At 39.7% G+C, this 57,671-nt stretch carries 51 protein-coding genes, 5 tRNA genes and 2 pseudogenes (1 of these 58 only partly in view); 40 read left to right on the top strand and 18 right to left on the bottom strand.

What is annotated here, in order from left to right; translation table 11 throughout:
* The first annotated feature begins 19 nt into the window (after positions 1–19).
* On the top strand, positions 20–976 hold the full coding sequence (locus J663_RS07805) for a cation diffusion facilitator family transporter (RefSeq protein ID WP_005067046.1): 957 nt from the start codon (positions 20–22) through the stop codon (positions 974–976).
* Between the two features lie 19 nt (positions 977–995).
* Here the strand turns inward: J663_RS07805 and J663_RS07800 are convergent, their stop codons facing one another.
* A complete protein-coding gene (locus tag J663_RS07800; RefSeq protein WP_002117013.1) occupies positions 996–1,334 on the bottom strand; it encodes a hypothetical protein in 339 nt (112 codons plus the stop codon).
* Between the two features lie 273 nt (positions 1,335–1,607).
* Here J663_RS07800 and J663_RS07795 point away from each other — a divergent pair, with 273 nt between their 5' ends.
* A complete protein-coding gene (locus J663_RS07795; protein ID WP_002116860.1) occupies positions 1,608–2,555 on the top strand; it encodes a hypothetical protein in 948 nt (315 codons plus the stop codon).
* Positions 2,556–2,647: 92 nt separating this feature from the next.
* Here the strand turns inward: J663_RS07795 and J663_RS07790 are convergent.
* The 9 genes from J663_RS07790 to J663_RS07750 all read right to left on the bottom strand — a co-directional run bounded on the left by J663_RS07790 (position 2,648) and on the right by J663_RS07750 (position 7,785).
* A tRNA-Glu gene (locus J663_RS07790) sits at positions 2,648–2,723 on the bottom strand.
* A gap of 30 nt (positions 2,724–2,753) precedes the next feature.
* Positions 2,754–2,829 (bottom strand) — tRNA-Glu (locus J663_RS07785).
* Between the two features lie 30 nt (positions 2,830–2,859).
* Positions 2,860–2,935: transfer RNA gene (locus J663_RS07780), tRNA-Glu, on the bottom strand.
* Between the two features lie 121 nt (positions 2,936–3,056).
* On the bottom strand, positions 3,057–3,956 hold the full coding sequence (locus J663_RS07775) for a hypothetical protein (RefSeq protein WP_078210317.1): 900 nt from the start codon (positions 3,954–3,956) through the stop codon (positions 3,057–3,059).
* Between the two features lie 120 nt (positions 3,957–4,076).
* On the bottom strand, positions 4,077–5,498 hold the full coding sequence (locus tag J663_RS07770; RefSeq protein WP_033848929.1) for an amino acid permease: 1,422 nt from the start codon (positions 5,496–5,498) through the stop codon (positions 4,077–4,079).
* A gap of 128 nt (positions 5,499–5,626) precedes the next feature.
* Positions 5,627–5,702 (bottom strand) — tRNA-Glu (locus J663_RS07765).
* Between the two features lie 25 nt (positions 5,703–5,727).
* Positions 5,728–5,803 (bottom strand) — tRNA-Ala (locus J663_RS07760).
* 57 nt (positions 5,804–5,860) lie between these two features.
* Entirely contained in the window at positions 5,861–7,369 is a 1,509-nt protein-coding gene (gene gltX, locus J663_RS07755; RefSeq protein ID WP_033848927.1) for a glutamate--tRNA ligase, read from the bottom strand.
* 116 nt (positions 7,370–7,485) lie between these two features.
* The gene (locus J663_RS07750) at positions 7,486–7,785 is read right to left on the bottom strand and encodes a hypothetical protein (protein ID WP_002116889.1); all 300 of its coding nucleotides are present in this window, start codon (positions 7,783–7,785) and stop codon (positions 7,486–7,488) included.
* Positions 7,786–8,184: 399 nt separating this feature from the next.
* Between J663_RS07750 and J663_RS07745 the strand changes: the two genes are divergently transcribed.
* The 9 genes from J663_RS07745 to J663_RS07705 all read left to right on the top strand — a co-directional run bounded on the left by J663_RS07745 (position 8,185) and on the right by J663_RS07705 (position 17,766).
* Positions 8,185–9,186: a sulfate ABC transporter substrate-binding protein gene (locus tag J663_RS07745; protein ID WP_033848925.1), complete on the top strand. Its 1,002-nt coding sequence runs from the start codon at positions 8,185–8,187 to the stop codon at positions 9,184–9,186.
* Positions 9,187–9,416: 230 nt separating this feature from the next.
* Positions 9,417–10,340, top strand: a complete 924-nt coding sequence (gene rsmH / locus J663_RS07740) for a 16S rRNA (cytosine(1402)-N(4))-methyltransferase RsmH (RefSeq protein ID WP_033848923.1) — start codon at positions 9,417–9,419, stop codon at positions 10,338–10,340.
* Positions 10,340–10,672 (top strand): cell division protein FtsL, encoded by a 333-nt coding sequence (gene ftsL, locus J663_RS07735; protein WP_002116847.1) that lies wholly within the window; start codon positions 10,340–10,342, stop codon positions 10,670–10,672. Before rsmH ends, ftsL begins: the two co-directional genes overlap by 1 nt.
* An 11-nt stretch (positions 10,673–10,683) precedes the next feature.
* A complete protein-coding gene (ftsI, locus tag J663_RS07730) occupies positions 10,684–12,516 on the top strand; it encodes a penicillin-binding protein PBP3 (RefSeq protein WP_033848921.1) in 1,833 nt (610 codons plus the stop codon).
* 3 nt (positions 12,517–12,519) lie between these two features.
* Complete coding sequence (locus tag J663_RS07725; RefSeq protein WP_033848919.1) at positions 12,520–14,019, top strand: UDP-N-acetylmuramoyl-L-alanyl-D-glutamate--2,6-diaminopimelate ligase; 1,500 nt, start codon at positions 12,520–12,522, stop codon at positions 14,017–14,019.
* Positions 14,020–14,027: 8 nt separating this feature from the next.
* The gene (locus tag J663_RS07720) at positions 14,028–15,428 is read left to right on the top strand and encodes a UDP-N-acetylmuramoyl-tripeptide--D-alanyl-D-alanine ligase (protein ID WP_033848918.1); all 1,401 of its coding nucleotides are present in this window, start codon (positions 14,028–14,030) and stop codon (positions 15,426–15,428) included.
* Complete coding sequence (gene mraY / locus J663_RS07715) at positions 15,429–16,547, top strand: phospho-N-acetylmuramoyl-pentapeptide-transferase (RefSeq protein ID WP_002116751.1); 1,119 nt, start codon at positions 15,429–15,431, stop codon at positions 16,545–16,547.
* A 59-nt stretch (positions 16,548–16,606) separates the two neighbouring features.
* Positions 16,607–16,939, top strand: a complete 333-nt coding sequence (locus tag J663_RS07710) for a hypothetical protein (RefSeq protein ID WP_017481735.1) — start codon at positions 16,607–16,609, stop codon at positions 16,937–16,939.
* A gap of 2 nt (positions 16,940–16,941) precedes the next feature.
* Positions 16,942–17,766 carry a putative RNA methyltransferase gene (locus J663_RS07705; protein ID WP_081404670.1) on the top strand — a complete coding sequence of 275 codons (825 nt, stop codon included), beginning with the start codon at positions 16,942–16,944 and terminating at the stop codon, positions 17,764–17,766.
* Between the two features lie 15 nt (positions 17,767–17,781).
* Here J663_RS07705 and ponA read toward each other — a convergent pair whose 3' ends face one another.
* The gene (gene ponA / locus J663_RS07700; protein WP_033848915.1) at positions 17,782–20,343 is read right to left on the bottom strand and encodes a penicillin-binding protein PBP1a; all 2,562 of its coding nucleotides are present in this window, start codon (positions 20,341–20,343) and stop codon (positions 17,782–17,784) included.
* A gap of 161 nt (positions 20,344–20,504) precedes the next feature.
* Here ponA and J663_RS07695 point away from each other — a divergent pair, with 161 nt between their 5' ends.
* The 17 genes from J663_RS07695 to J663_RS07615 all read left to right on the top strand — a co-directional run bounded on the left by J663_RS07695 (position 20,505) and on the right by J663_RS07615 (position 42,099).
* Positions 20,505–21,563 (top strand): pilus assembly protein PilM, encoded by a 1,059-nt coding sequence (locus J663_RS07695; RefSeq protein WP_033848910.1) that lies wholly within the window; start codon positions 20,505–20,507, stop codon positions 21,561–21,563.
* Complete coding sequence (locus tag J663_RS07690) at positions 21,563–22,204, top strand: PilN domain-containing protein (RefSeq protein ID WP_033848908.1); 642 nt, start codon at positions 21,563–21,565, stop codon at positions 22,202–22,204. The genes J663_RS07695 and J663_RS07690 overlap by 1 nt, the downstream gene beginning before the upstream one ends.
* Positions 22,201–22,980, top strand: a complete 780-nt coding sequence (locus tag J663_RS07685) for a type 4a pilus biogenesis protein PilO (protein ID WP_033848906.1) — start codon at positions 22,201–22,203, stop codon at positions 22,978–22,980. Before J663_RS07690 ends, J663_RS07685 begins: the two co-directional genes overlap by 4 nt.
* Positions 22,981–22,991: 11 nt before the next feature.
* Positions 22,992–23,519 carry a pilus assembly protein PilP gene (locus J663_RS07680; RefSeq protein ID WP_017481730.1) on the top strand — a complete coding sequence of 176 codons (528 nt, stop codon included), beginning with the start codon at positions 22,992–22,994 and terminating at the stop codon, positions 23,517–23,519.
* Between the two features lie 62 nt (positions 23,520–23,581).
* Positions 23,582–25,747 (top strand): type IV pilus secretin PilQ family protein, encoded by a 2,166-nt coding sequence (pilQ, locus tag J663_RS07675; RefSeq protein ID WP_033848900.1) that lies wholly within the window; start codon positions 23,582–23,584, stop codon positions 25,745–25,747.
* Positions 25,748–25,758: 11 nt separating this feature from the next.
* Positions 25,759–26,328: a shikimate kinase AroK gene (aroK, locus tag J663_RS07670; protein ID WP_032004887.1), complete on the top strand. Its 570-nt coding sequence runs from the start codon at positions 25,759–25,761 to the stop codon at positions 26,326–26,328.
* Between the two features lie 28 nt (positions 26,329–26,356).
* Positions 26,357–27,439 carry a 3-dehydroquinate synthase gene (gene aroB / locus J663_RS07665; protein ID WP_033848897.1) on the top strand — a complete coding sequence of 361 codons (1,083 nt, stop codon included), beginning with the start codon at positions 26,357–26,359 and terminating at the stop codon, positions 27,437–27,439.
* 16 nt (positions 27,440–27,455) lie between these two features.
* Positions 27,456–28,325 (top strand): hypothetical protein, encoded by an 870-nt coding sequence (locus J663_RS07660; protein ID WP_033848895.1) that lies wholly within the window; start codon positions 27,456–27,458, stop codon positions 28,323–28,325.
* Positions 28,326–28,786: 461 nt separating this feature from the next.
* A complete protein-coding gene (gene gltB, locus J663_RS07655) occupies positions 28,787–33,262 on the top strand; it encodes a glutamate synthase large subunit (protein ID WP_171073662.1) in 4,476 nt (1,491 codons plus the stop codon).
* Between the two features lie 69 nt (positions 33,263–33,331).
* Positions 33,332–34,753: a glutamate synthase subunit beta gene (locus J663_RS07650; RefSeq protein ID WP_002117101.1), complete on the top strand. Its 1,422-nt coding sequence runs from the start codon at positions 33,332–33,334 to the stop codon at positions 34,751–34,753.
* A 173-nt stretch (positions 34,754–34,926) separates the two neighbouring features.
* Positions 34,927–35,814 carry a metal-dependent hydrolase gene (locus J663_RS07645; RefSeq protein ID WP_032057255.1) on the top strand — a complete coding sequence of 296 codons (888 nt, stop codon included), beginning with the start codon at positions 34,927–34,929 and terminating at the stop codon, positions 35,812–35,814.
* A 130-nt stretch (positions 35,815–35,944) separates the two neighbouring features.
* The gene (locus tag J663_RS07640) at positions 35,945–36,535 is read left to right on the top strand and encodes a LemA family protein (RefSeq protein WP_002117090.1); all 591 of its coding nucleotides are present in this window, start codon (positions 35,945–35,947) and stop codon (positions 36,533–36,535) included.
* A gap of 24 nt (positions 36,536–36,559) precedes the next feature.
* Complete coding sequence (locus J663_RS07635) at positions 36,560–37,642, top strand: TPM domain-containing protein (RefSeq protein WP_033848889.1); 1,083 nt, start codon at positions 36,560–36,562, stop codon at positions 37,640–37,642.
* Positions 37,636–38,196, top strand: a complete 561-nt coding sequence (locus tag J663_RS07630) for a TPM domain-containing protein (RefSeq protein WP_033848888.1) — start codon at positions 37,636–37,638, stop codon at positions 38,194–38,196. Before J663_RS07635 ends, J663_RS07630 begins: the two co-directional genes overlap by 7 nt.
* 348 nt (positions 38,197–38,544) lie before the next feature.
* Complete coding sequence (locus J663_RS07625) at positions 38,545–38,994, top strand: prepilin-type N-terminal cleavage/methylation domain-containing protein (RefSeq protein ID WP_033848887.1); 450 nt, start codon at positions 38,545–38,547, stop codon at positions 38,992–38,994.
* 57 nt (positions 38,995–39,051) lie between these two features.
* On the top strand, positions 39,052–40,365 hold the full coding sequence (locus J663_RS07620) for an O-antigen ligase family protein (RefSeq protein ID WP_033848885.1): 1,314 nt from the start codon (positions 39,052–39,054) through the stop codon (positions 40,363–40,365).
* 105 nt (positions 40,366–40,470) lie between these two features.
* Positions 40,471–42,099 (top strand): PglL family O-oligosaccharyltransferase, encoded by a 1,629-nt coding sequence (locus J663_RS07615; protein WP_033848882.1) that lies wholly within the window; start codon positions 40,471–40,473, stop codon positions 42,097–42,099.
* Positions 42,100–42,142: 43 nt separating this feature from the next.
* On the opposite strand, the gene bfr is transcribed toward J663_RS07615, so the two are convergent.
* Together bfr and J663_RS07605 are read right to left on the bottom strand one after the other, a co-directional pair.
* Entirely contained in the window at positions 42,143–42,607 is a 465-nt protein-coding gene (gene bfr / locus J663_RS07610) for a heteropolymeric bacterioferritin subunit Bfr (RefSeq protein ID WP_033848880.1), read from the bottom strand.
* Positions 42,608–42,850: 243 nt separating this feature from the next.
* Positions 42,851–43,045 carry a bacterioferritin-associated ferredoxin gene (locus J663_RS07605; protein WP_000289091.1) on the bottom strand — a complete coding sequence of 65 codons (195 nt, stop codon included), beginning with the start codon at positions 43,043–43,045 and terminating at the stop codon, positions 42,851–42,853.
* Positions 43,046–43,147: 102 nt separating this feature from the next.
* On the opposite strand from J663_RS07605, the pseudogene J663_RS19575 reads away from it, so the two are divergent.
* Positions 43,148–43,225, top strand: a pseudogene (locus J663_RS19575) (hypothetical protein); the annotation flags it as partial.
* Between the two features lie 39 nt (positions 43,226–43,264).
* Here the strand turns inward: J663_RS19575 and J663_RS07600 are convergent.
* From J663_RS07600 to gmk, 5 genes and pseudogenes are all read right to left on the bottom strand, one after another.
* Positions 43,265–43,648: a RidA family protein gene (locus J663_RS07600; protein WP_033848879.1), complete on the bottom strand. Its 384-nt coding sequence runs from the start codon at positions 43,646–43,648 to the stop codon at positions 43,265–43,267.
* A 144-nt stretch (positions 43,649–43,792) separates the two neighbouring features.
* Positions 43,793–45,898 carry a RelA/SpoT family protein gene (locus tag J663_RS07595; RefSeq protein WP_002116807.1) on the bottom strand — a complete coding sequence of 702 codons (2,106 nt, stop codon included), beginning with the start codon at positions 45,896–45,898 and terminating at the stop codon, positions 43,793–43,795.
* 15 nt (positions 45,899–45,913) lie between these two features.
* Positions 45,914–46,069, bottom strand: a pseudogene (locus J663_RS19305) (hypothetical protein).
* A gap of 38 nt (positions 46,070–46,107) precedes the next feature.
* Positions 46,108–46,386 (bottom strand): DNA-directed RNA polymerase subunit omega, encoded by a 279-nt coding sequence (gene rpoZ, locus J663_RS07590; RefSeq protein ID WP_002116990.1) that lies wholly within the window; start codon positions 46,384–46,386, stop codon positions 46,108–46,110.
* Positions 46,387–46,458: 72 nt separating this feature from the next.
* Positions 46,459–47,088: a guanylate kinase gene (gene gmk, locus J663_RS07585; protein WP_002116973.1), complete on the bottom strand. Its 630-nt coding sequence runs from the start codon at positions 47,086–47,088 to the stop codon at positions 46,459–46,461.
* Positions 47,089–47,210: 122 nt separating this feature from the next.
* Here gmk and ispH point away from each other — a divergent pair, with 122 nt between their 5' ends.
* The 11 genes from ispH to trmD form a co-directional block, all read left to right on the top strand.
* The gene (gene ispH, locus J663_RS07580; protein WP_002116992.1) at positions 47,211–48,161 is read left to right on the top strand and encodes a 4-hydroxy-3-methylbut-2-enyl diphosphate reductase; all 951 of its coding nucleotides are present in this window, start codon (positions 47,211–47,213) and stop codon (positions 48,159–48,161) included.
* A 169-nt stretch (positions 48,162–48,330) separates the two neighbouring features.
* Positions 48,331–48,804 (top strand): pilus assembly FimT family protein, encoded by a 474-nt coding sequence (locus tag J663_RS07575; protein WP_033848876.1) that lies wholly within the window; start codon positions 48,331–48,333, stop codon positions 48,802–48,804.
* Positions 48,798–49,358, top strand: a complete 561-nt coding sequence (pilV, locus tag J663_RS07570) for a type IV pilus modification protein PilV (RefSeq protein WP_081404668.1) — start codon at positions 48,798–48,800, stop codon at positions 49,356–49,358. Before J663_RS07575 ends, pilV begins: the two co-directional genes overlap by 7 nt.
* Positions 49,358–50,359 (top strand): PilW family protein, encoded by a 1,002-nt coding sequence (locus J663_RS07565; protein ID WP_033848872.1) that lies wholly within the window; start codon positions 49,358–49,360, stop codon positions 50,357–50,359. Before pilV ends, J663_RS07565 begins: the two co-directional genes overlap by 1 nt.
* Entirely contained in the window at positions 50,356–51,165 is an 810-nt protein-coding gene (locus tag J663_RS07560; protein ID WP_033848869.1) for a PilX N-terminal domain-containing pilus assembly protein, read from the top strand. The genes J663_RS07565 and J663_RS07560 overlap by 4 nt, the downstream gene beginning before the upstream one ends.
* A gap of 11 nt (positions 51,166–51,176) precedes the next feature.
* The gene (locus tag J663_RS07555) at positions 51,177–55,031 is read left to right on the top strand and encodes a PilC/PilY family type IV pilus protein (RefSeq protein WP_033848867.1); all 3,855 of its coding nucleotides are present in this window, start codon (positions 51,177–51,179) and stop codon (positions 55,029–55,031) included.
* A gap of 10 nt (positions 55,032–55,041) precedes the next feature.
* Positions 55,042–55,524 (top strand): type IV pilin protein, encoded by a 483-nt coding sequence (locus tag J663_RS07550; protein ID WP_033848865.1) that lies wholly within the window; start codon positions 55,042–55,044, stop codon positions 55,522–55,524.
* A complete protein-coding gene (locus J663_RS07545) occupies positions 55,521–55,946 on the top strand; it encodes a type IV pilin protein (RefSeq protein WP_033848863.1) in 426 nt (141 codons plus the stop codon). Before J663_RS07550 ends, J663_RS07545 begins: the two co-directional genes overlap by 4 nt.
* Before the next feature lie 147 nt (positions 55,947–56,093).
* A complete protein-coding gene (gene rpsP / locus J663_RS07540) occupies positions 56,094–56,345 on the top strand; it encodes a 30S ribosomal protein S16 (protein WP_000260334.1) in 252 nt (83 codons plus the stop codon).
* Between the two features lie 19 nt (positions 56,346–56,364).
* Positions 56,365–56,913, top strand: a complete 549-nt coding sequence (gene rimM, locus J663_RS07535; RefSeq protein ID WP_002116736.1) for a ribosome maturation factor RimM — start codon at positions 56,365–56,367, stop codon at positions 56,911–56,913.
* A gap of 42 nt (positions 56,914–56,955) precedes the next feature.
* A protein-coding gene (trmD, locus tag J663_RS07530) for a tRNA (guanosine(37)-N1)-methyltransferase TrmD (RefSeq protein ID WP_002116964.1) crosses the window boundary here: on the top strand, positions 56,956–57,671 show its 5' portion. Its footprint extends 40 nt past the window's final position; the window shows 716 of its 756 coding nt (coding positions 1–716); its start codon is at positions 56,956–56,958; the stop codon falls past the right edge of the window.

Here is a 57,671-nt window from a genome sequence, read left to right as displayed (position 1 = left end):
ATAATAAGGAGTCCGCAAAATGGGTGGACAACATGGTCATGACCATAGTCATGCTGTAGTGACTGAAGGTAATGCCAAGAAATTAACGATTGCCTTGGCGCTTACTACGACATTTTTAATTGTTGAGGTTATTGCAGGTTTAATCACACAAAGTCTGGCGTTGCTCTCTGACGCTGCGCATATGTTTACAGATGCAGCTGCTTTGGCAATTGCTCTGGTCGCAATTCAGATTTCAAAACGTCCCGCTGATAATAAGCGTACTTTTGGTTATCAACGCTTTGAAATTCTGGCCGCTTTATTTAATGCACTCATGCTGTTCGTGGTGGCAATTTATATTTTATATGAAGCCTATATCCGTTTCTCTAAGCCACCCGAAATTCAAAGTGTGGGTATGCTGGTTGTAGCGACTATTGGTTTGGTAATTAACCTCATCTCAATGAAAATCCTGATGTCGAGTGCCAATAACAGCCTAAATGTGAAAGGTGCTTATCTAGAAGTATTGAGTGATGCACTAGGTTCGGTAGGCGTTATTATTGGTGCAATTATTATTTACTTCACTAATTGGTACTGGATTGACACGCTTATTGCTGTACTGATTGGATTTTGGGTGCTGCCAAGAACATGGGTTTTACTTAAGCAAAGTATTAACATTTTGCTCGAAGGTGTACCCGAAGAGGTCGATATTGAGAAGCTACGTGCAGATTTACTTTCTTTAAATGGTGTTGAGAGTATTCACCAACTCAAAGTGTGGGCGATTACTTCTAAAAATATCCATTTAACCGTGCACTTATTTGCGCCTGAAGCTGACCGTACCAAGTTGTATCAAGATGCTGTTGAAATGCTTTCTCATGAACATGGTATTGGTGAAGTGACATTGCAAATTGAGGACGATGCCGAGATCAATTGTCAGCATATTGCTCAGCATGCTTCGCACAAACATGATGATGCAGACAATGCACATTCACATCAGCATTAAGCTGATGTGAACAGTTTTTTTAAATTTCCCATTCGTTATTGCAGTCACGGCATTTCCAGTGTTTTTGTGACTGCATAAATGCTTGCATAGACAGTTTAAAATCAGGCAAATCACGCCAGAACATAAAACCTGCCCCTACAGTAACCACAAATGCAACTACTGTTGCGATTTGAAGAGAACTACCTGCACCATTGCCAAAAATCCACATAAAGATGCTAATGACTACTAACAGTAAAAGCACAAAAATTGCAGGAATCAAGATAACCAGACTTTTAGGAACGACAGGTTTTGCGCTGTTCACGCCTTGGCTCACAGGCATAATTTTAACACTTTGACATTTAGGGCAACGATATTGCATGAGAACTCCACATTTAGTTTGAATCTATTCTAACGGAAATGTGCAGAAAGAAAAAAATTTGTAAGATATCGATGAAATGCGTTGAGTTAGCAGAAAAATTACTTATCAATAAACAAAGAAATATAAAAAACAGATGATTTATCCGTACACATAAAAATTAAAATAATATTGTAGAGCATGCTAATCTACAGAAAAATGAAGTGTGATTAGCACAATAAATGAGCTTAAATACTCGAATAGGATGTGGGATAAATATAAAAAGGAGAGAGGGACTTGGGTCAACAAGATGACAATAAGTCGCAGCCTACAACGACAGCATCGGTTTTAGCTACCCCAGATACCGCTAAACCGTCATTATCTCGTCGATTACTGCATAAGACATTGCAACATGCCCAAGATGCAGTTGGGTTTGCTAGCGACACGACACGTAATATTGCAGAGGTTGCTGATGCTGCTTTGGACGCGCTCGATCAAGTAACTACTCATACACGACGTGGAGTTGTCGGAATGACAAATCTGGCAGCAGGCACGGTAAGAGATATGGTGTCTGAAACCAGTGAAACAGCACGCCAAGTCGCGTTGATTATGGCGCGAACTTTTTTGGGCAAAAGTACCTTAACGTTGTACTTACCCGAAATGTTATTAAATAATCAAATTCGTAAGCGCATTGATCGCTCAGAAATTGATGATATTAAAATCAAGTGCGGCAATGACAGTTTCCAAGTCGAGATCGATGGGCATTATCATCGCTTCATGTATCGTTTGAGTTTAGATTTTAAAGTATTGGAATGTCGTATTGGGCAGGAAAAATTCTTACGCTTGCGACAAATGGATGAAAGTCTTGATGTTCAGATTCGACATGGCGGCACCTTGTCAAATTGGGCTGTGCGCCGTATTGGTCGAGTTGGTTTCGAAGTCGTAAATATGTTGCCTATTCCATCACTCATTAATCACTTGATTGGCGATATTCCCGGAATCCAACGCGATGGGCATCGCATGTGGTTTATTGACCTAGAGCAAGCAGGATTTATTGACTTTATTAACAACCGTTCATGGATGGTTGAAAAGCTTTTAAGTTTGACTGATTTTAGTATTTTACCGGGCTTGAATATTTTAAGAGAAAGTCGCGAGCTTGTGCAGCAGCTCGTAGATCAGTTTGAAATTAGAGGACTACGAGTGCAGTCAGGTCGCCTTGAAGTACAAGTAGGAATTGCGGGTTGAGAGAGCATATGAAAAGCTAATCATTGATTGGCTTTTTATTTTTTTTAGGCAAGAAAAAAGCCACTGACGTTATGTAGTGGCTTTTTAGAATTTGGCGTCCCTACGGGGATTCGAACCCCGGTTACCGCCGTGAAAGGGCGATGTCCTAGGCCTCTAGACGATAGGGACTTATATGAGGCATACATCTGAAAAAAATATTGGCGTCCCTACGGGGATTCGAACCCCGGTTACCGCCGTGAAAGGGCGATGTCCTAGGCCTCTAGACGATAGGGACTTATATGAGGCATACATCTGAAAAAAATATTGGCGTCCCTACGGGGATTCGAACCCCGGTTACCGCCGTGAAAGGGCGATGTCCTAGGCCTCTAGACGATAGGGACGTTTCAGAGGTGGGCGTATATTAGGTCGATTTAATAAAAGTGTCAAATAGTTTTCTGAAGAAATATTAAAAAAAACAGTCAAGCGATTAAAAATAACTCAAATTGTAGAAAATATATACATTTAGCCTTCATTTTTCTGAAAAGGTTCAATAATTGCCTTTATAACCGACGGATGTTGTAAATATCCTAAAATCTCATGCGGCTGGTTGGCAAAGGTATAAATTTTCTGATTGATAATGGCAGGTTCAAAATTAAATGGGGCCTCGCACAATGGAAATGCGGTCAAAAAATCATCTTGAGAGTAAAAATTAAACCAATCACCGTAAATACATGGCGGTCTAGAAATTGGACTCGGGAGCTTACTTTGAATCACGCGAAAAGATAAAGGGGAAGCTAGGGTGATAAAACGTTTAACTGAGAATTGATAAGATGGATCTGATAATAATTGGAAAGCGATAACTGAACCAAGAGAGTGTCCGACCACAATATAATCTTCGTCTTCTCGCATTTTCTTTAAAATTCTTTGATGTACTTCCTCCATAAACTCTGGGTTAGATAGATACATATAGGTTTCGATGAGGAATTGTTGAATCAAACTTTCATGCAGTTTAGGAAAGTTATTTAATAAAACAACTAGTTCTTTCAGTACACGATCTTTAACTAATTGAGAAGTCAGATAAAGCCGTTCTGAGAAGCTTTTATCAGCTTGATCGGTTGAGGGACGTAACAATGGAACAAATGGAGTGTGCTCTCTAGTCGGAGGATTACTTGGGTGTAAGTTAATAGGAAAATAATTATTAAAAAATGACTTAGGTAACAACGTGTTAAGGTCTAATTGGTTACTTAATTGGTATTTGGTCATTAAGTCGCCATAAAATGGCATGTGAATATGAAGATCGCGGACATTAACTCTGCAAGGCATTTGTTTTAGGCCGAGCTTAAACACTTTTAACCAATGCTCTTTCAAGCGATGTGCTGTGTAGTTTTGTTGATTCATCCCGTGGATAAATATAATTTTCATTCTATACAAGATTTTGTTTTTAATATAAATTTTAATCTACAACGGTATGTTGTTTAAAACCAGTATATAGGCAAAAAAAAGTGTAGCTTTTTGCTACACTTTAATTGAATAACGACGGGTTTAGTCTTTATTGCGATAAAAAATAAAATAACTGACATAACATAAAGCTGTAAAAATAAGACAGCCTACAAAACCAGCGCGCATTTCAGGGTCTGCTGCCATACTCAAGCAAGTAATGAAACAGAAAACAAAACCTAAAATTGGCACAATAGGGAATAAAGGCGCAGCATATTGTAAGTCTTTAACTGTATGACCTGATCTATACCATTGGCGGCGGAAATTGAACTGACTTAAACAAATGCTCATCCATACGATGACCATGGTAAAAGCAGCTACACCCAGTAGATTCTTAAAAATAGTCTCAGGTGCAAATTGCTCTGATAATAAACCTGGAATTGCACCGAACATAGTTACAACTAGGGCTACGATTGGTGTTCCACTTTTTGATAAAGTCGCAAACACACTAGGTAGTAATTTTTGTTCTGATAGAGACCACATCATACGTGAAGCTGCATATAGGCCAGAATTGGCTGCTGAAAGCAGAGCTGTGATGATTACAAACCTAATAATGTCATCCGCATATGGAATGCCAATATAATTAAATACCGTCACAAAAGGACTGCTACTTACACCCTCACCGCCTAAACCTGCAAGTTGGAAAGGAAGTAAAGCGCTAATAACAATGATGGTACCCACAAAGAAAATAAGGAGGCGCCAGATCGCGGCATTAATCGCTTTTGGTACATTTTGAGCTGGATCTTTTGTTTCGCCAGCTGCTACACCAATTAATTCGGTTCCTGAGAATGCAAAGTTAACAATTAACATGGTCGTAAAAATAGGAATTAAACCATGAGGGAACCAGCCTTGAGCCGTAAGATTGCTAAATAGTGGAGCAGTTTGGGCACCATGGAATGGAATTAAACCAAAAATTGCTAATAGGCCGAGCACAATAAAGGCAATGACAGTAACGACTTTAACAAGAGCCAGCCAAAACTCAGATTCAGCAAAAATACGCGTTGAACTAATATTTAAGCCAAAAATAGTAACTGCAAAAATAATTGTCCAAATCCACATGGAAATCTGTGGAAACCATTCTTGCATGAGTAGAGCTGCGGCAGTGAATTCAGTTCCAAGCGTTGCAGTCCAGGTGAGCCAGTACATCCAAGAAATCATATAGCCAGTACTTGGACTGATATATTTTTTGGCATAGGCACCAAAAGAACCTGAAACAGGCATGTGTACAGCGAGTTCTCCTAGGCAGAGCATGACCATGTAAGCGATCGCGCCACCAAGAATATAGGCAATAATTGCGCCAATAGCTCCAGTTTGTGAAATGACTTCCCCTGAACCTAAAAATAGACCAGTTCCGATCGCTCCGCCCAGTGATAACATCACAAGATGGCGAGTGCTCATGGCTCTTTTTAAAGGTGCAGTACTGTTCTGATGCTGATGAGCATCTAGTTGATTGTCAGATGGCTGCATATTACACATTGAGAGAATTAAGAAAGACGCTATTTTAGATAAAATAGACAAATGTGCAATCTAGAAAGAGATAAAGAATAAACAGTAAGGTGACGATAGAGTCTTTTTATAATTTTTAAAGCAGAATATGGCGTCCCTACGGGGATTCGAACCCCGGTTACCGCCGTGAAAGGGCGATGTCCTAGGCCTCTAGACGATAGGGACTTGATGAGGCAAACACAAAGGAGCGTGGTGGAGTCAAGCGGGATCGAACCGCTGACCTCTACAATGCCATTGTAGCGCTCTACCAACTGAGCTATGACCCCAGTTTGTGTGAGCGCAATCTTAGGGTGAATGCGCTCACACGTCAACAAAAAAATGAATTAAACTTCGCTAGTTGCGTCATTTTTCGGCAATTTTAAGCTCTCATTGAGTTTTTCCCAATTTTTAACTTCTTTCTTGCTCGGTCCGCCCACAATTTCTAAGGCATGACGTAAACGAGCGAAAGTTAAATCAGGCCCAAGCGTAACCATTGATTGCATCACTGGTGTTGAACTCGTTGAACCGGCAATTGCGATAAAGAACGCTGGCATGAAATCACGTAGTTTAATGCCCATCTGATTCGCAAGATCCATTAGGGTTTGGCTAACGGTGTCATTATTCCAAGTAAACTGTCCTTCAAGACGCCAAATTGCAAATTGTAAACTTTGACGAACTTGCTCTTGAGTCAATTTTTTACTTTCAAACATTTCAGCAGTAATTTGTGGCATATGGTTAAAATAGAAACCAGCCCAATTCACAGCTTCTGAAAGTAAATTAATACGTGGTTGAATAGCGGCAGCAATGTCTTCTAAAGTGTTGCGATCACTCTTCCATGTTAATAAACGGTCTAATAATTGACCTGGAGTTAACCCTTTGATCCACTGACCGTTAAGCCAGTTCAATTTTTCAACATCAAAAATTGGTCCACCTAGTGATACACGCTGAATATCAAAGTTATCCATCATATCTTGTAATGTGAAAACTTCTCTTTCATCCGGCATTGACCAACCCATGCGGCCTAAATAATTTAACAAGGCTTCTGGTAATACACCGATATCGCGGTAGTAGTTAATTGATGTCGGGTTTTTGCGTTTAGATAGTTTTGATTTATCTGGGTTACGCAACAATGGCATGTGGCAAAGAGTTGGCATTTCCCAACCAAAATATTGGTAAAGCAACTGATGCTTCGGTGCAGATGGAAGCCATTCTTCACCACGCAATACATGAGTGATTTCCATTAAATGGTCATCAACAACGTTAGCTAAATGGTAAGTTGGTAAACCATCTGTTTTAAGAAGGACTTGCATATCGACTTGAGCCCAAGGAATTTCAACTTCCCCGCGTAATAAGTCATTAAATTTACAAATACCTTCTTCAGGTACTTTCATGCGGATGACATGGGGTTCGCCCGCTTCCAAGCGACGAGTCACTTCTTCTTGAGAAAGTTTTAACCCGCGACCGTCATATTTTGGTGTTTCACCGCGTGCTTGTTGTTCAGCACGCATCTGGTCTAGTTCTTCAGCAGTAGCGAAACAATAAAAAGCATGACCTTTTTCAACAAGTTCTAATGCGTATTGCTTATAAATTCCCATACGTTCAGATTGGCGATATGGTGCATGTGGGCCACCTACATCTGGACCTTCAGACCAATTCAAACCTAACCAACGTAATGAATCCAAAATCATTTTTTCAGACTCTGGTGTAGAACGAAGTTGGTCTGTATCTTCAATCCTTAAAATAAATTCTCCGCCATGTTGTTTCGCAAAACACATGTTAAATAAAGCAATGTAGGCTGTGCCGACATGAGGAAAACCAGTAGGGGAAGGTGCAATACGAGTACGAACTTTCATAGATAATGGGTCAGAATAAAAATTGAAACTATTATAACGAAAAAGCCCAGTATTCTGACGTTTTATTTAACGTCAGGCTGGGCTAAAACTGAAACGAAGAGGGGGTGTTTCAGATTTTAAGAAGCATGGGGCTGAAAGATTGCCTGAACAAAACGTGAAAAACGTTCGTGTTGTGCAGCAAGAAAATTTTGAGTTGGTGTAACGCGAATCGTGTTTAGAACTTTAAGCTCATCATTTGTAGAAGGTAACACAATAGGGTTACGTTTCTGCTGATCTAAAGCTTTTTCAATAAGCGAAGTCTGTTTCTCTGAACCAGTTTTGCTTGGAGTATCTTTAAGTACTGCTGCTGCAGAAAACTGTGATGCCAAACTCAGCACCAAACTTAAGCTTAAAGCTTTTCCATAATGAATTTTCATTGTTAATCATCCCCTCTGTTCATTACATTTCATCTATTTTTTGAGTTTAACAAAATGTAAAATTACGGTAATGCTACGATTTAAACATAAATATTAATAAAAAAGTGGAACTGTGTCACACTTTTTACAAAATTTACCTATATTTTAAACTGGTCGACTCAAATGTAGACCATATGTATCCTTTACGCTTCATTATTTAACAAATTAATGTGTAGATAAAGTGAAGGTCCTAAATAAGTTGTAAGAATAATTACAAAATTTTTCAAAAATGAAATAACTTAGACATTCTAAACTATATATCTAAAAAAGATTAATAAAAAAGATATAAATATAAGTAATTGATTGTAAAAAATAAAATTAAAAATATAGTTAAACTAAAACGAATGATGGATTTTGTAAATGAAAAAAATATCAATAATAGCTGTCGCTTTATATGTGGGAATAGCGACAACAGCGGCTCAAGCAGCGACCTCTTTTTTAAATGTTTCTTATGATCCGACTCGAGAGTTCTATCAAGAATATAACCAAGCATTTGGTAAATTTTGGAAACAGCGAACAGGGCAAGACGTTGAATTCAAACAGTCACATGGTGGATCTGGCAAACAAGCCCGCGCGGTAGCCACAGGACTTGAAGCTGATGTAGTAACGTTAGCATTAGCGAATGATATTGATGAGATTGTGAAAGCTGGGTTTATTCAGCCGAACTGGCAAAAAGAATTCCCAAATAATTCTGCCCCCTATACGTCAACTGTCGTGTTCCTAGTACGAAAAGGTAACCCGAAAAATATACGCGACTGGAATGATTTAACAAAACCAGGTGTGGAAATTATCACCCCTAACCCTAAAACAGGTGGCGCACCGCGTTGGATTTATCTTTCTGCTTGGGGATATGCTTTAAAACAGCCGAGTGGAAATGATGCTAAGGCTCGAGAGTTGGTGAAAAAGCTTTATCACAATGTAAAAGTACTTGATTCGGGAGCCCGTGGATCACTAACCACATTTGCCGAACGTGGGATTGGTGATGTTTTATTGTCTTGGGAAAATGAAGCTTTGTTGGCGACGAAAGGACCTGATAAGGATAAATATCAAATTGTTTATCCATCAATTTCAATTTTGGCAGAACCATCTGTAGCGATTGTAGATAAAACCGTAGATAAAGATGGGAATCGTACCTTGGCAAAAGGTTATCTGAACTTTTTATATTCACCTTTAGGCCAAGAATTGGCTGCTAAACATTATTTCCGACCGCGTAATGCTCAAGTGGCTGCCAAATATGCAGCGCAATTCCCAAAAATTAAATTATTTACCATTAATGATGTGTTCGGTGGTTGGGCTAAAGCTCAGAAAACTCACTTTGCTAATGGGGCTATTTTTGATCAAATTTATGATGGTAAGCAGTAAATAAAATGATCTAAAACAATAGTCCAAAAAGAAAACTTAGAAGTTAAATATTCATAAATAAAGCAAGCAAACTTAAAAAAGTGAGCTTGCTTTATTTTTTTGCTTAAAAAATGCTAACAAAACGGTTTTATCTATGAAAAATTAATATTTTCCTACAAAAAGCCGTTTGGCGTTGATCATAAACAAGGTGATAATGTGCAGTTACATTTTTACGCAATGATTTAACACCTATGTCGCATATTTCTGTCTTACTTTTTGAGACCGTTGAGAGCTTATTGGCAGATCGCACAACAGGGGTGTATATCGATGCAACCTTCGGACGAGGTGGGCATACACGTTTATTGCTCTCAAAACTTGATGAAAATGCACGAGTATATGCATTTGATAAAGACCCTCAAGCTTTGGAAGTTGCGGCTGCTTTGGCAAAAGAAGACCCAAGATTTACCATTATTCATGCCAGTTTTGCTGATATTAAAGAAAAAATGCAGGAAATTGGTGTGATGAGTGTTGATGGCATTATGGCTGACCTAGGAGTGTCATCTCCTCAACTCGACCAAGCTGAACGTGGTTTCAGTTTTATGCAAGATGGTCCTCTAGACATGCGAATGGATAATTCTAAGGGGTTAACCGCAGCTGAGTGGTTGCTTGAAATTGAAGAAGAACAATTAGCAAATATTATTTATCAATATGGCGAAGAACGTTATAGTCGACGTATTGCAAAAGCGATTAAACAAGCTGGAAAACTAGATACAACAGCCCAATTGGCAGAACTTGTTAAAACAGCTCATCCAAAATGGGAAAAGCATAAGCATCCAGCAACACGTACATTTCAGGCAATTCGTATTGCTATTAATAAAGAACTAGATGATATTGAAGTATTTTTACCGCAAGCTGTAGACTTACTAAAACCAAAAGGGCGTTTGTCTGTGATTAGCTTTCATTCTCTTGAAGATCGCTTGATCAAACAATTTATTCAAAAAGAATCGACTTTGGCAGAAGATATTGGCTGGGGAATGCCACAGCAACAGGTAGATACAAGAAGGTTAAAGAAAATTTCACGGGTTCGTGCGAGTGAAGAAGAAGTAAAAGCGAACCCACGTTCACGTAGTGCATGGCTTCGGGTTGCTGAACGCTTGGAACAAAAAGGCGCGTAATGAAAAGCAGTGATGAAATTGAAACCACTGAAAATAAAGTGGTGAAAAAAGTTGTGGCATACACCGTATTAGTGGCGCTTGTTTTTATCAGTGCCATGATGGTGGTATTTCAAGTGTTTGAATATCGTCATGATTATAGAGAGCTTAGCTCTTATATGCGTGAACGTGATGATCTCAATGCTGAATGGGGACGTTTGCTTATTGAGCAACAAACCTTCGGTGCAACAGCACAGATTGGTACGCGTGCTGTAACCCAACTACGCATGTTTTCACCACCTGCTGCAGAAACGGTGGTAATTTCTTTACCGATGACCTCAGAGCAAAATAAGTAAGGCCTTGCTGTATGGTAGATAAGCGAACAAAGCAAACACGGAAAAAACAGCAGTCTATTTCGGAAAAGCCAACTCTTGCCTTCGATATGTGGCGGTTTTATCTGCTCTGGGCAACAGTACTGCTCTGTTTTGTTGTTTTAATTGCACGTGCATTTTATGTGCAAGTGATTAATAAAGACTTTTTGCAAAACAAGGCCAATGCCAATATTTTGCGTACTGAACGTATTGAGGCAATGCGTGGGGTTATTAGTGACCGTCATGGTGTGCCTTTGGCCATTAGTACGCCTATTATGAAAATTGTCATTGATCCACGTGATTACTTTGATACCAAGCATTTATATGACGAAATTACAGCCGAATTAAAAAAAGATCCAAATAATCGTAAGTTAAAACGACAATTACCAGATAAAAACCTAAACCTTGATGAGTTGGCGGATGTGGTTGGTTTAGATCGTGCAGATCTAAAAAAACAGATGAATGCACGTCCACGTTCTCGTTATTTGGTTTTGAAAAAAGAAGTTCCGCCGCAACAGGCAGATCTTATTACAAAGGGTAACTTCCAAGGCGTTTATGCCGAGAAAACATATAAACGTTATTATCCTCAACCGCAGCCAAATGCTCAGATTATTGGTTTAACCAATAGTGAAGGCCAAGGGATTGAAGGCTTGGAAATGCAGTTGAATAAACAACTGTCTGGGGTAGATGGCGAACAAAAAATTATTCGTGATAAACGTGGTAACCGCTTAAAAGTTTCAGAGGTTATTCGTGAAGGTGAGCCAGGTGAAAACATCACTTTAAGTATCGACTCTCGTTTGCAATATATTATGTATCGTGAGTTGACGGCTGCTGGTGTCGCAAATAACGCTCGTTCGGCGACAGCAATTGCTGTAGATGTTAAAACAGGTGAAATTCTGGCCATGACCAGTTGGCCATCTTATAACCCGAATGATAAAAACGGTTTATCTAATAAAGATGCCATGCGTAACCGCGGTGCGATTGATATGTTCGAGCCAGGTTCTACCATGAAGCCTTTTACAGTTTCTGCTGCACTCGAAACTGGGCAATATACGCCAAATACTATTGTCAACACTTCGCCAGGTTCAATGCGTTTAGGCTGGCATACTATTCGTGATACGCATAATTATGGTGCTTTGACTGTCAGTGGCGTAATTATTAAGTCATCAAACGTGGGTTCAGCAAAAATTGCGTTGTCACTTCCTAAGGAAACATTACCAAGCTTCTTTAACCGTGCTGGCTTTGGTAAACGTTCTGCTGTGAAGTTCCCCGGTGAAAGCTCTGGTTTAGTACTTCCTGTAAGCAAATTAAACTCTTCCCAAATTGGTACCATGGCTTATGGTTATGGTCTAAATGCAACTATTCTTCAGTTGGCGCAAGGTTATGCAATGCTTGCAAACCATGGGGTAAAAATGCCTCTAAGCTTGCATAAGCTCGATCAAGCTCCTAAAGGTGAGCAAGTTCTTGCTCCAAAAATTGCTGATCAGGTTTTGCTTATGCTTGAGCAAGTGACGATGCCAGGCGGTACTGCAAAGCAAGCTAATATTCCAGGTTATCGTGTTGGTGGTAAAACAGGTACGGCTCATAAACTTCGTGCAGACCGTAAAGGTTATTCTAATAATGAATATCGTGCTTTATTTGCAGGTGTAGCTCCGATTAGTGATCCTCGTTTAGCGGTTATTGTAGTTGTTGAAAATCCACAAGGCCGTTATTACGGTGGTTTGGTTGCGGCCCCTGTTTTTGCACGCATTATGCAAGAATCATTGCGCTTAATGAATGTGCCGCTTGATAAGCCCCTTGATACTCTAGAAAATCCTATTCGCAGGTAAGCTATGTCTGTTTCTTTCCAAGAAATTAATCCAGTCGAGATCGATGCACAGTGGTCTAAACAGCCTTTTCAAGGCTTTAGTTTAGACAGCCGTAATGTTGTGTCGGGCCAGATCTTTATCGCTTTGACCAGTTATAGCCAACCTGAAAAAACACGTGCTTTTGCTGAGTCAGCTTTAGCTAATGGTGCTCTTGCCATTATTAGTGAGACTAAGTTGGGCGTAGCGAATGAGTGGGTATGTTCTGATGTGCGTCAACGTATGGGTGAGTGGCAAGAACGTTATTTACAGCGTATAGATCCAGTGACTCCAGTGCGTATTATTGCAGTGACTGGTACAAATGGTAAAACCACAATTTCGCGTCTAGTGGCTGAATTAATTAGTTCACAACAACAGCGCTGTGCTGTGATGGGCACTACAGGCAATGGTATTTTACCAGACTTAACACCATCAACTCACACTACGCTTGATGCTTTACAACTGCAAAATGCATTACATGATTATGCAAAACAAGGTGCGACTTTTGCTTCTTTAGAAGCAAGCTCACATGGTTTGGAACAAGGTCGTTTAAATGGTTGTGCGATTGAGATTGCTGTTTATAGCAATTTGAGTCGTGACCATCTGGATTACCATGGTACTTTAGAGGCTTATGCAGAAGCGAAGGCTCTTTTATTCCGTTTTAGCTCTTTAAAAGTAGCCGTTATTAATTTAGATGATGAGCATGCTACTCTCATGATCAATGCAGCAAAGCAAAATCCTGCTCAACCGAAAATTTTAACGTATTCACTTACTCAAAATACTGCTGATTATTATATTACTGACCTGAGTTACAGTTTAGCAGGGGCGACATTTAATTTAGTGAGCCCGCAAGGTTCTTTTGCTGTGCAAAGTCCATTGTTAGGGCATTTTAATGTCGAAAACTTGGTTGCAGCTCTTATTGCTACTGAGCAAGCAGGTTTTGATTTAAAAGCGCTAGTAGCTTTCGTTCCTGAGCTGATTGGTGCCCCAGGTCGAATGCAAGTTATTCGTGATGGTGAGCGTTTATTTGTTGTTGATTATGCGCATACACCAGATGCATTAATTCAAGTGCTTAAAACATTAAAACGTCATGTTTCTAATCAACTTTGGGCTGTATTTGGGTGTGGCGGGGACCGTGATCGCGGTAAGCGTCCACTCATGACTCAAGCAGCTTTAGATGGCGCAAATCCAGTTATTTTGACGTCGGATAACCCTAGAACAGAAGACCCTGAACAAATTTTTGCTGACATGAAGCAAGGAATCGATTTTTCAGGGCACCGTATGCATGAAATTCATGACCGCCGTGAAGCAATTAAATTTGTTGCACAGCAGGCTCAGGCTGGTGATATTGTTGTGATTGCCGGTAAAGGACATGAAAATTATCAAGAAATTAATGGCGTACGTCACTGGTTTGATGATGTTGTTGAAGTGCGTTCTGCGATTGATGCACAACATCACACTGTAGACGCTGCTTACCCTGCACAATAGGACAAATTATGCATACTTCAACCACCAGTACCGTGCCTTTGGAACCGTGGACAGCTCAACAATTACAACAGGCAACACAGGGCTACTGGCATAAAGACCAAATCCCTCAAACTGAAATTAAACGTATTTTGACGGACTCTCGTCATGCGGAAACTGGGGATGCCTTTTTAGCACTAAAAGGTGAGCGTTTCGATGCGCATGATTTCGTTGCGCAAGTTGCTGCAAATGGTTGTCAAATAGCTATCGTTGAACGTCCGCTAGATGTAGATATTGCACAACTCGTTGTTGCCGATACCCGATTGGCTTTAGGGCAACTCGGTGCTTATCGCCGTGAGCAAAACTCACAATTAAAGGTGATTGCCTTAACGGGAAGTAGTGGTAAAACTACAACCAAAGAAATGCTGGGAAGTATATTGTCGCGCTTAGCACCGACACTAATCACCCGAGGCAATTTAAATAATGACCTTGGTGTACCAATGATGTTGCTAGAGCTTCGCAAGGAACATCAATATGCGGTGATGGAATTGGGTGCAAGCCATCAAGGCGAGATTGATTACACATCAAAACTCGTTCAGCCTCATGTTGCGGGCATATTAAATATTGGTACAGCTCATTTAGGCGAGTTTGGTGGCCGTGAAGGTATTTGCCGCGCTAAATCGGAAATTTATCGTCATATTTTACCAAATGGCGTTGCAATCGTGCCAAAACAAGATGACTTCACTGCTGAGATTGTTGATGCTGCAAAAGCTCATCGTATTTCTACATTTGGTGTAGGAGGTGATGTCTATGCAACAGATGTGGAATTGTTGCCTCAATCAACGAATTTTAACCTTCATACACCGCAAGGTAGTAGTGCAGTTAAGCTTCCTTTTGCGGGTGAGCATAATGTTCAAAATGCGACCGCAGCTGTAGCTTTTGCTTTAGCAATTGGTATTGGACTAGAAGATATTGTCCAAGGTTTAGAGCAAGCTCAGGGAGCCAAAGGTCGTCTTAACTTTATTCAAAAGTCACCTTACATATTTATTGATGATACCTACAATGCCAATCCGACTTCTATGCGCGCTGCTGCACAAGTATTGTTACAGCAACAAGGCGTAAAAGTGATGGTCATGGGGGATATTGGTGAGTTAGGTGATAGTAGTTGGCAAGAGCATCATGATTTAGGTCGTGATCTTGCTGAGCTTCCTTTAGATCATATTATTGCGGTGGGGCAATTTGCTTCAGCGGCTCTCGAGGGTGCAGACTCTCATTCTAATAAAGTGAAAGCATTTCAGACACAAGCTGAGGCGCTTCCATTTTTAATTAATCTAATCCAAACACATCAACCCCAGTCCATGAGTTTCCTGTTTAAAGGTTCTCGCTTTACTCATATGGAAACGTTGATGACTGATTTGATGGAGAAACTTTAAATGCTGTTATGGTTGTTTGAACAACTTGCGGGCTATCACAGCTCGTTTCAGGTCGTTCGTTATTTAACATTACGTTCTTTACTCAGTGTATTAACTTCACTGACCATTGGTCTGGTCCTCGGCCCGATCATGATTCGTAAATTACAAGCGTTAAAATACGGTCAGGCAGTAAGTTCGTTTGCTCCTGAAAATCATGCTAAGAAAATGGGTACACCGACGATGGGTGGGATTTTAATTCTGCTCTCAATTGGTATTAGTACTTTGCTATGGGCTGATTTGTCTAACCCTTATGTCTGGATTGTGCTTGGTGTAATGGTTGTGTTCGGTGCCGTAGGCTGGGCAGATGACTGGATTAAAATTCGCTATAAAGACAATGCGGGATTACCTGCACGTAAGAAGTTTTTCTGGACTTCTGTTGCATCGCTGGGTGCTGGTATTGCGTTATATTTAATCGCAACTCAACAGTCCAATGCAGAACATACCGCAAACATGCTGGATTTATTGATTCCATTCTTTAAGAATCTTTCAATTCCACTCTCAATTGTTCCGTTAGGTTTGGCATTTATTGTATTTACCTATCTGGTGATTAATGGTGCTTCTAACGCTGTTAACTTAACAGATGGTTTAGATGGCTTGGCAATCATGCCGGTTGTCATGGTAGCTACGGGCTTAGGCGTATTTGCTTACTTGTCTGGTGACATCCGTTTCGCTAACTACTTACATATTCCATATGTGAAATATACCTCTGAACTCGTAGTAATCTGTTCTGCCATGATTGGTGCTGGTTTGGCATTCCTTTGGTATAACGCGCATCCTGCTCAAGTGTTTATGGGTGATGTCGGAGCTTTAGCTTTAGGTGCGATGCTCGGAACAATTGCAGTTATGGTTCGTCAAGAAATCGTATTTGCAATTATGGGCGGTGTATTTGTAATGGAGGCAGTATCTGTATTCTTACAAATCGGCTCCTTGCGTATGCGTAATAAACGTGTGTTCTTAATGGCGCCGCTGCATCATCACTATGAAAAGCAGGGCTGGAAAGAAACGCAAGTTGTGATCCGTTTTTGGATTATTACAATTATATTAGTAGTTTTAGGTCTAATGACTTTAAAATTGCGATAGATCTTATTTTAGTGTCAATATAAAGCCAGTTCTACTGGCTTTTTTTATTGGAGAGGTGAATGACAAAAGTTGCTGGTCTAGACCAATTATCTGTGATTAATCAAAAAGTAGTTGGAGAGGGCGAAGTATTACCTCAAGTTGTACTTAAAGATGGAAGTCAGGTGCAAACAGGAACTGTAGCGACAATGCTGCACAATATTGAATTATATAATGCAGGTCAAAGAGGACAAATTGAGGAAGAGCTAAAGATCGCAATTCCAACTTTAGTCAAAGTAGGTCTGTTTGATTTGTTTCAGGTAGATGAATGGATTAATGGTACAAATGCAGGTCGCACCTTTGTTGGACTACACGCAAAGGCTTATTTACAACAAAAAGAACAAGAGAATAATTAAAAGTGGCTAAGCAAGTTTTAATGTGTCCTGTGTGTCGTCAGTCCCTGAATTTAACTGAACGAACTTGGCGATGTGAGCAAGGACATAGTTATGATGTAGCTAAACAAGGCTATGTCAATTTACATGTGGTGCAACATAAACATAGTAAAAACCCAGGGGATACACCCGAGTCAGTAGATGCGCGACGAGCTTTTTTGCAAAGTGGTTATTATCAGCCATTACAGCAGGCTGTAGTCGATTTATTAAAGCAACTCAATGTAAAAGCGATACTCGATATTGGTTGTGGTGAAGGCTACTATACAAGTGCCATGCAGCAAGTCGTTGAGCAGTGTGTTGGTGTTGATATTGCAAAAAATGCGGTACAGCGCGCAGCAAAGCTCAACACTGAAGTAACTTGGGTGGTGGGAACAGGGGCGACTTTACCAGTGCTAGACCATAGTATGGATGCCTGCACCAGTTTATTTAGCCCCATTCCACAAACAGAAATTGCGCGTGTTTTAAAAGATGATGGCTATTTAATTGTTGTTACACCTGCTTCTGAACATTTGTATGCCATGCGTGAGGCTTTATTTGAGCAAGTTAATCCTCACACACCAGAAAAGTTTGTAGAGCAACTACAAAATTTGTTTGAGTTAAAGCAAGAGCAAATTATTGATGCGCCTTTTGGGCTTGATCAACAGGCCTTAAAAAATCTGATTGCTATGACGCCTTATGCCTATAAGGCTTCTCCCGAGCGTCGCTTGCAGTTAGAGCAACAATCGCAATTAGAAGTAACGGCGTCTTTTCAAATTTATGTTTTTCAGAAACGCAATAAAAAAGCCATCTAACGATGGCTTTTTCTATTATTCAATCTGATTAATGAGATTTTCTAGTTCATCTTTTTCACGCTTAGGAGCGGACTCCTGTGGGGGTCTCATGGCAGGAGGCGCAGCTTTTGACGGAATAACAATTTCTTCACCTGGTAAATCGGAAAAGTCATTGTCATTGCTTAGTTTTGGTTGTGGCGGTGCTGGGCGATAGAGCGGACGTGCTAGTGGTGGAGCCGCACGATAAGTTTTCTTATCGGCTACTTCTGTCACGGTTTCTTGTTGGTCACGTGAAATAGGACCTTTAGCATCTTTATCTAAACGGACCCAAGCTGCTGGCGTACCTTGCAATGCTTGACCCATAAAGTTAATCCAGATCGGTAATGCAGCAATACCACCATATTCACGACGGCCAAGCGTAGTCGGTTGGTCAAATCCAACCCATGCTACAGTCACTAACTTGCCGTTGAAGCCTGCAAACCATGCGTCTTTTGCATCATTTGTCGTACCTGTTTTACCACCTAAATCACTACGGCCAATTTTAAGTGCAGCACGACCTGTACCATGCTCGATTACATCACGTAAGATGTTCGCCATATCATAAGCAGAGCTTGATTTTAAAATACGTTGAGCTTGGCGATATTGACTGTTGTTTTTGTCAGTCTGTTTAAGATTAAGCTGCTTAGCTGCGTTTTCTTTCTGTTCTATATCTTTATTCGTAACCTCAATGACTTCATCATCAGTTGTTTTAGGTTTTTGCTCATCATCCGTTGTGTCAGGTGCATTAATACATGGAATACATGCGTATTCTGGTTTGGCTTCATAAATGACTTTGCCGTAAGCATCTTCAATACGTTGAATGAAATGTGGTTGAACACGGTAACCGCCGTTTGCAAACGTTGCATAACCAGTTGCCATTTGAATTGGTAATACTTGAGGAGTACCTAAAGCAATGGTGTAGTTACGTGGAATTTGATCTTCTTGTAAACCAAAATCCATAAATAATTGGCGAGTACGTTCAATCCCTACTGTTTGTAAAAGTCTTACTGATACGGTATTACGAGACAAATATAAAGCACGACGTAATGGGATCATACCTAAGTAACGCCCATCAGAGTTTCGCGGTGTCCATTTGCCAATCGTAATTGGGCTATCATTCACCATGCTATACGGGGTCATACCTCTTTCTAATGCTAAAGCATAGAGGAATGGCTTGATTGTAGAACCCGGTTGACGCCAGCCTTGTAAGGCACGGTTAAATTTTGATTGGTAGAAGTTGTAGCCACCTACAATTGCTTCAATTGAACCATCATTCGGGTTAATTGCAATGAGTTGACCTTGAACTTTTGGAACCTGAACTAAAGACCAAGCTGTTTTATTGTCATTTGGGCGTAAACGAACAATATCTTTAACTTTAACAATTTGAGATGCACGTGAAGGAGCGCCACCTATGCTATTTGCATTGCGATAGGGGCGTGCCCATGACATGCCTGACCACTGAACAGTAACAGTTGAGCCATCTTGCATTAATGCTTCAAAAGAGCTGCTATTTACCTTAGTAACTTGTGCAGGATAAGTGTTGGCATATGCTCTAAATTCACTTAATGGTTTGTCATGTGCTTCTGCCCCACGCCAGCCATGACGACGGTCATAAGCTTCAAGGCCATCTTGCACAGCTTTTTCTGCAATAGCTTGGCGTTTAGCATTAATTGTTGTGTAGACTTTATAGCCAGAATCAATGGCTTGTTCACCAAAATGCTTTACAAGTTCTGAACGAACCATTTCACCAGCATAGGGATGAATATTATTTAAATCCCGATTGGGCATGTTTAGGTTAATCGGTTCTGCTACACCTTTTTGATATTCTGCTTGAGAAATATAACCCAGCTGTAACATACGGCCTAAAATCCAGTTGCGTCGTTCGAGAGCGCGTTCTGGATTAACTACAGGGTTATATTTAGATGGTGCTTTGGGCAAACCAGCGATCATCGCCATTTGAGCAATGCTGAGCTCATTAATGCTTTTGTTGTAATAAATTTTGGCTGCTGCCGCGATACCATACGCATTTTTCCCTAAGAAGATTTTATTCACATAGAGGCTGAGAATTTCTTCTTTAGATAAATTTTGCTCAATTTTTCGAGCCAAAAAGATTTCGGTTATTTTACGTTTTAGGGTTCTTTCTGGACTCAAATAATAGTTCTTTGCAACTTGCATAGTGATTGTTGAACCACCAGTTTGCACATCTGAACCCGTCACACTTTCGCTCAAAGCACGTCCTAAACCCTTAAAACTGATCCCGCTATGTTCAAAGAAAGAAGAGTCTTCTGCTGCTAAAAATGCATGAATAAAAGCAGGAGGAATTTGTTTGTATTCAACCGGAATAGAAAGCTTACCACCGTACTCGGCAATCAGTTGATTGTCTGAAGTGTAGACCTGTAATGGTTTTAAAAGGGGAGCTTTTTTTAGTGAACTCATTTCTGGAAGCGATGGGGCAATATAGAGATACATGCCATAAAAGCCCATCGGAAGTGAGACTAAGATAATAATAATGATCAAAAAAATTGGACGCACGAAGCCCAAACTGGATAGCTTTTTCATGATAAGTAAGCTTTAATAAGATCGAATACAAACTAATTGTGGTCAGTATAGCCTTTAGACATGCGGATTGTTAGATGAGATATTGTATCCGTGTAAAAATAAAGACCGAGATTATTGGTTTGTAATTTTTTTTGGGGATAAAAAAATAATAGGACAATAGTGTGCTCAGGTTATATCGTAAACCGAATAAGGGGTTAATGGGCGTCGATATTAGTTCGACTTCTGTTAAGTTGTTAGAGCTCTCTGTTAAGAACGGTAAATATTGGGTAGAAAGCTATGCTTTAACGCCTTTACCTGAGAACAGTGTAGTTGAAAAAAATATTTTGAATCCAGAAGCAGTTGCAGAAGCTTTGGAACGGGCGATGAATTTAGCAAATCCCCACACCACTAACGCTGCAATTGCTGTTCCAACATCGACGGTTATTCATAAAACTATCGAAATGGATGCAGATATGAACGATGATGAACGTGAAGTTCAGATTCGATTAGATGCGGAGCAATATATACCGTTCCCTTTAGATGAGGTGAGCCTTGATTTTGAGGTTTTACCAGATCGACTGCCGAATCCAAATCGTGTGAATGTACTTTTAGTCGCAACACGAACAGAAAATGTTGAAACACGCGTAGAAGTACTGGAACTGGTTGATTTAACGCCTAAGCTTGCTGATGTTGAAAGTTATGCTGTCGAGCGTGCTTTTAGTGTGTTTGCTGATAGCTTACCCATGGGTGCAAATACCATTGGTATTTTAGATATTGGCCATACCATGACCACATTATCGGTTATGCAAAATGGCAAAATCATTTATACCCGTGAACAAGTCTTTGGCGGTAAACAGCTTACTTTGGAAATTCAAAGCCGTTACGGTTTGTCATTAGAAGAAGCGGGACGCGCTAAAAAAGAACGTTCTTTGCCAGATGATTATGACATCGAAATCTTAGAACCATTTTTAGATGCTGTAGTTCAGCAAGCTGCTAGATCTCTACAATTTTTCTTCTCTTCATCCCAATTCAATGAAATTGACCATATTTTGCTAGCGGGTGGCAATGCCAACATTCCAGGGCTTGCTAAATTGTTGCAGCAGAAACTCGGTTACCGAGTCACTATTGCCAATCCATTTTTACAAATGGGTTTCTCTCCTCAAGTCGAAGTTCAAAAAATTGAAAATGATGCTTCTTCATTAATGGTGGCATGTGGCTTGGCTTTAAGGAGTTTTGATTAATGGCAACAATTAATTTACTCCCTTGGCGTGATGGGCTTAGGGAGCAGCGTAAAAAACAATTTATTATTTTATGTTTTGGGGTCGTTGTTTTGGGGATAACCACTGTATTTGCAGGGTGGTTTTATTTGAATCAAAAATTAAATGATCAAGAACAAGCAAATCAGCTCATCATCAGTACAAACCAGAATCTAGATCAACAACTTAAAACCTTAAATGGCTTGCAAGAACAGCGGGATGCAATTATTGAGCGTATGAAGCTCATTCAAGGTTTGCAAAGCCAGCGTCCGGTCGTTGTACGTTTGGTGGATGAATTAGTACGTGTGACCCCTGCAGCCATGTATTTGACTAAATTCAGCCGAACCGGAGATAAATTTACGATTGAAGGTAAAGCGGAAAGTCCAAATACAGTTGCAGAGTTATTACGTAATCTCGAAGCATCACCATGGTATCGCAACGCTTTTATGAGCTCTTTCTTGGCGACCGAAGAGAAAAAAGATAAAGCTGTAAGTTCTTTGCTTCCTAGAGTTGAAGATAGCTATGGCAGTTTTGTTGTTACTGTTGATGTAGGGGAAATGGGGGTGACCACAACAGATGATACCGCCAATACGCCTTTAGGTACGGATAAGGGGGTGGCAAAATGAGTCCTGATGAACTTCATGAGCTGTCTTTAGAACAAGCTCCATCTAAGAAAAAAAAGATCACCTTAGAAAAATTTCTTCAGCAATTTAACACGCTCGACATGAACAGTTATGGCAGCTGGCCATTATCTGTGAAAATTACGTGTTGGATTTTTATTTTCTTTGCTGTACTGGCTTTAGGGTATTTTGTTGCTATTCAACCAAAGCTACAAGCAATTGATAATGCTCAAGCACAAGAAAGTAATTTATTAAATGAGTTTCGTGAAAAAGACTCAAAATTACGCAACTTGCAGCAATACCAGCTTCAACTTCAAGAGATGCAAGCCAACTTCAATCAGCAGTTAGAACAATTGCCAAAAGAAACCGAAATTCCAAGTTTAGTTGAAGATATTAACTTAACGGGCGTGAATTCTGGTCTGAAGTTTAAAAATATTCGCTTAGAAGATGAAGTGAAGCAGGAAATTTTTATTGAACAGCCTATTACTATCGAAGCAACTGGTGATTATCACGCTTTCGGTGCTTTTGTTAGCAGTATTGCAGCATTACCACGTATTGTGACGATGCATGATTTTATTGTTGAAGCTGCTCCTGTTAAGGATGGTAAATCAGATATTCCTGTGCTTAATTATTCTATTAAAGCAAAAACTTATCGCTATATGGGTGCGGTTGAAAACCAAAATAATAGTGATCCTCAAGTAATAAATGGTGAAAGTCAGATAAACGCCTCCGATAGCCGTAATGTACATATTCCTTCTATAAAGAAGTCAAAGCGAAAGTAGGAGGATAACTAATGAAACTAAAGAAAATTTTACTTTCTCTGGGGATAGGCTTGGTTTTGGTTGGATGCGACTCTAGAATCGACGCCGTAAATCAGCAAATGGCCGATATACGTAATCAGCCACCACAAGCTATAGAACCAGCGCCTGTTTTTACGCCTGTGCCACAATTTAATTATGCAGCCCATCAGTTAAAGAGCCCATTTTTACCAAGCTCACTTGCTGCTGAGCTCAAAATTATGGCGGGGAAACGAGTATATCCGAATTTCTCACGAGCACCACAGCCACTCGAAAGCTATGCATTAGAGTCCTTAAATATGAAAGGAAGTATGCGTAACAGCCGCGGGCAAGTCATGGCTCTGATCCAAACACCTGATCAACAAATTGAGCGAGTGCAGGTAGGGAACTATATCGGGATGAATCAAGGTCGAATTACCCATATTGGTCCTACTCAGATTGATTTGGTGGAGATTGTCCCTGATGGGCGAGAAGGCTATGTGGAGAGACCAAGAACCTTAGTGTTAATTGGACCCGCACCCTAAAATTTAGGGAATAACAAAGAAAAAATTATTTTTAAAGATTATTTATTGGGGATGGTTAGACAATGAATCACGTATTCCGTCAGTTTTCTATGGGAGCTGTGGCGATTGCAATTATGCAGGTTGCGTCTGCACAGGTCAGCATGACTAATATTGTACCGACGCAAATAGCGGGTCAGGGAACAGAAATTCGAGTGATATTTAATGGCTTTCCACCGCAACCACAGGCCTATCAGCTTGAGAATCCTTCACGTTTGATTTTAGATTTTAATAAAGCGCAGCAGAATTTAATACAGTCAAAAGTAGCGATTGGAACGAATGAAGCGAGTTCGGTCGATGTAAGCTCCGATGATCAGCGTTCACGTTTAACTGTAAATTTGAAAGAGGCAGGTGCTTTTACAACTCGTATTGAAGGCAACACTTTTATTTTAAAGATTAATTCTGCGCAAGTTGTAGCTAAACCTGTATCAGCAAGTGCAATGCAAACCCAAGGTGTTTCAAACATCGGCTTCCAACGCGGTAGTCAAGGGGAAGGCCTTATCGTTATTGACCTGTTGGGAGGTAATACCCCTGTTGATGTGCAACAACAAGGTAGCAAAGTTGTAGTAAGAACGTTAGGCTCTAAAATTCCTACACATCTAGCTAAACGCTTAAATGTAAATGATTTTGCGACGCCTGTTTCGACCATTGAATCTTATAATGAAAAAGGCAATGGCGTTATTACGATTCAATCTACTGGTAGCTATGAATATATGGCTTATCAGGCAGAAAATAAATTAACCATTAGCCTCAAGCGTCCGCAGGACAAAAATGTAACCTCTTTATATAAGACGCCTAATTACTCTGGTAATAAGCTTTCTCTCGATTTTCAAGATATTGAAGTTCGTCGCGTTTTACAGTTACTTGCTGATTTTACTGGCATTAATATGGTCGCGGCTGATAGTGTGCAAGGTAATATCACTTTGCGTTTAAAAGATGTACCATGGGACCAAGCACTTGATATTATTTTAAAAACTAAAAATTTAGATAAACGCAGAAATGGAAATGTAATTTGGATTGCTCCAGTTGCGGAACTGATCAAGGCTGAAGAAGAAGAAGCAAAAGCTGTTGCACAGAGCGTGAAATTAGCCCCATTACAAACTGAGTATATTCAACTTAAATATGCGCAAGCTCAGGATATTATGAGTTTAATTACTCAAGGCTCAAATAATAGCAATGGTATGCAGCGCACATCTGATGGTGGAAATTCTACATCTACTAATTTAAATACTGGTGTTGATAGTTTAGGTAATAATGTAGGAAGTTTATTGAGTCCCCGTGGAACAATTACTCAAGATGATCGTACCAATACCTTAATTATTAATGATACGGCTCAGTCGATTGATCAAATTCGTAAAATGATTGATCTGTTGGATGTACAAGTTAAACAGGTTATGGTTGAGGCGCGAATTGTAAGAGCATCTACTTCTTTTACCAAAGAGCTCGGTGTTAAATGGGGTATATTATCGCAAGGGATTACTAACAATAATAATTTGTTAGTTGGTGGTAGTGAAACGACCTTGTGGAATTTACGAGAGCCCAAAAAGGATGAGACTACGGGTGGTTATAAATACACGATTGAACGTCCAGATAACTTAAATGTCGATTTAGGTGTAACCAATCCGGCTGGGAGTATTGCCTTTGGCTTGATTAGTATGTCTGATTTTATGCTTGATCTTGAACTTTCTGCATTACAAGCTGATGGCTATGGTGAGGTTATTTCTACCCCTAAAGTAATGACTGCAGATAAACAGCCTGCAAAAGTTGCAACAGGTCAACAGGTCCCATATCAAACTACAACTAATTCTGCTGCTGGTGCTACAGCAAGTACCTCTTTTAAAGATGCACTATTAAGCCTAGATGTTACCCCGAGCATTACGCCTGATGGCAAAATTCAAATGAAATTGGATATTTCAAAGGATTCGGTTTCGGGTGCGGCTCCTAATGGTGAATTGATCCTAAATAAAAATAATATCAAGACAAATGTGTTGGTGAATAATGGTGAGACAGTCATTTTAGGAGGGGTGTTTGAGCAGACAACCCTTAACTCTCAAACCAAAGTTCCTTTCTTTGGGGATTTACCGGGAATTGGACGCCTATTTAGGAAAGATCAGAAATCTGATGATAAGCAAGAGTTACTGATTTTCGTTACGCCACGAATTGTTAATGACACTTTGGTGAGAAATCATTAATATATTTTTTAATGAAAGCAATTGAAATAGGTGGCGCCTTGCCAAGCAAAGCGTTTGAAACCCTGCCAAATATTTATTTGGTAGGGCCCATGGGGGCAGGAAAAACAACCGTTGGACGTCATTTAGCCGAACTATTAGGGCGTGAATTTTTAGATAGTGATCATGAAATTGAACGCAAAACAGGTGCCACTATTCCCTGGATTTTTGAGAAAGAAGGGGAGTTTGGATTTCGTACTCGTGAAACAGTAGTGTTAAATGAGTTGACTTCCCGTAGAGCCTTAGTGTTGGCGACAGGTGGAGGTGCAATTACTCAAGCACCCAACCGCGAATTTCTAAAGCAACGTGGTATTGTTGTTTATCTTTACACTCCTGTAGAACTACAATTACAACGAACTTACCGCGATAAAAATAGACCTCTATTACAAGTTGAAAACCCTGAACAAAAATTACGTGATTTGTTAAAAATACGTGATCCTCTATATCGTGAAGTTGCGCATTACACGATTGAAACCAATCAGGGTGCTGCTCGTGATCTTGCTCAAAAGATTTTGCAACTTATTTTGTCCAACCCGCTAAAATAGCCAAACTTACTTGTGGTTTTATAAACTCATGCAAACTTTACATGTTGAATTAGGCGAACGCCGTTATCCTATTTTTATTGGCAGTCAACTTGATCCTAAGCAGTTGCTTGAGCCTTATATTCATGGTCAACAGGTCATGATCGTGAGTAATGAAACGGTCGCTCCTTTATATTTATCTCATTATCAAGAAGCTTTAAAAAGTTTGGGTAAAACTGTAGCGACTTGTATTTTGCCAGATGGTGAGAAATATAAAGATATTCAACATCTAAATTTAATTTTTGATGCTTTACTTGAAGCTGGTTTTAATCGTGATTGTACGGTTTTAGCTTTGGGTGGTGGTGTTATCGGAGATATGGCTGGTTTTGCGTCAGCATGTTTCCAACGTGGGGTTTATTTTATTCAGGTTCCGACTACACTCCTTTCACAAGTAGACTCAAGTGTGGGTGGTAAAACGGGGATTAATCATCCTCTTGGTAAGAACATGTTGGGTGCATTTCAGCAACCTCAAGTTGTTTTGGCTGATATGGCTCAACTCGATACTTTACCAGATCGAGAGTTATCTGCCGGATTATCAGAAGTCATTAAATATGCCTTGTTGGGTGACGCTGATTTTCTTGTTTGGTTAGAGCAGAATATGGATAGGTTAATTGGGCGAGATGCTGAACTTTTAGCAGAAGCTGTCTATCGTTCATGTGCCCATAAAGCGCGAATTGTTGCTAACGATGAAAAAGAGCAAGGCGAACGAGCTTTACTCAACTTAGGGCATACTTTCGGTCATGCGATTGAATCTTACCTTGGCTATGGCACTTGGTTGCATGGTGAAGCAGTAGCAACAGGTATGGTAATGGCTGCTGATTTATCACAACGCTTAGGTTGGATTTCAAGCGATGATGTAGAGCGTACAAAAAAAATTATTCAACGCGCTAATTTGCCGATATCATGTCCAAAAATTCCATTGGATGAATTCCTTGGATATATGGCGCATGATAAAAAAGTTCTCAATGGTCAATTACGTTTAGTGCTGTTAAAGCAACTTGGGCAAGCAGTAATTACTAAAGACTTTGATGTTGAACTCATGAAACAAGCTATTTTGGCAAATCAACACGGATAAAAAATTAAGGTAACACATGACTGTATCACGTACACTTTGGCAGAATGTTCAACAATATATCTGGTTGGTGGGTGGTATCGTCTGCTTGTTGCTCACTTTTATTTTTTGGATAATGACCGATAGTAAAAAGCTGGTTGAAGTTGAAAAATCAGCTGATTCGGATGCCCCAGTGCAAATTCAGCCAGAGAAGGTAGCAACAACGGCTAATTTAGGGGCTTTAGCTGATGAGGTTAGACCTCTTGATTTAACAACCCGTACGGTTGCTTCTGGTCAGCATGAGGCAGAGTTCCGCGGTACAAAATTTATTAATGAAAACAAGAAACAATGGACGCTTGAGCTTTTCCGTGCGTCTGATGAAGATATTATTAAAAACTTTTTAAAAAATCGTCCAGAACGGAATAAATTTATCTACTTCCGTTTAAGCGGAGATAAACAATCTGAACAATATGTTTTGACATATGGTGTATTTAAACGTTCTGAAGATGCAATTCAGCAGTTAACCCAACTTAATCTTGATTTACCTGAATCAATTAAACCCCAACCGCAACAATTTTCGACCTATGCGCCATTAGTCAATGATTTAGGTGCGGATGAAATGAAAGGTGGTATTAGCCAAACTTATGAAGTGCGGTTACGTCCAGCTGCTCTACCTAAAATTGATGAGTCCTTGCTCATAGGGGGCGGTGTGGCTACACAACCTAAAGTGGTGGCTCCAGCCACAAACTCTACAACTCGTACAACCATTATTCGTCGAGATGCTGAGGGGAATGTTGTGGATGTACATCAGTCTAATTCGGCAGTTGATGTGGCTAAAAAGGCTCAACAGAATCGTACAACAGAACCTTCAGTAAAAAATGCAACAAATGAGGGCACAAGAGGGAATTAATTATAAGGATGTATCGCACAAATATGGTGCAATAATAATAAACATATATATTTTTTGATCACATGTGGTGCATAATTAGTCATTTATTAAAATGATAACGCGAATAAAATCGATCTATTTTCAATAATTATAAATACTTAATTGCAAAAAATAACATTGGCATAGTTTTTGCTTTATTCTTGTGCTTATTAATGTGCTGTAAACTATTTTAGCGCTTGAAAGAGTAAATTCTATGCAGGGTCGAGGGGTCGAACTGCTTTAAAAGAGTGCGAAATAAGTCAAAACATTTTTCTAGCAAAAACCAGTGTACGTAAAAATGGAACAGCGTATATTGGCTTATCAGCCCAAAAATTTTTTTTGTGAAACATTGAGCTAACTGTCGTCCGTAGGCACTATCGCAAAAAGAAGTTGTTTGTTTGACGCTCGAAAGAGCCTTATTGAAAGAAGGGTACGCTATGCACATGCCATCGCCTAATACTGTAGCTCCCGCTCAAGGTTTATATCAACCTGATGAGTTTAAGGATAACTGTGGTTTTGGACTGATTGCCCATATGAAGGGTGAATCAAGTCATCATCTAGTTGAAACCGCGATTCACAGTTTAAGTTGCATGACGCACCGTGGTGGTATTGCCGCAGATGGCAAGACGGGAGATGGTTGCGGCTTATTATTGGCGATGCCAAAGCAATTTTTCCGTGATGAAGCAAAAAAACTGAGTGATATTACACTGAGTGAAATTTTTGCTGTGGGTACTGTATTTTTAAATACTGATCCGGCATTAGCGCAACATTCTAAAAATATTTTAACGAAAGAAATCGAGTCAGATGGCCTACGTGTACTGGCTTGGCGTGTTGTCCCTACAAATAACGATGCACTAGGTGAAATTGCGCTTCAATCTTTACCGGCTTTTGAACAGGTCATTGTGAACTGTCCAATGGGCGTGACTGAAGTCGAATTTAACCGTAAATTATTCTTGGCACGTCGTCGTGCAGAACAACAATTACAAAATGATCCGTCATTCTATGTGACTACGCTTTGTTCGACAGTAATCAGCTATAAAGGCTTGATGATGCCGGCTGCAATTGCTGAGTTCTATACAGACTTAGCTGATGAGCGTTTAAAATCACATATCGTGGTATTCCACCAACGCTTCTCCACTAATACATTGCCGCGTTGGCCGTTGGCTCAGCCGTTCCGTTACCTTGCTCATAATGGTGAAATCAACACAATTACAGCAAACCGTAACTGGGCGCTGGCGCGTACTCCTAAATTTGAAAACCCATTATTACCGGGTCTTACTGAGCTTAACCCAATCGTTAACCGTACGGGTTCGGACTCTTCAAGCTTAGATAACATGCTTGAGATCTTAGTAGGTGGTGGTATGGATTTATTCCGTGCCTTACGTATGCTCGTACCACCAGCTTGGCAAAACGTAGAAACTTTAGATGCAGACTTACGCGCATTCTATGAGTTCAACTCTAAACATATGGAAGCTTGGGATGGCCCAGCAGGTCTCGTTATTCAAGATGGCCGTCATGCAATCTGTATGCTTGACCGTAACGGTTTGCGTCCTGCGCGTTGGGTAATTACCAAAAATGATTACATTACCTTGGCATCTGAAATCGGTGTTTGGGGTTATGAGCCTGAAGATGTAGTTTCTAAAGGTCGTGTAGGTCCTGGCCAAATTTTGGTAGTTGATACCTTAACAGGCAAAGTACTTGATACTAAAGATGTTAGTACACATTTGAAAAACATGCGTCCGTACCGTGAGTGGTTACGTGATCATGCGATTCGTTTAAATGCAAACCCAGAACTTGAAGAACAATTAGTCGATAAAGGCTTAACTGGCGACGCTTTAAAAGCGGCTCAAAAAATGTTTATGGTGACATTTGAAGAGCGCGACCAGTTGTTACGTCCAATTGCTGAAAGCGGACAAGAAGCTGTTGGTTCTATGGGTGATGATACGCCAATGGCTGTATTGTCTCGTCAAGTACGCCACGTAACAGATTACTTCCGTCAACAGTTCGCTCAAGTTACGAACCCGCCAATTGACCCGCTACGTGAGTCAATTGTAATGTCGCTTGAAACCTGTTTAGGTCGTGAGCAGAATGTATTTGAGCAAGGCCCTGAGCATGCTGACCGTATCATCATCTCTAGCCCTGTATTGTCAAATTCAAAAATGCAGCAAATCCGTAGCATCGAGCGTCCGGGTTATGAAGCAGTTGATATCAATTTAAACTATGCTGAAGAAGAAGGCTTGCAAGCTGCGATCACGCGTATCTGTGAAGAAGCGGCGCAAGCAGTTCGTGATGGCAAAACTTTAATTGTTTTAACAGACAAAAATATCCGTCAAGGTTTACTGCCAGCAAACGCAGCACTTGCAACAGGTGCGGTACATCATTACCTCATCAAAACTGGCCTGCGTACTGATGCAAACATCATGGTTGAAACTGGTTTTGCACGTGATCCGCACCAATTTGCGGTATTACTAGGTTTCGGTGCAACCGCTGTTTACCCATACCTTGCATATGACGTGATCAATGACTTGATTGCGAAAGGTGAGCTTTTAGGTGACCCAATTCATGCTCAAGCAAACTTCCGTAAAGGTATTGAGAAAGGCTTATTAAAAGTTCTTTCAAAAATGGGTATCTCTACAGTTGCTTCTTATCGTGGCGGTCAGCTATTTGAAGCAGTAGGTTTATCATCAGAAGTGGTAGATCAATGTTTCTTAGGTGTTCCAAGTCGTATTCAGGGTGCAACATTTGCTGATCTTGAAAAAGACCAGAAAAAATTAGCAGCGACAGCTTGGTCAAATCGTAAGCCAATTGATCAGGGTGGTTTGCTCAAATTCGTATTTGATAAAGAGTACCATGCGTTCAACCCAGATGTGATTAACGCATTACACAAAGCCGTTCGCTCTGGTAAATACGAAGACTTTAAAGAATATGCTGAGCTGGTGAATAACCGCCCAGTAGCGACTATTCGTGACTTATTTAAGTTAAAAACAACGAACTCAATTCCAGTTGAATCAGTTGAATCAGTTGAAGATATCTTGCCTCGTTTTGACTCGGCCGGTATGTCTTTAGGCGCTCTTTCTCCAGAAGCACATGAAGCAATTGCAATCGCGATGAACACGATTGGTGGTCGTTCAAACTCTGGTGAAGGCGGTGAAGATCCTGTTCGTTACGGCACAATTCGTAACTCGAAAATCAAACAGATCGCATCTGGTCGTTTTGGTGTAACTCCTGCATACCTAACTTCTGCTGAAGTATTGCAAATTAAAGTTGCTCAGGGTGCAAAACCAGGTGAGGGCGGTCAGTTACCGGGTGGTAAAGTAAATGGCTTAATCGCACGTTTACGTTACTCAGTACCGGGTGTAACGCTAATTTCACCTCCTCCACACCACGACATTTACTCAATTGAAGATTTGTCTCAGTTAATTTTTGACTTGAAGCAAGTTAACCCGAAAGCAATGGTATCTGTGAAATTGGTATCTGAGCCGGGTGTAGGAACAATTGCAGCAGGTGTTGCTAAAGCATATGCGGACTTCATTACCATTTCTGGTTATGACGGTGGTACGGCGGCATCTCCACTTTCTTCAATTCACCATGCAGGTTCTCCATGGGAATTAGGTCTTAGCGAGGCGCATCAAGCACTTCGTGTAAACGACTTACGTGGAAAAGTACGTGTACAAACTGATGGTGGTTTAAAAACTGGTCTTGATGTGATCAAGGCAGCAATTTTAGGCGCTGAAAGTTTCGGCTTTGGTTCAACACCAATGATCGCTCTAGGTTGTAAATACCTCCGTATTTGTCACTTAAATAACTGTGCAACCGGTGTTGCAACTCAACAAGATCATTTACGTCAAGAGCACTATATTGGCGAGCCAGAAATGCTCATCAACTTCTTCCACTTTATTGCGGAAGAAACTCGTGAATGGTTGGCTGCACTAGGTGTTTCTTCATTGAAAGACTTGATTGGTCGTGTTGATTTGCTTGAAGTATTACCGGGCAAGACTGAAAAACATGCTCACCTTGATTTAAGTGCTCTGTTAACTTCTCATCCTTCTGCTGAAGGTAAAGCACAATACTGTCAAGTAGAAGGTAATGCACCATTTGATAAAGGTGTATTGGCTGAGAGAATGGTCGCTGAAATGCTTCCTGCAATTGAGTCAAGCGCTGGTGGTCAGTTCAACTTCAACGTCGTGAACTGTGACCGCTCAATCGGTGCTCGTGTTTCGGGTGAAATTGCTCGTCGCTACGGCAACTTGGGTATGGAAGCTCATCCAGTTGTAATGAACTTAACTGGTACAGCTGGTCAGTCTCTTGGTGTTTGGAATGCTGGTGGTTTACACATCCGTCTTGAAGGTGATGCAAACGACTATGTAGGTAAAGGTATGGCGGGGGGGGGGATTTTGATTTTTCCCCCACCAGGGTCGCCTTTCCCAACACAAAAAAAAGCAAATATTGGTAATACCTGTTTGTATGGTGCAACTGGCGGTAAGCTTTTTGCAGCAGGTACAGCGGGTGAGCGTTTTGCAGTTCGTAACTCTGGCGCATTTGCTGTAATCGAAGGTGCGGGTGATCACTGCTGTGAATATATGACAGGTGGTGTTGTGACTGTACTTGGTAAAGTAGGCCATAACTTTGGTGCGGGCATGACTGGTGGTTTTGCTTATGTACTTGACCTCGATAATGACTTCGTAGATTACTACAACCACGAATTGATTGATTTAAATCGTATCTCAACAGAATCTATGGAAGATCATAAAGAGTTCTTGTTGCGTATTATCGATGAGCATATCAAAGAAACTGGTAGTGCTTGGGCTTATAAAATCCGCAATGAGTTCGATTTCTACAGCCGTAAATTCTGGCTTGTGAAACCAAAAGCTGCTAATTTGCAAACGCTTTTGAAAACAACACAAGCTGACCCACAATAATTCCACGACTGCAAAGACATAGGCAGGTGCGGGCAACAAGGAAATCCGCGCCTACCCACGGAGAGAGACATGGCAGAACGCCTAAATAATGACTTTCAATTTCTGGATGTACCACGTCAAGATCCAGAGAAAAAAGATATTACTGTCCGCAAAGCAGAATTTGTGGAAATTTATAAGCCTTTTACATCGGAAACTGTCACTAATCAGACACACCGTTGTTTAGGCTGTGGTAACCCATATTGCGAATGGAAATGTCCTGTACATAACTACATTCCAAACTGGTTAAAACTGATCGCTGAAGGCCAAATTTTCCAAGCTGCTGAGCTTTGTCACCAAACCAACACATTGCCTGAGGTATGTGGTCGCGTATGCCCACAAGACCGTTTGTGTGAAGGTGCTTGTACCTTAAACGATGGTTTTGGTGCAGTAACCATTGGTAATGCTGAGAAATATATCAATGACACAGCTTTTGCTTTAGGCTGGCGTCCAGATATGTCAGGCGTAAAATGGACTGACAAAAAAGTTGCAATTATTGGTGCTGGTCCTGCTGGTTTAGGCTGTGCGGATATTCTAGCTCGCGGTGGCGTTAAACCAGTTGTATTCGATAAGCGTCCTGAAATTGGTGGCTTACTTACATTCGGTATTCCAGAATTTAAAATGGAAAAAGATGTCATGAAACGCCGCCGTGAAATTTTCACGGGCATGGGCATCGAATTCCGTTTGAATACTGAAATTGGTAAAGACATCACGATTGATGAATTACTTGCAGAATATGATGCAGTATTCATGGGTATGGGAACTTATACCTACATGAAAGGTGGTTTCCCGGGTGAAGATCTTGATGGTGTTTATGATGCACTTGATTTCTTAATCTCTAACGTGAATCGTTGTCAAGGTTGGGAAAAAGATCCAAGTGAATACATTAGCCTAGATGGTAAAAAAGTTATTGTTCTTGGTGGTGGTGATACCGCTATGGACTGTAACCGTACTTCTTTACGCCAAGGTGCTCACGATGTAACTTGTGCATACCGTCGTGATGAAAGCAACATGCCAGGCTCTGCGCGTGAAGTAAAAAATGCCTACGAAGAGGGTGTGAAATTCCTATTCAATCGTCAACCAGTCGAAATTGTTGGTGAAAATGGCAAAGTGACAGGCGTAAAAGTGGTAACGACACAAATGGGGGAACCAGATAGTCGTGGCCGTCGTAGCCCTGAGCCAATTCCGGGTTCTGAAGAAGTATTACCAGCTGATGCAGTTTTACTTGCTTTCGGTTTCCGCCCAAGCCCAGCAGACTGGTTTGGTAATGTGAATATCAATCTTGATGGTTCAGGCCGTGTTGTCGCAGCTGAAAAGCAAGAATTCAAATTCCAGACATCAAACCCGAAAATCTTTGCTGGCGGTGATATGGTGCGTGGCTCAGACCTTGTTGTGACTGCGATTTGGGAAGGTCGTCAAGCTGCTGAAGGGATTTTAGACTACCTGGGTGTTTAATAAATTAATTTGTTAAATAACTGAAAAAAGCCTACTTCAAGTAGGCTTTTTTATTGTCTACCATTAGTCACTTTGATGTTTTTGGCAAATATAATAAGCTTTTTTGCCCTTTTTAGCTTTTTAAGCTCGCGACATACTCGAAACTTCCTTCTTCAATACAGTAGGTGTTGAATATGAACATCGCAGGTATGACGGCAGAAAAATCATATTTAAATCGTCGAAAAGCGTTGGGTATTACAGTGCGTCGTCTTGAGTTTAATCCAAAGGCAATCAAGCGCCACTATTTTGCAAACTCACCCCTCATGTCGCATTTTTTAACTGCACTCTCATCAACGTTTCCGGTGGGTGAGCAATTTTTTGTAAATAGCGTACGTAATGTGCGTGATAAAGTCTCAGATCCTCAGCTACAAGCACAAATTGCGGCGTTTATTGGACAAGAGGCCATGCATTCCAAAGCACATGGTGAATTTAATGAAGCTTGGCGACGTGATGATTATAATCTGGACAGTTTTCAAAATTGGCTAAATGAGCGCGATAAATATTTAAGAACAATCCCACCTAAGCTGCAATTGGCGTTGACCTGTGCATTTGAACATTTCACTGCTTTACTTGGGGGGTATGTCTTACAACATCCAGAGTTATTAAAAACCCTAGATGAAGATGCGCTAAAACTTTGGGTGTGGCATGCGATTGAAGAAATTGAACACCGTTCAGTCGCATTTGATGTCTATCAACATGTATATGGTGATGATCGTATCCGTCGTTTACTCATGCGCAGCGTCACTACAGGATTTGCGAGTCTCGCTTTTTATGGGACAACTCGTTTATTTTGGCAAGATAAATGGAATAGCTTACCTAAAATTGGGGGTAATTTATTTGGATTATATTTGCTGATGAAGATGCTTGTTCAGTTAATGCCTGAATACTTCGCATATTACAAAAAAGACTTTCATCCGAGTCAAAAAGATTATGGCAGGATGGGTAATTATTGGAAAAGTTCTTTAGCAGAAGAATATCAAATGGCAAGTTTTGAGCAAGAAAAAGATCAGCGATTGAGCTAATAGATAACCGGATTTAAAAGTCCGGTTTTTTAAAATCAATAAAATAAAAGCAACACAATAATGCCTAATTCATCATACAATCAGGTAAAGAGGTTAAAAATATAAAGAAAAACTTGAGGATAATGTGACGATGAAAACGTTGAAACAATTTGCGATCGCAACAACACTTGCCAGTACCTTACTGTTTTCGGGATGTGGCTATAACACTCTACAAGTAAAAGATGAGGCTGTAACAGCAGCGTGGTCTGAAGTACAGAACCAATATCAACGTCGATCAGATTTGGTACCAAATCTTGTAAACGTCGTTAAAGGCTATGCTAAGCATGAAGAGCAAGTATTAACCGAAGTAACACAGGCTCGTTCTAATGTTGCAGGTTTAAAAGTTGATAAAGAAGTTTTAGAAGACCCAGCTTTACTTGAAAAATATCAACAGGCTCAAAGTCAATTAACAGGGGCGTTATCTCGACTCATTGCTGTTTCGGAAAATTACCCAGATTTGAAAGCCAATACTCAATTCCAAGAACTACAAGTTCAGCTTGAAGGTACTGAAAACCGTATTGCTGTTGCGCGTAATCGTTATATTACAACAGTACAAGACTATAACTCATATGTGCGTCAGTTCCCGCAGGCAGTAACAGCAAAAGTAATTGGTATGCATCCAAAAGCCAATTTCTCTGCAGAAGCATCTGCACAACAGGCTCCAAAAGTTTCTTTTGATTAATTTTATAAATCAAAGGAGTGCCGTATGAGAAATACTCTATTGCTTCAATCAAAGCAAATTAAGGTCTTTATCTCGACCTTAATTTTGCTCTGTTGTGGTGTTCTTTTTCAGAATACGGCATGGAGTGAAAGTAATATTGCAACTGCTACCGATGAGGGAGACGCAATAGTTGCTGGCAAAATTATTCAAAAGCAACAAACTCAAGTTGCTGCAACTAAAATAGAGGGGCAAGTTGCTTCAAGTCCTGCTCCTCAAGTCCAAGTTGCGAATGATATGGCTGATGGCGAATCAATTCGTGGTTTGCCAACGTTAACCCAGCCTGTGATTGATCAAGCCAATATCTTAAGCGAGGCTGAGAAGCAGCAACTTGATCAAAAAATTCTAAGTTTATACCAACAAGGCAAAGCGCAGATTGGTATTGTGATTGTTCCTACCACTGGCCAAGAAGATATCTTTGATTATGCATTACGTGTTGGTGAAAAATGGCAATTGGGATCATCTAAACGTGATAATGGATTACTCATTGCAGTCGCTGTAAATGACCGCCGTATACAAATACTCACCGGTTATGGCCTAGAAGGTGTGTTGCCAGATATTGTGGCAAGTCGGATCATTCGAAACCAAATTACACCTTATTTTAAACAAGCCCAATATGCACAAGGTTTGAGTGCAGGTATCGATGAAATCGGAAGAATTTTAAATCTTGACCCAGAAGTAGCACAGCAAGCTGCCCAAGATTTAAAAGAACGTCAGCATCAAGCTGCGGAAGAGCAACAAGCCAAGCAGACGACACTGACAATGGCTTTATTTATTCTTGTTGCTGGAATTGTGGGTTCGTTTATTGTTGGTCGTCCGCTTAGTGCATCTACAGCAGGAGTTGCTGCTGCGGTAGCAGGATTTGTAAATGGGGCGGGGCTAGTCACTAGCTTACTACTTGGTTTTGGTATTTTCTTTTTACTTATTACATCAATTGCCCAACTTATTTTACAGGCCATTTTAAGTGGTTCTGGTGGCGGTGGACGTGGAGGAGGCTTCGGCGGAGGTGGCGGAGGCTATGGTGGTGGCGGAGGTCGTTTTGGCGGTGGAGGTGCTTCAGGCTCATGGTAACAACATCAGAAACAACACAAATTATTACTCAACCAAAAATTGAAGAATCTGTAGAGCCAAGTCTAAAACGTTGGTTTAAACATCTATGCTATTTACCTGCTAGTAGTCGTTATTTTTCAAAACAAGATAAGCAAGCTATCGCAGATGCTGTACAGCAAGCAGAACATGGGCATATTGGGGAAATACAGGTTGTAATTGAAGGTCATATTCCAGTGTCACAAGCCTACAGACAGAATACTCGTTTAAGAGCACAGCAGTTATTTGCAGAACTAGGCGTTTGGGATACCGCATTAAATAGCGGCGTATTGTTATACCTAAATTTATGTGAAAGAACAGTAGAAATTATATTTGACCGTGGTATTCGTATTGCGACGAATGATCAAGTCTGGCAACAGATTTGTGAAGCAATAGTACAGAAGCTTAAACAACAACAATATCAACAAGCTGTAGTGATTGGAGTACAACAAATTGGAGAGGTGATGTCACGGTTTTATGACGAAAACATGCCTGATCAATCCAATGAATTAGGGAATGCTCCGATTATTCTTAATTAGCTCGCTTTGTAATATTCTTATATTAGCTAATTTTTATAATTTTACTTTTAAAAGTGACTGACAAAAAATGTCACCTAATTATTTATTTTTAAAGAGATTTTGTTCACATAAATAAACATAAACTTTGAATTGTGTAATTTATTTTTTTTAATGCGTGAAGTGTTTTCATAAAAAATTATATGACATTTTTTGTCAATTACTTACACCGATTTAATGTTTAAGAATAGTTGATTATAATATAAGTGTTTGTTTTTTAATTAAAATAAAAGTTGGCATGGATGCTGCAATATAGTTGATAGCTGAAAAAGCTTATATAAAAACATACATACAATCTTTGGGGAAAAGGCTATGAATGCACAAAAAGGTTTTACATTAATTGAACTCATGATCGTAGTTGCCATTATTGGTATTTTGGCTGCAATTGCGATTCCTGCATACCAAAGCTATATTGCTAAATCACAAGCTTCTGAAGCATTTACATTAGCAGATGGTTTAAAAACAACAATTGCTACTAATTTGCAAGCTGGAACATGTTTTGCTAATGGCGCAGCAACAGCGGCAGCATCTGATTCAGTTACGGGTAAATATGGTAAAGCAGAAATTTTAGCTGATACAACATCTGGTAGTAATGGATGTGGTATTAAATACACATTCAATGCATCAAATGTATCAGCTAAATTGAAAAATGGCGTTATAGGTATGGCTGTAAGTGAAAATGGTGTGTTGAAAAAGTCTACAGTAACAACGACAACTTCTACATTGGTCGAATATTTACCACAATCTTTCTCTGGTTCTTAATTTTAGATCCTTAAAAAGAGAGGTTCTGACCTCTCTTTTTTATTGAAGAAAATAAATATGTTAAAAAAAACTATTCTATTTATTCTAATAGTGATTTATCTTGTCGCAGCTTTATTGGGTTATCAAATTGGTTGGTCAGTTATCCAATATGACGAACTTCGTTTATTACAGTTTCCATTGGCACTATGTGCTTTATTAATTTTAGTTTTTACAAAACAAATAGAATATTCAAATTTCACACAAATTACCTTTTTTCTGATTGGTGTATTAACTGCTATACAGATAACAACTTATAGCATTTTTCAATTTCAAGAACTTTGGTCTGCGATAGCATTACTATTTATATTTTCTGCTTTAGCATATGATTTAAAGAATGTAAAAAATATAGAACATAGCTTAGCATTAGTCGTTTTTTCAGCATTTATTCCTAGTTTATTTATTTTTGTTTCTATTACTAATTTTATTTTCTACAAACAATGGTTTGACTGGCAATTTAACTCTGGCACGATCCGAATTTATGACAGTGTTATCGTACCTATATTCTTTTTTCTAATTTTTTTAAAAAATAAAAACTACCCTTATTTTCATTACTTTTATCCATTTGCTAGTTTCTTTTTTGCTTTAGCATGGTTTTTTGATGGAGCCAGATCCGCCTTACTTGCTGTAGCGACAGGATTGTTGTTTTTCTTTATATACTCTCTAGAAAATCGAAAGCTCATTTTGCAAAGCTGTATTTACATTTTTTTAGCTTTTTTAGTTTATAAAACTACTCTTTATTTCGCTGATAAAAATACTATGTCCGTAATAAGGGCAGGGACATCAATGCGTGCAGAAATGTGGACTTTCGTTTTTGAGCAGTGGAAAGAAAAACCTTGGTCTGGAGTAGGCGGAGGTTATCTCTCAAAAATTCAATATAAATATGGACATCACATACATAACCTATATTTAAGGCTAATTTTTGAATGGGGAATAGTTGGATGTATTTTTTTAGTTTGGATGATATATCAAGTTATTAAGTTGTTCCGAGATAAGAATACTTTACCTATTGCAAAAGCTGGCGTGGTTGCAATTTTAGTTGATGCGATGTTCTCAGGAAGTATGGTTTATCCTGCTTCACAAATGGTCTGTATATTATTTTTAGCATTTGCTTTTTCTCAGCGGCAACAGTCTAAAGAATATTTGAAATATCCCTATAGACTCGCGAAACTATTAATTGCTTTATGGGGAGCTGTCTTCATATACATCACGATCGTTTATTTAGGACAAGATATAATGTGCTGGGGCTGTGGTAGCTATGACGGAAGAATGGTACCAAATTTCTGGTTTTATGGTGCTGCTGAGCACTTGATACCAGCTTCACAAATCCCTTAATTTTTTGAAGTAAATCTTATCAAGATCTTTTCATAGAGAGTTCATACATTTTCTTTTAGGCTTCCATGTATAATTCCCACAAGTTTTGGTCTCTAACCTCTCACTATGCAAGTATTCTTCCTATTTCTCGCTGCAATCCTGTTGGGTTTTGCATGGTTGTCTCCATTTCATTACAGCCCCTGGGTCATGTTCTCAAGTGAAGTCAGCACTTTCGGGGCTGGGTTATGCGTATTAGCTGCCCTAATTCAACAAAATATTAAAATTCCTAGAGCACAGATATTGTTGCTTCCATTTACTTTAATTCCTCTTGTCCAGTGGGGCTTTGGTTTAGTTTTTGATTTAAGTACGGCTTTATTAAGTACATTTTACTTATTAGGTTTTTGGTTTATGGTCTTGGCTGGCTACAACCTATCTTTAGATCAAAAAAAGAGAGATCAAATTTTTTCAGGTTTTAGCTTATTAGTAATTATTACATCGCTATTAACCAGTTTTATAGCAATTTTTCAATGGTTGAATATTGAATCACATTTAATTTATACACTTCATCTGATTGGTAACCGTCCTTACGGAAATTTTGGTCAACCCAACAACATGGCAACATTCTTAATTATTGGGTTGTTAGGATGTTTATATTTATATGAAAAAAATAAAGTAACACTTTGGTTGTTATTGCCTTCAGCACTGATTATTTTGTTCACAATTGCTCTAAGTCAGTCACGAACATCATGGATCGTTTTTCCATTTTTATTCATGTATTGGATAGTTAAACAATTTGGGAAACAAAAAAGATTTGGAGTTTTTCAAGGTTTTTTGTGGTGCGTCGGTTTTTTTCTCATTGCGGGGCTAATCTTACCTTATATCACTCAATTTATTGAATTCTCTACAAATACAGAAATTACTGAAACAAGTTCGTTTGTCGCGCGTGCGGGGTCGGGGCATGAGCGTATAGGGATGTGGATACAAATATTACATGCTATAGCACAGCAGCCATGGTTAGGGTATGGATGGAGTCAAACTAGCGTTGCTGTAGTTGATAGTATCCAATATGGGACAGTGCATATATGGTTTAATAGTGCTCATAATGTGCTACTGGATATCATCATCTGGAATGGTGTCCCATTAGGCGCTGTAATCATTACTTACTTTGTTTTTTGGTTTCTTTGGCTAAATCAACAGGCTAAAAATACTATCTCAATTATAGCGATTATGATGATATCTGCGGTACTTATTCATGCTATGTTTGAGTTTCCACAGCGCTACGCTTATTTTTTGCTTACCTGTGGATTCCTGCTTGGTATAGTACAAGCCGAGACTCCTGTGCTTAAAGGAATTGTCCTCAGTAAACATCTTCTTCGTTTAACATGGGTTGTAGGCTTGCTGCTTATTATTGCAATTCTACGTGATTACAATGTCTATGTTCTGAATAGTAATTTACTTTTTAATAATAAGCGTCCAAACGCTGAATTTATGGGAAGTGATAAAGTTTTTGTTTTAACACAGTTTGAGCAGCGTTTAAAATGGATTGAACTTAATCCTAGAACTACCTTATCTGAAAATGATTTAGTGGAATGGGGAAATTTAGTAAAGAACAAAGCAACTCCATACAACTTACGTAAATACGCAAAATTATTGGCTTATAATGGAAAAGTAGAGCAGGCACAACAGCAGATATTTATTTTGCAGCATCTTTATAAGCAGAAAATAACGCTATCGGAATTACTAAAAGAGAAGTAATAAAAAAATCCCCTTAAGTATAAGGGGATTTTTTTATGAGAAATTACATTTGGCTCTGGATATAATTTTCAATACCTACGCTGCCAATAAGATCAATTTGAGTATCTAGCCAGTCCCAGTATTCTTCTTCTTTTTCTAAAATTTCTTGAACAAGGTCACGGGTGACATAATCTTGCTCTGTTTCAGCTAAAGCAACCGCTTTTTGAATTGCTTCTATATTTTCTTTTACTTTACGAATGTCACAGTGCAGAACTTCTTCTGTGTGTTGACCAATATAAAGCTTACCTAAATGTTGAAGGTTAGGTAGTCCTTCTAAAAATAAAATACGTTCAATGATTTTATCGGCATGTTTCATTTGACGAATTGATTCTTTATATTCCGCAGAGCCAAGCTGCTCAATTCCCCAGTTATTAAACATACGCGAATGTAAAAAGTATTGATTAATTGCAGTTAAATGATGATACAGCACTTGATTGAGCTGATTAATGACATCACGATTGCCTTTCATTGTAGCTACTCCAAAACAATTTCTGCCTCAAACTTAATTAAGGCAATCTATAAATCCATTTTAGTGAACAATCACGGAGATGGCGAGTAATTTATGGAACAGCAAATGAAAATCGCAATCAAAAACAACACAGTATTAGAAAGGATGTTTTTATGTCAAAAAAAACCGCTTGAATGAGGAACTATAAAGGTTCCGCAAAAAGCGGTGGAGGAGTCAATAAATTTTGTTAAATATTAATTTTTATTATGCAGCTACAGAAATGCGAGCAGCGATTTCTGCTAATTCTTCGCTAATGATAGCGCGAGCTTCTGGTGCACAGCGTCCACAGCACGTACCAAGATCAAGCAAGTCGCGAATTTCACGATAGCTTTCAGCGCCATTTTCAATAGCGTCTTTAATATCCTGATCGGTAATGCCACGACACAAGCAAACGTACATGGGAGTGATCCCCAAATATAAATGCGATAATTGATATTATTGATAATTATTATCGTTTGTCAATGAAATTCATTTAAAATCTCATTTATCATTATTGGGATTTTGAATAAAAAAAGACCACCTAAGTGGAAATCCAAGAAGAATTTAGATTTTTATGCAAAGGTGGTTCGTGTTTTAAAAAACTAAATAGTGAAATTTAGATATTTTAATTTTTATATCTTATTGATTAATAATTACAATTCCATCCATTTCTACTAATGCGCCTTTTGGCAAGCTTGCTACACCAAGAGCTGCACGTGCAGGGTAGGGCTGAGCAAAATATTCACCCATAATTTGGTTTACGAGTTGGAAATTTGATAGATCAGTTAAAAAAATATTGAGCTTAGCAATATCTGCAAGTGAACCACCAGCAGCTTCACAAACTGCTTTTAAATTATCAAATACACGGCGAATTTGAGCTTCGATACCTTCTACAAGTTCCATACTGTATGGGTCTAAACCAATTTGCCCTGAAAGATATACCGTATTATCTACTAAAATAGCTTGAGAGTATGTGCCGATAGCAGCAGGGGCATTTTCAGTATGAATGACTTGGCGGGACATTGGGTTCTCCTTGATTAAATCTCTTTCCATCATAATCGATGATAGCTTTTGACAAAAGTATCATCGATTTAATTGATTAAGTGAATTTGGAAAGTTTGATTTTGTTAAGGAAACACAAATCTAGTGAATTGTCTCTATAGAAATTTAGCTTACTTTTGAAATTTCCATTTGCGGAGCAGGAGCGTCTAAACGTTCAATTCGGGGGAAACCATAGTGCATGCGTAAATCACGAATGACTTTTGCAATATGTTTACGGTTATTCACTACAATATTCACAAAAGTTCTTTGCTCATTTGAGTGAACCATCTCTACACCAGCATTGTTTTTACGGCATTGATAAATCAGATCTGATACTTGTTCATCATTCATCGCCATATAAATAGCAAGGTAGGCTGTAAAACGGACATCATCTACATCATCTGCTTTCCATTGAAGTGGCATGATATTTTCAGGGTGTAGATGTTGTTCATGTAGTAAGTTATGACAGCGAATACGATGCACAATTAACCCGCGACGCGTTAAATGTCCTTGGATTGGATCGCCTAAAATTGGATTGCAACAATGTGCATATTTAACGTCAACTCCTTCAGTACTTTGAATAAGTCGATCTGAGTTTTCCACTTGCGGATGTTTATCATGAGCAAACAGGTGGTTTGCTACAAGTTGAGGTAGTAAATCGCCAACCGCAATTTGTTCAAACAATGTATTTTTATTATCGATATGGCGCCATTGCAATAGATCTAGCCAGTCAGCTTCAGAAAGATCATTGATTGAACGGTTAAAAAGTTTCAGTGCACGAGAAAGGGCTTGTGCACCAACTAGACGTTGTTCTTCGATATCTTGATCTTTAAGCACATGCTGTAATGCACGACGCGCTTTTTGCGTATTAATAAAGCTTAGCCAGTCTGGGTTTGGTGTTGCCAAAACATCCGTAATAATCTCGATAACCTGACCGCTAACTAATGGAGTAGAGAGTGGTTTAATCTCTCCATCGACTTTTGCACCAACCGCATGGTTACCTAAAAATAAGCTTGCTGAATAAGCAAAATCAACTACAGTAGCGCCTTGCGGTAGCTCATGCAGTTGACCGTGTGGTGTATATACCCAGATTTTTTCTTGATGTAGATAATCAAGTAAATCATTAAAAGTTGTTTTAGCACATTCACCGTCAATCAATGTATTTAAGTTCTGCATTGAAGCCTGAATGGCAGAGCGGCAAGTTTGCGGCGCATTTTCACCTAACACTACCCCAAAACGGGCAGCTTTACGCATGAGCTCGGTTTGAATGGTAAGAGATAGTGTTGTTTTTTCGCCTTTAAGCTTTATCAGTAAAGACTGATTACCGCCAGGTAGTGGGCGACGAATATGGTCTTGGTACTGGATAACCTGAAAATTTTCTCTTAATGCTTCTTCTAAGCGGTCACAGTCGGCAATGCTTTGTAGAACAATTTCAAAAGCATGACTATGAGTAAGCTCTTGGAGATCCATCTCGTTTTTAACGAAATGGCGTAATAATTCGATATTGTTATTTTTCTTTTTAATACGGCCTTGAATATGATAATTATGCAGAAGTTCAGCGAGGTTTTGTTCCCAAATACTTTGATATTTACAGCGTTCTGGCTTTGTCTGTAGCAGAGCATTCTGAACGTTATCAAACATATCAAGGTCAAGGTTTTGATAGCAAAGATTCTCTAGATTATCGCCCATTTCATTCATGCCGACTAATCTTGCCATCGGTACAAATATATCAAAAGTTTCTTGAGCGATACGGGCTCGTTTATCTGGGCGTAAAGCACCTAGAGTTGTCATATTATGATAGCGATCTGCTAATTTAATAATGATGACACGCGGATCTTGTAAGGTCGCTTGCAGAATTTTTCGGAATGAAGCTGCCTTATTATATTCTTTATCGCTTGATTGGCTAAGTTTGGTTACACCATCTACTAGCTCTGCAACGGTTAGGCCAAACTTCTCAATAATATCTTCTTTTGTATATTGAGTATCTTCAATAACATCATGCAAAAGTGCTGCCATTAAAGTTTCAGCATCTAAACGCATGTTTGCAAGAATACAGCTTACAGCAATCGGATGCAGAATATAGGGTTCGCCACTTTTACGCGTAATGCCAGTGTGCGCTAGATCGGCAAAATCGCAGGCAGCAAGCACTTTTTCGACTTCGCTTACCGATAAGTAAGGGTCGATAATTAATTTGAGCTGTTGCTTGGCTTGGCTGACCTCTTCGCCTGGCATAAATCACCCTTTTTCCTATTGCTGAAAAACTAAATCTATCTGCTTCTTAATGAAAAGCATATTGCGGAACTTGTCAATTTTTTCATTTGAAAAAGTGTATTTTTTTTTCAATGAAAATAATTGCTTTTCTCAATATGTTTAAATATGGGACAAAGCCAAATAAAAAACCATCGCAGAAAAACGATGGTTTTTTTATGAAACAGGGTGAATTAGAAAGAAAAACCTTCTAAATTCAAGCTGTTTGTAGAAAGGGCAAGATCAAGACTAGAAGTTTGGTAATCTTGCTCACGTTGTTTAAGAATTTCTTTCGTAACGTGCCCAGCCGCGATTTCGCGCAAAGAAACTACAGTCGGTTTGTCGTTATCCCATTCTACAGTTGGCTCCATGCCTTGACGTGCCAATTGACGAGCACGTTTACTTGCAACGAGCACAAGCTCAAAACGGTTGTCTACATGATCTAAACAATCTTCAACGGTGACGCGTGCCATAAAAGTTCTCGTTTTGGAATGGTGAATTTGAACAGACTAAATAGTATAAAAGGCTTTCGATCTAGACTCAAGTTATTCCTGTTTTGGTTGAGGAGTAATCAAGTCCTGAATTAAAGTTTGATGACGTTTTGCTTGCTGAGATAGCACCAAACGGTTCGCTGTAATCACAGCTTCAAGCTCATGTAAGGCTTTATTAAAATCATCATTAATAATGATGTAATCAAAGTTCGTGTAGTGCTGCATATCTTCTACTGCACAGCTTAAACGATGCTCAATGACTTCAACTGAGTCAGTGCCGCGATTAGATAAACGCTGACGTAGATCAAATTGAGTTGGAGGTAAAATAAATATTTGCTTGGATTCAGGGAAAAGCTTGCGGACTTGTTCTGCACCTTGCCAATCAATTTCAAGTAAGACATCGTGTCCTTGAGCTAACTGTTGTTTTACCGTAGCTTGAGAAGTGCCATAGTAGTTACCAAATACTTCAGCGTATTCGATAAAGCCATCATGGTTGACTTGGTCTAGAAATTCATCTTTTGTAGTGAAGTGATAGTGAACACCATCTAACTCACCGGGACGTTGACCTCGGGTTGTATGCGAGACTGAAACATGTAAATTGCTCACACGGTCAAGCAGGGCTTTTACCAAAGATGTTTTGCCCGTTCCTGATGCAGCAGAAACGACAAACAATAGACCCGACATGATATTTTTCCTGATATGATAAAATATCTTCGCTATTGTAGTGTACCGTGCGTTTAAACTGAATAGTTTTAATTGCAAATATTCAAGAGAAATTCCCCTGTTTTATTAATTTTGAGGCTGTTATGGAAATTGTGTTAGCTAATCCGCGTGGTTTTTGTGCCGGTGTTGATCGAGCCATAGCAATCGTCAATCGGGCTTTAGAATGTTTCAATCCTCCTATTTATGTACGTCATGAAGTTGTACACAATAAATTTGTGGTAGATGACTTGCGTCAAAGAGGGGCCGTTTTTGTTGATGAACTAGATCAGGTTCCAGATGATTCAATTGTAATTTTTAGTGCGCACGGTGTTTCAAAAGCAGTTCAACAAGAAGCTGAACGCAGAGGCTTAAAAGTTTTCGATGCGACTTGTCCTTTAGTGACTAAAGTTCATATTGAAGTGACTAAATATGCGCGTGAAGGTACTGAAGCTATTTTAATTGGTCATGAAGGGCACCCAGAAGTCGAAGGCACAATGGGGCAATATGACAAATTAAAAGGCGGTGATATTTATCTGGTTGAAGATGAAGAAGATGTCGCTGCACTTACCGTACGACATCCTGAAAAACTTGCTTTCGTAACACAAACAACGCTTTCTATTGATGATACAGCTAAAGTTATTGATGCTTTGCGTGCTAAATTTCCGCATATTCAGGGTCCACGTAAAGATGACATTTGCTACGCTACTCAAAACAGACAAGATGCTGTACGTGATTTAGCTGAGAAGTGTGATGTCGTATTGGTTGTAGGTTCACCTAACTCATCAAACTCAAATCGATTACGTGAGCTTGCAGAGCGTATGGGTAAAGCCGCTTACCTTGTAGATAATGCTGATCAGTTAGAGCAGTCATGGTTCAATGAGACATGTAAAATTGGTGTTACTGCTGGCGCCTCTGCACCAGAAATCTTGATTAAACAAGTGATTCAACGTTTACAAGATTGGGGTGCTCAAGCACCGAAAGAATTAGATGGGCGTGAAGAGAATATAACCTTTAGTCTTCCTAAAGAATTACGCATTCATGTGACTCAAGCGTAAAGTGTGATGTATTTAACATACTGATTTTATAAATTTAAACAGATAATTGTTGATATGACAGTTATCTGTTTTTTTATACCCTTTATCTGCTTTGTATTTGTTTTGTAAACATAAGACGTAAAATTTAATTAATAAATAAAAAATTTTAAAGTTTATTTGGGGTGTGGGGATGAGGGGAATTATTCCGCAAGACGGGTTCACCTTGGTTGAGCTTATGGTGACGATTGCGGTCATGGCTATTATCGCGATGATGGCTGCACCATCTATGTCGAATTTATTAGAAAGCAAACGACTAGATGGAAACCAACGAGATCTAATCAATACTTTATCGGAAGCAAAGAGCCAAGCCATACTTGGTCGACAAGACGTTTCTATTAATCTGAATTCAACAGCTTTAAATACTCCCACTTCCTTGAATTGGAAAGCTGATTCCAATAACAGTCTTGAACTTAAAAATATCGCTGCTGATGGTGCGCAGAGTTCATTAACAGCGACGACTTTAACTTTTAATGCGAATGGGGTGATAACCAATATCACCCAAGATACACTTTTATCTATTTGTAATTCAAAAATAAATAAAAAGAAAATTCTTATTTTAACAAAGCTTGGCACATTAATTTTTAAAGCTGAGGAGACATGTTAATGCAGGGCTCTAAACGAAAAGCTCAAGTTGGGGTGGGTTTATTAGAAGTGTTGGTTGCCTTAATTTTAATTGCGATAGGGGTTTTAGGATATGTTGCCTTGCAAGTTCGGGCTATGGATGCTTCTTCAGAGGCATTAAGTAAATCTCAAGCGATTATGATCATGAGAGGATTAGCAGAAAACATTCGCGTAAATAGTTCTCAAGCTAGTCAGTATCCCGCATTTGTCCGTAGTTATAGCAATTATTCATCTACCACCGCAGCTCCTACGTTGTGTTTCAATGCAGCTTGTACACCTTCTCAGCTTGCGCAATTTGATGCATATCAAGCAGCAAGAAATGCTGATCAACTTGGCATGAAAATCACAATGTCAAATTGCCCAGGGGTTACAAACACGATGGCCCAGCAGAGGCAATGTCTTTTTGTTTTTTGGGGAAAAACCGCTCCAGTAATTACAACAAATGAGGGAGTCACGAGCGCGGATGTGTCGAGCTGTATGAGTACAAATGGCGTTTATGTCAATAATTCGAACTGTTTAATGATGGAGGCATATTAATGGCTCACTCATTTGTATCATGGAAGCAGCGAGGCTTTACATTAATTGAGCTGATGGTTGCATTGGCTTTAGGTCTAATTTTGGTAGCCGCGGCGACTCAATTATTTATTGGTGGACTTCTATCAAGCCGTCTACAAAAAGCAAATGCTGAAATACAAGATAGCGGTATTTTTGGTTTGGAATATATTGCCCGTGATATAAGGCTTCTAAATTATGGAAATGTAACCAACCCAATATTAACTGATACGACCCCTTGGGGCGGTGTTGTATTAACTGGCTCAACTGCAACCAATAGTAACAATGTTAATTTTGTTCCTAACGTTGGAACAAATATCTATATTGCTGACACATTACTTAGTCGTGGTGCAGGGGATACGGTGAGTACTGTGAGTAATCACTGGAAAGGTCTTTCAAATATACAGAACAGTTCAGATGCTGCTGTGCAAAGTGATCAGCTGACTATCCAATTTATTGCACCTACGAATATGACCAATTGTGAAGGTGTAAATGTACTTGCAGGTGATTTAATTGTAGAGCGTTATTTTTTACGTCTGGATAGCAATGGTAGTTCCCAGCAAGACTATGCACTTGCATGTGATGCAAATACTCCCTCTGCTGTAGCCACAGCTCAACCGACCACTGTTGCTGGGTTAGGCGACGCTGGTCAAATTGTATTGCCGCGTATTGACCATTTCCATGTGCTGTTTGGTGCAAAAAATGCGGCTGGCAATTTTGCTTATTATACCATTCCCCAATATCGCGCTGCTGCACAGGCTGCCCGAGATGCCACACCATCTGTGATGCCGCCACGAATTCTTTCAATACAAATATCTGTATTAGCGCGCTCTACTAATAATGCCCAAAGCAAAGCAATAGATCCTGAGCAATCTTTTTTTATGTTAGATCAAACCGTGCATGCTTCTGATAATACAACTCGATTCTTACGCCGCACTTATAACTTAACAATTGCTCTACGCAACGCGATGGGGGAAAGTCTATGACCCATTTAATTCATAAGAGTAGATCTAAGGAAAAAGGGGCAACCCTTATTGTTGTGCTTATTATTTTATTGATTGTTATTTCTGTAGGCGTTTTAGCAATAAGAGTGGCTATTGTTTCTTTAAAAGTTGCTACCAATAGCCAAGTGAGCCAATTAAATTTTCAGTCATCTGACACTCCTTTAGAACTCATTGTGCAGATGAATCCTACCACCCTAACTAATATTACTAATGTGATTGGTGCCGCGCTTAAAGAGCATGAAAGTAATCCCGGTGCGGAATACAACTTTTGTTATAAGCCTGTTTCTACAGCAACAAATTTTGCTCAGACCAGAGGTGCAAGTTTACTTCGAGCAGGAAGCGCTAATAATGCAGTCGTTGAAGATGGCGGCGTGGCGGGGTTCTGCGATTTAACAAGTGACTATGGTAGTAATCGTCAAGCAGTGGTTACCCAAGTTGCTGTAAGTGTTCCAACAGATGCTGCTAGCGATATTCCAGGCTCAAATTTACCAAGAGGAACAAACACCTCGGAAGGTACGCAACTACCTAAAAGCATGTTGTCTACACAACGTATTCGAGTGATTACAACTGCTTTTTTGCCAGCCTATGCATCTACCTCTATTGAAACTTTACAAAGAGATTGCTTAAGCACGAGTTCGGCAAAAATTAGCGACAATTTTGATACCGCATTAACGGCTAAACAAACATTGGCGGAGTGTTTGGCAAATCATAACGTGCCTTTTAGTACTCAAGTTCAAGAATTTAACTATACCAATAAACTCACTCAAATTATGGCACCAGGTTCATAACGGGGAATATCGTGAAACTAAAATTGAAGAATTTTAAGCCAAATAATTTATGGTATGCCATCTGTTCGAGTTCAGTTGCTTTTACATGGCTAATGACAAGCTCCGTTGTGCAGGCGAGTGATTTACAAATTTATGCTTCACCTACAGCTGGTAAAAAAACCATTGTGATGATGTTGGATACATCAGGAAGTATGACCAACAATAGTTATGGCGAAAACCGTCTGGCTATGCTTAAAAATGGTATGAATGCTTTTTTAGCAAGTAATAATCCTGTTTTAAATGACACTCGTGTGGGGTTGGGAAATTTCTCTGCAAATGGTGATAGCCGAAGTGGGCAAGTTCTAGTGGCTGCTGCTCCTTTAGGAGATGCGAGTACGTTAAATACAGTGGGTTCTCAACGTTATAAATTAAAACAGGCCGTTGCAAATTTAACCGCTGGCGGGTCAACGCCTTCAGCACATGCTTATGCGGAAGCTGCTGCTTATTTGATGGGTACAACGACCTATTCAGAGGCAAATTATGCCATTCGAAAAGATAGCTATATAAGGCGTGTGCGAAAATCTGATAATAGAACGGAATACTCATATTGTACGAATTATCGCGATTCACAAATCGATACTACAAATCTATGGCAACCTTGTCGTTCTAATAACTATTGGAGTAACTGGTCAACTTCTAATCCAGGTGTGGATACGGCAACTGTTTATGATACTTCGTCGGATTGGACCTATTCTTATACTTATTACTACACCACTTTTAATTATGCTGTAGCAAATGCAGATAGTGGTATCCCAAAATCAAAATCAAACGATACAACCAGCAATCCCAATATTGTTATAGATAGAAATGCCTCTAATTTAAATGCTATTTACCAATCTCCTTTGCCTGCAGTGGCCAATCGCCAGAGTTGTGATGGGCAGGGCATTTACTTTTTATCAGATGGGGAGCCGAACAATACAACAAATACACGTTCTGCAACTGTCATGTCGACAGCCCTAGGCAGCACTTTGGGAGCAAATTTTACTTGTTCTGGAGGTTTGTCTAACACGACAGCAGACTCTGGTTGGGCCTGTATGGGGGAATTTGCAAAAAGATTATTTGATAAAACAAAAAACCCAGCTGGAGTTTCTATTCAAACAGCATTTGTCGGTTTTGGAAGTGACTTTTCTAGTTTAAGTTCTTCTGATGTAAAAAATGCCTGTCGTTTAAGTTCGAGAACCCAATCTGACCGAAAAGGAGATGATGCGTGTTCACCGAATCAGGCCACAAATGCGGTCGCTGCACCTGGTTATGGTAATGGAGGTTTTTTCCCTACCCAAAGTGCGCAAGGTGTAACAGACAGCGTTATCGCATTTATTAATAACTTAGAAAAAGTTCCGTTACAACCCTTAACCACTGGCGCTATCTCAGTTCCTTATGATGCACTAAACCCTAAAAATTTACAGGAATATGGTTACTTACGGGCTTTAGAGCCAAACCCAGCTAACACATACTTAACATGGCGTGGAAATTTAAAGAAATATCATGTTGTTTTATCAGGGGGCAATGCAGGTGCTTTTGAAGCTAACACTGGTGGGTTGGTTTACAACGCAACTGGGGCTTTTAGAACGGGTACGAAAGATTATTGGAATAGCTCTAATTATAATGATGGAGGTAATGTCTTTTTAGGTGGTTCATATGCAAAAGTTCCTTTACCAATTGTGGGACAAAATGAAACACGTGATGAAGATGGAAATATCATAAAATATTATTACGCAGTACAAACTAAAATCCGCAACTTATTTACTGATGTTTCCGCTGTTGCGGCGGATGGTAGCTTAACGAAAATATCGACTTCTGGAACTAATTTGCTAAAAATTCCAGCTGCTCCCCCAGAAGGAACTAATCCTTTTGATAGTGTGGCTAATACAGCAAGTTATGTTTTAGGAAAATTTAATGCATCAACGGGACAAGATATTTTAAAAGCTTTCCCGATTGGCTTGAAATTAAAAATATTAAATTATCTAGGTTACTCAACTGATATTAGCGCTACGACTTTACCTTCGTCATTAGTTACATCGAATGAACCCTATTTATCGATGGGCGGTAGTATTCATTCTTTACCAGTACAGCTTACCTATAATGGAACATTAGATGAAAATGGGAATTTAACATCTGCGCGTGAACAATCCATTCTCTATGGAACGATGGAAGGTGGTCTGCATATTGTGGATGCCTCAACTGGTGTAGAACAAATGGCTTTCGTTCCTGCCGATATATTAAATGATCCAGTTGCATCAAAAGCTTTAGTGGTTGGCCAAAGTGATGCTTCAGCCCCTGCTCACGGTATGGATGGGGCTTGGGTATCTGACCCTGCATATAGTATTACTACAACGGGAAGCGGTAGCTCAGCAGTATCAAAAGTAACTGCAAAGCAAATGAATATTTATGGTGGCATGCGAATGGGGGGCAGCAGCTATTATGGTTTAAATGTCTTAAATCCTGCCTCACCTAAGCTTCTCTTTAGAGTAGGAGCAGATCAAACTGATTATAGTCGCATGGGGCAGAGTTGGTCTAAACCTGTACTTGCAAATATACGTTATAACGGGGTGATTAAACGCGTTATGATTGTTGGTGGTGGCTACGACCAATGTTATGAAAACCCGAATATTACTTTGAGCAACTCTTGCTTTACGAATGGAAAAGCAAAAGGGAATGCTGTTTATATTATTGATGCTAAAACTGGGGAACGCTTATGGTGGACTAGTGATACAGGCTCTAATATAGATAACTCTAATATGAAGCACAGTATTGTTAGTCGCATTAGTACCTTAGATCGAGATGCTGATGGTTTAGTCGACCATTTATATTTTGGCGATTTAGGCGGACAAATTTTCCGTATCGATCTTAATAATAACCAGACAAAAACAAATTCAACTTATAGCAGTTTCGGTATTCGAGTTGTTCGATTAGCCAATTTAGCAACGAATGACTCAACTTATGATGCCTCAAACGACTATACCGCTGGGAATGCGCCGCGTTTTTATGAACCGCCAACAGTGACAATTCACGATTATGGAATCCGCACTTTTATTACTGTCGGTATTGCTTCAGGTGACCGTAGTACACCTTTAGATGTTTATCCGCTTACAGGTCGTGAGGGGATGTCACCGAGCACCGCATTAAGCGGAAGACCTGTAAACAACGTTTATGGAATTATCGATAAAGACTTTATTAAAAAGAATTTAATGTCTTTAACAGATAGCCAGCTTGAAACGAAAGATATTACTCGATCGACGCTTCGAAAAAATCCACAAATTTTACGATCTGGAGAAACACGAGTAGCACAGATTTTCTTTCCCAATACGGGGACGGGACAAAATGGTTGGTATCGTTCACTTTCTAGTATGAGCGATGGTACCGAGAAAGCTAATAATAGTTTCCGTATTAAAGGAGGTCTTAAAGCTTTTGAAGAGCCTATGGCAATTACAGGGACTTTAATTGTGCCTGTTTATGATCCACAGGGAACAGGTATTGTAGCGGCAGACCCATGTTTACCCCGTGTAGTAGGTGAAACTGACCAGCAGACGTTCTGTTTACCATTTGGCGCCTGCCTTAATTCTGATGGGTCAATTGATCAAAATAAAGAGAATGGAAGTGGATTCAAAACACAAACTGGTACTAATTGCCCAGTAGGAGCTTCTGAATGTAATAAAAATGTTATTGGCTCCGGTATTCGTGGCATAGCATTTGTTCCAAAAAGAGATGAACCTCCAGTGACTAATAGTTGTGGGAAATTACAACTGTCTGGAAACGAGAGTGGAACGGGCGAGTGGCAGTGTACAAGTCACTTAGTTCCTGCGCGCTGGTATGAGCGTTATCGCTAAAGGATGACTTATGAATAAATACTATATCCAACGGTTTAATCAGGGTGTTACCTTGATTGAACTCATGGTTGTCATCGTGATTGTCGCTATTTTTGCTTCGATTGCTATCCCTTCATATCAAAGTTATAGCCGTAGAGCGACGGCTTCTGCTGCTAAAGGTGAAATTCTAAAATTGGCAGAACAGTTGGAACGGCATAAATCCAAGAACTTTACCTATAGAGGATTTACTACGACATCTGTAACTTTGCCACGGGGTGGTTATACGATTGAAATTAGTGATGATACGACGACAGGAAATTTATTAACGAATACTGCTGCAAATGGGCAGACATGGGTCATTAAAGCGACAACTACAGATTCAAGAAACTTTAATTTTATTGCTAAGAATTCAGGTTTGCGTTGCCAAAGTTTAACAGCTACGGCTGTTGATAATGACTGTGGTGGAGCGGTCACTTGCAATGTATGTGAAACAAATAGTGAGAATTGGCAATGAAGAATGGTTTTACCTTAATAGAACTCATGATTGTAGTAGCAATAATTGCAATTTTAGCAGCTATAGCGACACCTTCATATTTGCAGTATTTACGCAAAGGGCATCGTACAGCTGTTCAATCTGAAATGATGAATATTGCCCAAACATTAGAAGCAGAAAAAGTAGTTCACAATCGTTATCCGTCGAATGCGACGATTACTTCGATTTATGGTTCTAGTGTCAGTCCTCAACAAGGCCAAGCCCTATATAACTTAGCTTTTGCTAGCATAACTGATTCAAGCTGGGTGTTAACTGCTACACCTATTGCTACTAGTTCTCAAGCTGGTGATGGGATCATTTGTCTTAATGATCAAGGGCAAAAATTTTGGGCAAAAGGTGCAACTGATTGTGCGTTATCTGCCACATCAAATTGGCTACAGTAATTTTAAATTCAAAACTGCGGATAACTCAAAAAATAATCTTTCTTTCAGGGCGAAAATCACGTAGAATGTCGCCCTCTATGAAAGGGGTTTGAAGTGTTGCCGATGGTCGGCGCAGGGATAATCCGTAAGAATTATAAGGCTTTTATCATGGTTGTTATTCGTTTAGCACGTGGCGGCGCAAAAAAACGTCCATTCTATCAAATCGTTGTGACTGACAGCCGCAATGCACGTGATGGTCGTTTCATCGAGCGTATCGGTTTCTTTAACCCGACTGCACAAGGTCAAGCAGAAAAACTTCGTTTAGATGCAGACCGTTTTGCTCACTGGGTTTCTCAAGGTGCTCAACCTTCTGAACGTGTTGCTTCTTTAGCTGCTCAAGCTAAAAAAGCTACTGCATAATTTTTGTAGTAGGTAGCCCATGACATCAACACAGAATGTTCCCGAAGATCGTATTCAGATTGGACAGTTACGTTCAGCTTATGGATTGAATGGGTGGCTCTGGGTGTATTCAAATACAGAACCTATGAGCAACATGTTTGACTACCTGCCTTGGTACATTGAGACCAAGGCCGGTTGGCAAACAATAGATGTAAAACGTTGGAAACCACATGGCAAAGGCCTAGTTGTTGCGTTGAAAGGTGTGAGTGATCGCACTGGGGCGGAAAGCTTGGTTGGCGCTAATATCTGGATTGCTAAGTCTCAACTGCCAAAAGCAGATGTAGATGAATACTACTGGTCAGATTTAAAGGGCTTAACTGTGTTAGGTCTTGATGAAGAAGAACAGGAAGTAAACTTAGGGAAAATTCATGAGTTGTTTGAAACTGGAGCTAATGATGTGATGGTGGTGCATGCTACCCCAGACAGCATTGATTCAGAAGAGCGCATGATTCCTTGGCATAAAGATGTAGTACAACGTGTTGATCTTGAAGCTGGTCGTATTTACGTCAATTGGGGCGTAGATTATTAATCCTTTTAGGATTAATACAGCAGGAAAATAGAGGAGTCTGTGATGTTTTTTGCAGTCATTACGCTTTTTCCTGAAATGTTTGAAGCGATTACAGCCTACGGCATCAGCGGACGTGCGGCAAAGCGAGATATTGTACAAGTCACTTGTATTAATCCTCGTGATTTTGCTGAGGGAAACTACAGAAGAGTGGATGAACGTCCATTTGGTGGCGGCCCAGGTATGGTGATGATGGCTGAGCCTTTGGCGAAAGCAATTGCACATGCCAAACAGCTTGCCTCACAAGCAGGACATGTTCATGTTCCTGTGGTGTATATGTCCCCACAAGGCAAAACCTTAAATGAACAGGCAGTACAGCAGTTTGTTGATTATGACGGCTTAATTGTACTGTGTGGACGTTATGAAGGAGTCGATGAACGTTTGATCCAGCATTATGTTGATCAAGAATGGTCAATTGGTGATTATGTTTTATCTGGTGGTGAACTGCCCGCTATGGTGTTACTTGACAGTATTATTCGCCGTTTGCCGAATGTAATGTCAGATGAACAATCAGCAGTACAAGATTCTTTTGTTGACGGTCTTTTAGATTGTCCACAATATACAAAGCCTGACCATTTTGAAGGGCTAGATGTGCCAGAGGTATTAAAATCTGGACATCATGGCAACATTGAAAAATGGCGGTTTTTGCAGCGATATCAACGAACTCTAGAGCGCCGACCAGAGTTGGTCGAAAAGGTTGAGTTGACTAAGCAGCAAAAAAA

The organism is Acinetobacter sp. 826659 (assembly GCF_000588515.1).
Lineage (GTDB): Bacteria > Pseudomonadota > Gammaproteobacteria > Pseudomonadales > Moraxellaceae > Acinetobacter > Acinetobacter pittii.
Note: the sequence above shows the minus strand (reverse complement) of the source record. Positions and strands in the feature narration are given on the sequence as shown.

Excerpts from the sequence above, each read along its gene's own strand:
- J663_RS07805 (WP_005067046.1), top strand. The coding sequence starts at position 20 with ATGGGTGGACAACATGGTCATGACCATAGTCATGCTGTAGTGACTGAA.
- J663_RS07800 (WP_002117013.1), bottom strand. The coding sequence starts at position 1,334 with ATGCAATATCGTTGCCCTAAATGTCAAAGTGTTAAAATTATGCCTGTG.
- J663_RS07775 (WP_078210317.1), bottom strand. The coding sequence starts at position 3,956 with ATGAAAATTATATTTATCCACGGGATGAATCAACAAAACTACACAGCA.
- J663_RS07770 (WP_033848929.1), bottom strand. The coding sequence starts at position 5,498 with ATGCAGCCATCTGACAATCAACTAGATGCTCATCAGCATCAGAACAGT.
- gltX (WP_033848927.1), bottom strand. The coding sequence starts at position 7,369 with ATGAAAGTTCGTACTCGTATTGCACCTTCCCCTACTGGTTTTCCTCAT.
- J663_RS07750 (WP_002116889.1), bottom strand. The coding sequence starts at position 7,785 with ATGAAAATTCATTATGGAAAAGCTTTAAGCTTAAGTTTGGTGCTGAGT.
- J663_RS07745 (WP_033848925.1), top strand. The coding sequence starts at position 8,185 with ATGAAAAAAATATCAATAATAGCTGTCGCTTTATATGTGGGAATAGCG.
- rsmH (WP_033848923.1), top strand. The coding sequence starts at position 9,417 with ATGTCGCATATTTCTGTCTTACTTTTTGAGACCGTTGAGAGCTTATTG.
- ftsL (WP_002116847.1), top strand. The coding sequence starts at position 10,340 with ATGAAAAGCAGTGATGAAATTGAAACCACTGAAAATAAAGTGGTGAAA.
- ftsI (WP_033848921.1), top strand. The coding sequence starts at position 10,684 with ATGGTAGATAAGCGAACAAAGCAAACACGGAAAAAACAGCAGTCTATT.
- J663_RS07725 (WP_033848919.1), top strand. The coding sequence starts at position 12,520 with ATGTCTGTTTCTTTCCAAGAAATTAATCCAGTCGAGATCGATGCACAG.
- J663_RS07720 (WP_033848918.1), top strand. The coding sequence starts at position 14,028 with ATGCATACTTCAACCACCAGTACCGTGCCTTTGGAACCGTGGACAGCT.
- mraY (WP_002116751.1), top strand. The coding sequence starts at position 15,429 with ATGCTGTTATGGTTGTTTGAACAACTTGCGGGCTATCACAGCTCGTTT.
- J663_RS07710 (WP_017481735.1), top strand. The coding sequence starts at position 16,607 with ATGACAAAAGTTGCTGGTCTAGACCAATTATCTGTGATTAATCAAAAA.
- ponA (WP_033848915.1), bottom strand. The coding sequence starts at position 20,343 with ATGAAAAAGCTATCCAGTTTGGGCTTCGTGCGTCCAATTTTTTTGATC.
- J663_RS07690 (WP_033848908.1), top strand. The coding sequence starts at position 21,563 with ATGGCAACAATTAATTTACTCCCTTGGCGTGATGGGCTTAGGGAGCAG.
- J663_RS07685 (WP_033848906.1), top strand. The coding sequence starts at position 22,201 with ATGAGTCCTGATGAACTTCATGAGCTGTCTTTAGAACAAGCTCCATCT.
- J663_RS07680 (WP_017481730.1), top strand. The coding sequence starts at position 22,992 with ATGAAACTAAAGAAAATTTTACTTTCTCTGGGGATAGGCTTGGTTTTG.
- pilQ (WP_033848900.1), top strand. The coding sequence starts at position 23,582 with ATGAATCACGTATTCCGTCAGTTTTCTATGGGAGCTGTGGCGATTGCA.
- aroK (WP_032004887.1), top strand. The coding sequence starts at position 25,759 with ATGAAAGCAATTGAAATAGGTGGCGCCTTGCCAAGCAAAGCGTTTGAA.
- aroB (WP_033848897.1), top strand. The coding sequence starts at position 26,357 with ATGCAAACTTTACATGTTGAATTAGGCGAACGCCGTTATCCTATTTTT.
- J663_RS07660 (WP_033848895.1), top strand. The coding sequence starts at position 27,456 with ATGACTGTATCACGTACACTTTGGCAGAATGTTCAACAATATATCTGG.
- gltB (WP_171073662.1), top strand. The coding sequence starts at position 28,787 with ATGCCATCGCCTAATACTGTAGCTCCCGCTCAAGGTTTATATCAACCT.
- J663_RS07650 (WP_002117101.1), top strand. The coding sequence starts at position 33,332 with ATGGCAGAACGCCTAAATAATGACTTTCAATTTCTGGATGTACCACGT.
- J663_RS07645 (WP_032057255.1), top strand. The coding sequence starts at position 34,927 with ATGAACATCGCAGGTATGACGGCAGAAAAATCATATTTAAATCGTCGA.
- J663_RS07640 (WP_002117090.1), top strand. The coding sequence starts at position 35,945 with ATGAAAACGTTGAAACAATTTGCGATCGCAACAACACTTGCCAGTACC.
- J663_RS07635 (WP_033848889.1), top strand. The coding sequence starts at position 36,560 with ATGAGAAATACTCTATTGCTTCAATCAAAGCAAATTAAGGTCTTTATC.
- J663_RS07630 (WP_033848888.1), top strand. The coding sequence starts at position 37,636 with ATGGTAACAACATCAGAAACAACACAAATTATTACTCAACCAAAAATT.
- J663_RS07625 (WP_033848887.1), top strand. The coding sequence starts at position 38,545 with ATGAATGCACAAAAAGGTTTTACATTAATTGAACTCATGATCGTAGTT.
- J663_RS07620 (WP_033848885.1), top strand. The coding sequence starts at position 39,052 with ATGTTAAAAAAAACTATTCTATTTATTCTAATAGTGATTTATCTTGTC.
- J663_RS07615 (WP_033848882.1), top strand. The coding sequence starts at position 40,471 with ATGCAAGTATTCTTCCTATTTCTCGCTGCAATCCTGTTGGGTTTTGCA.
- bfr (WP_033848880.1), bottom strand. The coding sequence starts at position 42,607 with ATGAAAGGCAATCGTGATGTCATTAATCAGCTCAATCAAGTGCTGTAT.
- J663_RS07605 (WP_000289091.1), bottom strand. The coding sequence starts at position 43,045 with ATGTACGTTTGCTTGTGTCGTGGCATTACCGATCAGGATATTAAAGAC.
- J663_RS07600 (WP_033848879.1), bottom strand. The coding sequence starts at position 43,648 with ATGTCCCGCCAAGTCATTCATACTGAAAATGCCCCTGCTGCTATCGGC.
- J663_RS07595 (WP_002116807.1), bottom strand. The coding sequence starts at position 45,898 with ATGCCAGGCGAAGAGGTCAGCCAAGCCAAGCAACAGCTCAAATTAATT.
- rpoZ (WP_002116990.1), bottom strand. The coding sequence starts at position 46,386 with ATGGCACGCGTCACCGTTGAAGATTGTTTAGATCATGTAGACAACCGT.
- gmk (WP_002116973.1), bottom strand. The coding sequence starts at position 47,088 with ATGTCGGGTCTATTGTTTGTCGTTTCTGCTGCATCAGGAACGGGCAAA.
- ispH (WP_002116992.1), top strand. The coding sequence starts at position 47,211 with ATGGAAATTGTGTTAGCTAATCCGCGTGGTTTTTGTGCCGGTGTTGAT.
- J663_RS07575 (WP_033848876.1), top strand. The coding sequence starts at position 48,331 with ATGAGGGGAATTATTCCGCAAGACGGGTTCACCTTGGTTGAGCTTATG.
- pilV (WP_081404668.1), top strand. The coding sequence starts at position 48,798 with ATGTTAATGCAGGGCTCTAAACGAAAAGCTCAAGTTGGGGTGGGTTTA.
- J663_RS07565 (WP_033848872.1), top strand. The coding sequence starts at position 49,358 with ATGGCTCACTCATTTGTATCATGGAAGCAGCGAGGCTTTACATTAATT.
- J663_RS07560 (WP_033848869.1), top strand. The coding sequence starts at position 50,356 with ATGACCCATTTAATTCATAAGAGTAGATCTAAGGAAAAAGGGGCAACC.
- J663_RS07550 (WP_033848865.1), top strand. The coding sequence starts at position 55,042 with ATGAATAAATACTATATCCAACGGTTTAATCAGGGTGTTACCTTGATT.
- J663_RS07545 (WP_033848863.1), top strand. The coding sequence starts at position 55,521 with ATGAAGAATGGTTTTACCTTAATAGAACTCATGATTGTAGTAGCAATA.
- rpsP (WP_000260334.1), top strand. The coding sequence starts at position 56,094 with ATGGTTGTTATTCGTTTAGCACGTGGCGGCGCAAAAAAACGTCCATTC.
- rimM (WP_002116736.1), top strand. The coding sequence starts at position 56,365 with ATGACATCAACACAGAATGTTCCCGAAGATCGTATTCAGATTGGACAG.